This window comes from Variovorax sp. WDL1 (assembly GCF_001541225.1).
Lineage (GTDB): Bacteria > Pseudomonadota > Gammaproteobacteria > Burkholderiales > Burkholderiaceae_C > Variovorax.
In genome coordinates this window covers 203,086-245,068 of record NZ_LMTS01000025.1, presented here as the reverse complement: position 1 = coordinate 245,068, position 41,983 = coordinate 203,086, and the positions used below count along the sequence as shown (strand labels likewise).

The window sequence follows — 41,983 nt, the reverse complement described above, 5'->3', positions numbered from 1 at the left end:
GCGTACCGTCACTTATTGCACTGAAAACGAGGAGACCCCAGTTCGGACTGCGGCCGTGACGACGGTGCCCGTCGCCTCGACCAGGTAAACGTTCAGCAGGCTTCCGAGACGGTCAACGACCTGCGGACCGACTGCTGCAGCCAAACGCCTCTTGGCCTCTCGGTCGAAGAACCGCTTTGTGGCGCCATGGGTCTGAACTTCGCTGCCGAAGTCCTGCAGCCATTGACGAATGAGCGGCGGGATGCCGCGCTGTTGGCAACGAATCTGGGCGTGACGTGACAGTTCCATGGTCGACTCCTGCTCATGCGTTGGTAATGTGGGTCAGCGTGTAGACGCGCTCGGCCGTCTTCTCAAGCTTGATGCGGTCGCCCGGCTTGGCACCAAGCTCGGTGTTGAACCAGCCGACGAAGCGCCGGCGGGGAGAAATCGTCTTGGCACTCTTCACGCGGATGTCCGTCTTTTCGCGGTGCGCGCCGTAGACAAGCTCCACCAGGTTGGACTGCTCAGGCGTCGATTCCGCCGCGCGGTCGCTGAAGCAATCGGCGGGAAACAGGTCCTTGGTCGACGAAGGGAGGTCCAGGTAGCCGTGCTGGAGCATTGGTCCAGTCAGAGTGACTGTCACCGAGTTGGCTTGAGGCTCGCCTGCCCCGACCGACGGGGCACCGCTCCATGCTCCGGGATTGAGCAGCATGTCGACTTGCTGCGGGAAGAGGGCCGTCATGACCTGATAGGTGAACCAGACTGCGTCCACCTTCAGCGCCTTGGCCAAGCCTGCGCACTCGTTCGGTCGAATGCTCATGGGTAGCTGCGCCACGGCCTTCACACGCTCCGCCGACAGCCCGGACACCTGACTTGCTCGCACCAGCCAGTCGTCATCACCGTACCTTCGATGCTTTGCTGCGTTGGCCAGCGTTGGTCGACTGGCGAGGGCACGGAGCCGACGGAAAACGAAGACAGGAATCTCGACGTCGTCGAGCGAGTCCGGCACAGCCTCCAGCGCGCCAGGTAGTTCTCGGAATTGGGTCGGCACGAAGCCGCGGCGTCCCTTGAGCCAGCGACGCGCCTCCTCGACGGCGACCAAGCCATCGTCGAGTAGCGCCAGGCGGCTCTCGCCCTCTGCGCTCGTCGCGTTTCGGACGCTGCGTTCGTTCATGTTCGCGAGCAATGCGACCTCGTCCAGGCCCAGCTTCGTGCCAGAGTCCAGGCCATTGCGCGCTTCGACGTGCTTGAGCATGTCCGCCAGGTGACTCTTCGCAAACATGTTGCGATGGACTCCCGCTCCCGCGAGGCACCAGTCGAAGTGGGGGTTGTCCACGCGCAGGATGTTGAGCATGTTTCTCAATTGCTCGAACGGCCCCTCGTCGTCTTCGATGCTCGCCACGTCGTAGCCCGCGCTCACGATGCCCTCGTAGCCATACCGGAACCAGAGCGGCAGCATCCGGCCGATGCTGGTGGCATCCACATCCACCGCATCGACGAGGACGCCGGGGTGCGACTCGGCTGCACCTCCCAGCATCCGATTTCCTGCGCCTTGCAGGTAGCACTCGTTCACGAACACTGCGAGGCCGGCATACATGCCCGCGAGCTCATGCTTGAGCGAGTCGAGCGTGACGGGGTCCGAGGATTCGGTCATGGAATTGTCTGTGCGAATATGTTGCATGACCCGAACTGTAACCGGAAATCCTGAAACGTCAATGCGTTCGTGCGGACTATTTGCATAATGAAAACCCTGACGCGGTCCCCGGCGGCCTTTGCTGTCGTGTCGACGACAATCCAGCCGGGAAACTTCAAAAATGAGGACATATGGCTGACTTCTTGGTTCCGGGCTTGGTCTTGTTGGGCGTAGTCATTGGTGCGCTGCTGGCTACATTCCTGGGACGCGGTCGCAGCGAAGCCCAAATGGCAGCAGCTGTCAGCAAGGCGGAAGCCGCCGCCCAAGGCGACCTTGCGCAACTGCGCGAGCGCGTGCGCACGGGTGAAGAGGCCCACGCGCAGGCGCAATCGGCGTTCGAGGCCCTCAAGCGTGACGCAGGGGCACTTCAGGACGAGGTCGAGAACGCCAACCAGGAAGCCGCCACCTTCCGAGAGCGCGCATCCCAGATTCCGAGGCTTACGGGCGAGCGCGACGACCTGGCCGCGCAGCTTCGAACGAGCGAGGAGGAAGCCCGTAGGCTGTCCAACGAAGTGTCGGAACAGGGCGCGTCGCTGAAGCTCCTCAAGGAACGCGTGCCCGAACTAGTTGAGCGCAGCACAGACCTGGAGCGCCGCCTCAACACGGAGACCGAAGCTGTCAGCGTCGGCAACCAACGCATTGCCACCCTCGAGGAGCAGGCGAGTCGTTTGCCAGGACTCCAGCGGCAGCTCGACGACGCTTTGCAGCACCAAGAGACCACGAACGCCCAGCTGACCGAGCTGAAGGAATCCAGTGGCCGGGACATCTCCCGGCTGAGCGCGGAGGTCAAGGGCGAGCGGGAGGCCCACGGCTTGGTGCGGGACCAGCTGAGCCTGGAAAGGACGGCCCGTGGGGCTGCCGACGCGGAAGTTGCCCGGCTCGCCGGCGAACTCACCGATTTGAAGGCCCGTGCCGAGGGCGAGCGCGAAGCCGCGGCCGAGAAGCTGCAGATGCTCGTGGAAGCTCGCCAGTCCCTGAGCGACCAGTTCAAGGCCTTGGCCAACGACATCCTGGAAGAAAAATCGAAGCGCTTCTCCGAGCAGAACCAGGAATCGCTTGGCCAACTGCTAGCGCCCCTGAAGAACCAGCTCACCGAGTTCAAGGGCAAGGTCGAGGAGGTCTACGTCCAAGAGGGTAAGGACCGCTCCGCGCTCCAAGAGCAGGTGAAGCTGCTGATGGGGCTGAACCAGGTCCTCAGCGATGACGCCAAGAACCTGACCCAGGCACTGAAGGGCTCCGCGAAGACCCAGGGGAACTGGGGCGAGCTCGTGCTCGAGCGCGTGCTCGAGGCCTCCGGCCTACGCAAGGGGCATGAGTACATCGTGCAGGACAGCCAGCAACGAGAGGACGGCTCACGCGCGCAGCCCGACGTCGTGATTCACCTGCCCGAAGAGCGCCGGCTGGTCGTTGACGCCAAGGTCTCGCTCCTGGCCTACGAGCAGCACATCAGCGCGGACACCGACGAAGACCGGGCCCTGTCGGTGAAGCGGCACCTCGATTCGGTGCGCACGCACATCAAGGGGCTCTCGGACAAGAAGTACCAGGCCCTCTACGGCCTGCAGTCGCTCGATTTCGTGCTCATGTTCGTGCCCGTCGAGCCGGCGTTCATGATGGCCGTGACGCACGACAGCAACCTCTTCATGGAGGCCTGGGACCGCAACGTGCTTCTGGTCAGCCCGTCGACGCTCCTCTTCGTGGTCCGCACGGTTGCGCACCTCTGGCGCCAGGAAGCTCAGAGCAAGAACGCGCAGGACATTGCGAAACGCGGTGCGGAGCTGTATGAGCGCCTGCACGACTTTGTCAAGGACCTGGATACTGTTGGCAACCGGCTGAACCAGGCTCGCGAGGCCTACGACTCGGCTCACAAACGGCTGACCACAGGGCGGGGGAACGTCATCCGCCAGGCTGAAATGCTGCGAGACCTCGGGGTGAAGCCGACCAAAGCGTTGGCGCCGGCGCTCGTGGAGGCGGCGTTGGCCGACGAGATTCCGTCTGGCGAAGCGCTTGTGCTCGAGTTGGGGGCCGGAAGCTCCGGCGCTGCCGCCGGGCAGTCCCTCGGCGGTACCGCCTAGCGCGGGTCCAAGCCCCTCAGCGCTTCAGCAGCAGGTACTGAACTCATTGCTTGCCTGGAGCGCTTCCCGGAGTTCCATGACAACGTCCAGGCCATCGAGGATGACGGCGTCCAAAGTCCAGTTCTTCACCCGAGGCACGCCCGGCCCCGGCTCCATGCGCCTGGAATCGGTTTGGCGCAACAGTTCCCGCAGCGACTCGGGCGTGTCCTCCGGGAGGTCGGCCAAGAAATCTCGAGCATCGAAGGCGTGCCCGTAGTCCCAGCCCCACCAAAACCACCCCTCAGGCCAAGAGGTCCCAGGCTTGCCCCACGTGGTGAAGTTGACGCCCCAGTGGCAGGGGAAGGAAAAATCGTCCAGCCCGGCAAGCGTGTGGTCCGCCTCGACTCCGACGTAGGCACAGAAACAAAAGCCTCCCCTGGTGACAAGGAGGCGGAGCCCCGACTCAGGGTCCGTGTGGTCATAGAGCAGCTCGCCTTCCCTGAAATCGGAAACGAACTTGCGGGGGCTGCTTTGCTCGGGCATTTCCCATTTTCCCTCACATTTTGAGGCGGCTCCTCTGGCGGTCGTTGCTGCGTGGCCCAAGAAAAGGCCCCGCGCGACGTAGTCGGCGGGGCTTGATGAATCAGCGGCTAGGCCGCGAGTGCACGACCTTCTCGTGCCGTCTCCTCGAAGGACCGAGCCACTTCGGCCCAGTTCACGCGGTACTGATACTCCGACCGGTTCGGAAATCCGTCGGGCGAGCGTGCCCAGTCGTCGATGACCAGCCCGGACTTGCGCCAGAAGTAGTTTTCCAGTCGCGTCGGGTTGATGGAGCCATTGGCCCGGACCATCGCGAGCACCGCAGAATGGTGCTTGCTGTCGCCGGTCAGGTAGAGCTGCGCTAGGAAGGTAGCCGGGTTGCTCCAGCTTTGATAGGTGTGGTCAGTGGTGCGCCATTTCTCGTCGAACCTCTGCTTTGCCGTCAATGGGTAGTCGACACCGGCCTCCGGTACCTTGCCGGTCCCGACCTTGTCGACAAAGACGTGGCTCGGGCTCCATAGCACCAGATTGTCTTGCGGCTCCCAGTCACTGCGGCCTTCGAGCAGTTGCCCGTGCAAAAGCGGCCTGGCCCAGGAGCCTCGATGCCCGGCAAGCTTGCCATGCGCAGTGACGATGACCTTGGCGCCCTCAAGCCATGTAGCCCGGCCGTAAGGGTAGCCGCCTGGAAGCAGCGTGACGTGCGAGCCAAGGGGAACAGTGATGGCGTCGCCGTAGCCGACGATGCTGCTGTACTCTCGACCCAAGTCGTCGACCGAGCGGTTTGCTGGCAGAAGCGGTTTTTCTCTCATATGGGTTCCTTGTTGTCCTTCCGCGTGTAGCCACCGTCGGCGCCGGCAGCCGCGAAGCGTCCAAGAAAACAGCCCGCGGAAGCGGGCTGTAAATGAGGGCGCAACAGGGAACCTCAGTAGAGCCTGAATTCGACTCGACGACTCATGATGCTGAGCCGACTGGCCCAGACCACTCGTCCGAAGCGCAAGCGGGCGTAGTCGCGTCGATAAGGCGCGAAGAGACCGGTCACCGCAGCCGACCGCGCACGGGGCGTTTCAAGTCTGAAAGCAAGCTCGAGGCCCGCGTCAGCGCAAAGCTCCCTGAGGCGATTCTCAACAAACGCGTACGCGCTTGTGTCGACCAACAGCGGCGAGTCCATCGTGAGCGACTCGGCGCCGCACCGTTTTGCAAGGGCGACGACGTCCTCCAGCTGGGCCAACTGCGCGCGCAGCGGACCGTCTGACGGTCGAGCTGCGCGCATGTGCACCTCGAGCTTCCTTCGACCAACGATGTGGACGTGAAACATCCCGCTGGGGCGGCTCAGCGCGTGGAGCAGCGCCATGTAGACGATAGACAGCAGCCCAAAGTTCACAAACCAGACTGGCATACGGGGCCACACACTGCCAAGGAGGATGGGCGCGCCGAGCGCGAGCAGCGCCATCGACTTCGGCCCAAGTCGCGACTTCGCCAGGACCGCGAAGATTCGATATTGAACCTCCGAACGATAGAAGCGACCGAGCACAGGGCTCAGCAAGGTCCACACGAACGTGAGGAGATACGAATAGGCGCCGGCGAGGGCGTACAGGGGAAAAAGAATGATGTCCTTCATGTTTGTCCGAAAAGTTTACCTGCCAGGTATAGGCGGTGCCCCTAGACATGGCCGCGCCACGCTGCTTTTTCCCAACAACTCCGCCTCGGACCGTCTCGACACCGGGGTAGGGGGGGCGGATACGCCTCACGCGTAAAAAAGCCTCCATCGCGTGAACGATGGAGGCAAGGCAATCAGGCAATGGCTGCAACTTCGGTCCAGGGCCATTTGACAGGCCGGCCCCCCAGAGCAGCAGGCGTCAGTAATTCCGCGGCGTCGACGGAGTGCGGGTCTGTTCCTGCCGGCAAGCTCACCCAGGCGCCGCAAACCGGCTCGTCAGGCAACAGCCGTGCGGCGTCTTCCGCCTTCGCGCATGTGTCGCGGGCCGCGTCTAGGTGCTTGCTTTGGAACCTGTATTGGCACGGCTCCAACGCCGGGAAGGGATGCTCCCAGATGCCATAGCGCCAGCCCAAGAAGAAATCGTCGGCGTGGGTCGCGGAGTAGTGCGGGTTGATGGGATGGATGTAGAACTTCATGCGGGGCGCGTCCTTTGGAGATGTCCAACCGGGTATAGGGACGCGCCGGTGCCTATACGAAGCAGGACCACTTCGTAATAGGAAACCATGGAACTCATCGGAACAATCAAGGCCTACGGTCAAGACCTCGAGGTCAGGGAGACACGCTATCGAGACGGAGCGCTCGCGTTCATCGTGCAATCCCGGCAAGGCGAGGCGTACGGGACTCTGAGCGTCAACGTGCCCGGCCTCGAGCTGGCCGAAGGCGAATTTCTCGCCAAGACCTGGTCGGAAAACGAACCGCTTCGCGCGCCAGCGCTGGCCTTGACGGCATTCACCGACACCGGCAAGCGCGTGCCAGTCGGGTTCTGCGACGCCGAGGTGTGGGTGCGGCAGAGGGCCCATTGATGGCAGCCTTCGACCCTGACATCCAAGCCATGCTCGACGAGCGGGCACGCACGATGGCAGCTTTCACGGCGGACCATCGGCCACTGGCGCTCTACGCGCTTTATCGTGCGGACCTCCAGATGCCGACCGGCAAGCTGGCTGCACAGTGCGGTCACGCGTTCGACCTGGCCCATGACCGCGCCAAGCTCGAGCGACCGGAAATCACCGCTCAGTACCGAGGCAGCGGCAACGGAACCAAGCTCGTGATGTACGGCAAAAACGTCGGCCAGCTGATACGCGCATACCGGGAAGCGAAAGCCGCGGGCCTGCCCTGCGAGCTCATCATCGACCGGGGCCATATTCTCCTGCCGCACTTCACCGGCAAGCCCATCATCACTGCCGTTGGTATCGGCCCAGCCTACAAGGACGAGGTCGCCAACATCACCAAGCGATTCACGCTGGCGCGCTAGCCCCGTGCGTGTCATTCCAACGCCCCCACGTCATCGACGCTGGGGGCGCTTTTCCTGGTCAGGCGCTCAACGCTCGCGCGGCGAACTCCAGTTCAGCTTTTGCTGAAGCGTCTTGAACAGGTTGTAGTCCTTCAGGTGCAGCATCTTCACGGTGGTCGCACCCTGCGAGACGTGGACCCGCGTTCCGTCCGTGAGCGGCCCGCCGTATGGCTGCCCGTCGCAGACCACCCTCGACTCCACCGTCCCTCGCACAACGACTTCGACCTTCACCGAGCTCGGAAGCGAGATGGGCCTTGCGGTCAACGAATGTGGGTTCAGCGGCACCAGGGCGATGGCTGCCAAGGAGGGGTGCAGGATGGGCCCGTTGGCCGACAGGGCGTAGGCGGTCGAGCCGGTGGGCGTCGTGATGATGAGCCCGTCCGCACGCAGGGAGAAGACGGGCTGCTCGTCCACGAAGACGTCGAACTGAGCGAGCCGGCCGAAGCCGCCGTTTGTGAACACGACGTCGTTGAAGGCAAGCCCCCTCGACTCTTCGCCGTCCAGCCCTGCCTCCAGAAGAATGCGGTCCTCGACCGTGTACTCGCCGGCCTGGATAGCATCCAGCATCCGTTCAATGTCTTTGGCAGCAACGTCGGTGAGGAAGCCGAGGGTTCCAAGGTTGACGCCAAGAATGGGTTTGCCCCAGCCGAAGAGGTTGCGAGCCACCCCGAGCAGGGTGCCGTCCCCGCCGATGGCAATGGCAATGTCCGCCTCCTGCCTGGCCGACTCGATGAGCTCAGAACTCCAGTTCTTGCCGTCCCATCCGCCCTTGTCGGGCCCCACCAGAACCCGTAGGCCCTTGAGCTGCGCCCAGGAGACGATTTCGTTGAGAACACCCCATGCGTGGGGGTTGTTGGGCTTGCTGAAGAGGGCCAGGGTCGTCATTGTTGTTTTTGCGGTGCAGGAATCGGAAAACTTGTTCTTTGGGGAAACCTAGAAGGCCAGCTCTGCGCCGGCCCCGTTGAAGGGGTAAGGGTTCTTCGTCTTCTCGACCGCCGCCTCCAGCAGCTCGGCCAGGTCGGCGTGTACGGGGATGTGGTAGCGCTGTGCCAGGCGGTCAAGGTAGCGCATCTTCTGCGCGTCTCCAGGAAAGCCCAGCAGCAACTTTGACGACGCCGCCAGCAAGCCGAATTCGGTGTTAGTCGTGAAGCCAGGCAGGGTTGCGACGTCACGGGGCACCCAGAACACGACCACTGTGGCCTGATTTAGGGCCTGCCATTCCCACTGCACCTGCGGGTCATACGTGTTGGGAGGAAGCCCGCCTCCAACCGTCTCGGGGACGAAGACCTTCCCGTCGAAGTCCAGACCCCGAAGAATCTCCAGCGCTTGCGGGCGCCAGGACTTCGTGGCGGCATCGCGCGGCGTGGGGCCCGCGAGGAAGATGGATTTTTCGAGGGGCTGCTGTGCAAAGATGATGTGCATTTGGAGAAAGAAGTAGGATTTCGAGGGCTTTAGCCCGTGAAGCGGACGGGGTGCTGCTCACCCCGGGAACTGACGAAAGCGGCCCGCGCCATGCCACTCATCGCCATCCACCGGATAGGCATGACCAATACGCGCAGACCAGACATCCACCATGTGGCAGAACGCCGCGAGCTCGTTCATCACACGACCGTTGCTCGAGTAGTCCTGCATTTCGCCTTCCACGTACGTCAGCGCATTGAGCTGCGCAGGTGTCAGTACCAACGCATACTCCTGCAGCTTGGCCGCGCGAAAAGCCTTGAACGCGGCTTTGGTATCCAGGCCCTGGCGGTTTACAACCTGGCCGTCGGAGTGCACCAATATGCGCCAAGGCTTCTCGAGGTCGTGCAGGTACAGGATGAGCAATGCGTCTGAAATCGAGAACGGCAGCGGGCGACCCAACGCTTTGGTCAGCGCATACAGGTGGCGACCGTAGTTCATCGAATCGACCACATGGTCCAGGTAGCCCCCATCCCAGGCCTGATGGTTGTGCGTCGACCCGCGCGTGGTCTCGAACAGCTTGCGGTTGTCCGCGAGGATGTGCTTGCAGGCTGTGTGGGCAGGTTCGTCGATAAGGTCCAGCAGGTCCTGGATTTGCAGGTAGTCCAGGATTTGACTAAGGCAGCGAACGTTGGTGGTAGGCATGAAGCAAAGGCTAGATTGAGCGAAGCCTGGCCGGGCGTTCTCAGAAGACGAGAGCTTGGCTGGGACCGCCAGTGCCAAGGGATTGGGACTGCGCGGAGATGGAGCGGCTGACAAAGTCCGCGAGCTTGGCCAGGCGTTGTGGCGTTGCATCCGCCAAGTCGACGTACTGGTCGATGCCCGCTTCGACCTGGAAGGCCTGGAGCTCGCGGGCGTATTGGGCGGCGTTGATGCCAATCAGGACGGTGCGCAGCGATTCGATGTGCTCGCCCTTCAACGCACCCACAATCTCCTTCTGGATGTCCGCTGGCCGCATGCGACTATCGTTGTCGACGCCGTCGGTGCCGATGAAGACGATGCCGTTGACCAGGTAGTCCTGCTGGGCCAGCGTCTTGGCGTAGGCGTTGGTTGCACTTACCGCGGCAAAGGTGGCGTCGGCCAAGGCGGTCAGCCCCTCGCAGGTTGGGGCCACGTACGAGGCCACATCCACCTGATTCAGAGGCAGGAACCCGTGCACCTCGTCGACGCTGCGATTGAATTCGACGACGCGCAGCAGGAGGAACTCGGCGCGAGGGCTCTTTCTGCAAGCACCGACAACCGTGCCTTTGAGCTTGTTCAACTCGCCCGCGAACGAGGAAACCGAGCCGGTCTTGTCCATCACAACGGTCACCAGGGTGTACTCCGTCGAGCCGAGCGTCTCTGGACGGACCGCGGAGAACGCAAAGCCGGAGACGCTGCCGAGCGTCATGGTGTCATCAACGAGTTTCATGGGAATCCTTTCTGGTCTAGGGATGGGTTGTTTCAAACCGCCCGTCCAAGCGGTTTAGGAGTTACTTGCGCCCGTTGGCCACGAGTTCGCCCAGCACGTCGGTCGACGTCGCCGTACGCAGGCCGCGAGCGGCCATGTCCGCCAGGAATGACTGGTACTGGGCTTCGAACCCACCTACCGGCGAGATGCAATCAGTCAGGAGAACCAGCTTGCTGAGACTGTCGGCGCCGAAGTTGTCGGCAATGTGCTCGGTCGTGGCCTTGACGCAGTGGCTGCCCGCCTCGCCGGCAATGAGCACCATGTCGGCCTGGGCCAGGATGTCGATGAGGCCGCGATTGAGCTGCGTGGTGGGGTCGTCGGCCGCCGGAACCTCGGCCATGACCGCGCTGTAGTGCTCGGTCCAGGGGTTCGAGCCCTTGGTCACCTTGTTTACGATGCCGAGGAACGCCTCCTCCCATGTGACGTAGGCGGCGCGCACATCGGCGTGCACGTTGTGCCCCCAGGTTCCGATTTCGCAGTGTGGCGTCCAAACCATGTGGACGTAGCGGCCACCCGCCTCGAGCGCGTCCAGGTAGGCCAGCACGCGGTCCGTGGCCTTCGGGTGGCGCGGCAGATAGACGCCAGCTCGCACCTGGGCGGCGGTGATTTGGGTGAACGGGTCAACGGGCGAACCGTCACCCTTCATCCACATGGCCGGGCGCTCGATGCCCACACGGTGATGGGAGTCCAGCGTGACGGAGATATCCGAGAGGCCGCGCAGACCGCGATTCAGGAGCTCGGTCAGTCTCAGCATGTCAGCGTGCGCGCCGGGGACGGCGAGTTGGGGCCGGAGGACCTCGCCAGGCTTCAGTGGGTCCGCGGGCAGGTAGGCGGCCGGCAGGTCGCAGAAGTCGTTTTGCGGGTCGATGACGAGAAGGTGGATGTTGTGCTTCATGCGGAGCTCCTTTGCCGTTGTGTTGTGCTCAGTATAGCATCGTTAGTTTCTCCGTGCAACTAACAGCGGAATCGAGGGCGCCCAGCGCAAAAAAGATGAGTGCGGAACAGGCAAGGGGAGGGGCCTTGTCGTGGCCTTGCCCAAAAGTGTCGTTAGTTCTATAATGATACTAACGGCCTTCCCGCAGGCTTATCCCACAATGCTCCCTCTAAAGAGGAATCCCATGTTTCAAACTGTCATCTGCACGGTCGACGTCGTGCTACTGACCCTGAAGGAGCACAAGCTCCACGTCGCGCTCTTCAAGCGGGACAAAGAGCCCTTCGCCGGCAGCTACGCCCTGCCCGGGGGCTATATCCATGCCGACGAAGACAACACAGCGTTTGATGCGGCGCTGCGCGTTCTCAAGGCCAAGACCGGGGTCACGAGCCCCTACCTCGAGCAGTTGGCGACATTCTCGGGCGCGGAGCGCGACCCTCGCGGATGGTCCGTCTCCATCGTCTACTACGCGCTGATGCCGCTGGAGGTTTTGGAAGCCGCCGACCAGGCGGGAATGCAGGTGTTGCCCGTCAGCGCCGTCAAAGACCTGCCCTTTGACCACAATGACATTGTTGCGACGGCCGTCAAGCGCGTGCGCAGCAAGAGCATCTACTCATCGCTGCCGGCACATCTGTGCGGCCCGCAGTTCACGCTGCCTGAGTTGCAGTCGGTTTACGAAGCGGTGCTGGGCAAGACACTGAACAAGGTGAGCTTTCGCCGAAAGGTGGACGAGCTCGACCTGGTGGAAGAGATTCCTGGCGCCAAGACCGAGGTCATCTCGCAGCGGCCCGCGCAAATCTACCGCCTGAAGCGCAAGTTCCGCCACAAGCTTTCGACCGTCGAGCGGGCACTGCTGTCCTGAGGCGGCAACGCGATGAAGACCACATCGTGCGGCGTGCTCATCCGGAACGCGGCCGGCCAACTCCTGGTGGCCCATGCCACGGGCCAGCGCCACTGGGACATCCCCAAGGGCGGTGCCGAACCCGGGGAATCGCCCAGGGAGGCAGCGGTCCGGGAGGTCCTGGAGGAAACAGGGCTGGTGCTGGCGGCCGAAGCGCTTCGGGAAGTGGGCCTTTTCGCCTACAGGTCCGGCAAGGACCTTCATTTGTTCACAACGACGCTGGCGGAGGCCGATTGCGACCTGGGCCGGTGCCAGTGCACAAGCCATTTCCCTCACTTCCGGACCGGCGTCTTGACGCCTGAGGTCGACGAGTACAGGTGGGTGGACCTGCCGGAAGTACCGAAGTACTGCGCGCTTTCGATGACGGCGCTTCTCCGAACGTTGCCGGGCCTCGAGGCAATCGCCGGACCAAAACGCTGAAACCCGGCCGCTACACAGGCTCATGCCCAAGCACACTCGCGAACCACCGAAGCGCTCTGCAAAGTCCTACGCCGTCTGGCTCCTGAGCCGCCGGGAATACTCGGCCAGGGAGCTTCAGGACAAGCTCACGAACCGCGGGTACCCGGCCGAGGAGGCGACCTCTGCGGTGGGTGAAATGCAGCGTCACGGCTTCCAGGATGACGGGCGGTTTGCCGCGGGTGCCGCGCGCACCTCCGCCCTCCGACTGGGCAACCGCAGCGTGACCGCGAAGCTTGCGGCCAAAGGCATCTCCAAAGAGCTCGCGGCTGAGCAGCTCGAGCAGCTCGAGCCCGAGGAGACACGCGCCCTACGCGTTGCGGAGCGTTTCGAGGGAAAGCCCCTCGACGAGGCCCTCAAGGCCAAGGCCTACCGGTACCTGGCATCGCGGGGATTTTCTGGTGGGGCGGTCAAGGCCGCCATGCGTCACCTCCACGCAGAGGCCCAGCGGCGCGCCGAAGAGGAGGATGGACGGCCTGTCTAAAGGGGTGAGGGGTCGAGTTGCCTATACGGCTGCAGGACAACACACAAAGGAACCCCTCATGACCATCCGCTTCAACACCGGTGACCTCCTGGCCCAGCAAGGAATCATCGTCCACGGCTGCAACTGCTTCGGCAAGATGGGCTCCGGCATGGCCAAGGCCATTCGAAACCGCTACCCGTTCGCCTACCGCGCCTACATGAACCGCTTCGAGGTGTTCGGCCTGCAGCTCGGCGACATCGTCGCGGTGGCCAATCCAAAGCTGCGCATGCAGCAGCCCGAGCTCATGAGGCACATCAGCCAGTTCGACGAGAGCATCCCCGAGGGAGTCATCGTCGTCAACGCCATGACGCAATACGACTACGCCACGAGCGACGACACCAGCACCCGCGTCTTCGCCGACTATCCGGCCATCGAAGCTGCGTTTGCCCGCATCTACATGATTGCCGCGGCAACCAAGATGCCGGTGAACTACCCCCTCATTGGCTGCGGCCTTGCCCGAGGCAAGTGGCCCGAGGTCCGCGAGCGTATCGAACGCTCGATGAAGAACATCGACAGCGACCTGTGGCTCCTCCCCGGCGCAACCGTCGAGTAAGAAATCCGTTCTCTACTTCAACCACCGCTCCTTTTCCAAAGGGCGGTGGTTTTCTTATGGGGTTGGGCGTGATGTTCGTCGCGCATTGACGATTTGGGACGCACCGAGGCGCGTTTCGGACACGAGGCGACAGCTATCATTGGCGCCAAACAGGCAAGAAGCAGATGATGAGATTCGACTTTCGCAGGGAGGGGCTTTTAGCCTGCTTCCCATGACCGCGCGCAGCACGCAGGCGCTTCGCGCCCGAACCGCTCAAATCCTCAAATTCCTGGACTCCCCCGTCTACGGGGTGACGCGGACATCCAGCCTCCCGCTCACCGGCGCGGCATTCTTCTACGCGACAGGCGCTGCAAGTTGGCTGTTCAGCCCCGCCCTGGCTGGCGCCCTGGCAGCCACGTTGACGCTGCGAGCGGCGCTCAAAGGCCTTCGCATTCGCCTCGACGCTGCTGGGTTCGCGGCACAGAGCCATCCGAGCATGTCTGCCGCCGAGCGAGCCGCGATGCAAGAGATTTGGGGCCGCTGGTCGATACATGCCGGCAAGAGTGCGCTCCAGGCGCTTGCGTTCTGCGCAGGCGCCGGCCTGACTCCCGCGATTGCCTACGGACTTGGAACGGTCCTGGCCGACCCTCTCGAAATCTTGATGCAAGCGTTGGGCACAACAGGAATTGCACTGGCCTGGAGCCTCGTTTTCATGTCCAGGCGAGGGTACTGGGTGCGGCCGCTGCGAAGGGTCTTCGGCAGTTCAGGCTCGGTCCAGAACACTGACATTTAGTTTAGGTCGAGGGCTTCCTAAAACGTATCGGTCGTGCTAAAATGCTTCTCCTACGCTAAAGAGAAGAGCCATGAACGCGCCAATCACGTACATCCCCGGATTTCTGAAAGACCCCGACGCCGTCTTGAACGCGCTTTGGAACGAGCTCGCCTGGGAACGCCGCGGCACGACGCCGCGTCGTGAGTACTACTCCAACGAGCATCCGGTGCCCTACGCCTACGGGGTGGAGGAGTTCAAGCGCGAATACCAGCCACAGCCTTGGCATCCGGTCGTCCTTGACATCAAGGCGGCTCTCGAGGAGCGCACGAACACCAAGTTCGAGGTCTGCTTCTTGAACGGATACGAAGACCAGCGTGACCACCTTGGGTGGCATGGCGACAATTCCAGCGAAATGGACGACGCTCGCCCTATTGGCATCGTCACAGTCGGCGCGGAGCGCGACATCATGTTTCGACGCAGAGGCGACAAGGAAAGCATCGAGCGGCTCAAGCTCCAGCATGGAAGCCTGTGTCTCATGGCCCCAGGTATGCAAGACCTGTGGGACCACAAAATCCCAAAGGCCGGCTTCTCCTGCGGCACGCGCATCAGCTTGACGTTCCGCGGCTACGTCGCCTGACAACAACTGACCCTACGAGCCCCGAAGCCGCAGCTGGCCTCGGGGCTTTTTCTTTGCCGCCGTGCGTGCATCCAACGAAGGAGGCAAAGGCGCGGCCGGCGGGGGACTGAGGCCGGCACGACTCCGTGCGAAACACAGCAAAAGGCTAAGGGCGCTATCCCTAAGGGCGGGGAGTGAATCGCGGTGGTGGGCCCGCTGCGCTCCCGGGTCAGCGCAAGCTGTTAGCAGCCGCTTGATTCCCGCCGGACCCCGCCACCTCGACGGGGTTTTCCTTGGTCGGGCGCGATGGCTTTCCTATCGACGCGCGGCCGCCCGGACCGGAGCAAACGATTGCCGGTGCTCGGGGCAGGGACCGCGCGTGCGTAGTGCTTCCATATGGGCGGCAACGCCGTACCCGGAGTGCTTGGAGAAGCCATAGCCGGGGTAACGCGCGTCCAGCTCGACCATATGCCGGTCTCTGCGCACCTTGGCAACGATGGACGCGGCGGAAATTTGCGGGCATAGGGCATCACCGCCGACCAGGCTCTCCAGCTGGTTGGCTGCAAAGTTCTCGAAGCGTGGCAGCCGGTTTCCGTCAACGCGAATCAGGTCCGGACGGACGGGCAAGGCGGCAACGGCGCGCTCCATGGCCAGGAAGGTCGCCTGCAGGATGTTGATTTTGTCGATTTCCTCGGCGGTGGCCACCCCGACGCCTACCCAGCAATGCTCCTCGATGAGCGGCAGAAGAGCCTCGCGTCGGCGTGCACTCAGTTTCTTTGAATCGTCGAGGCCTGGAACCAAGACGTCGCGGAAGATGACCGCAGCCGCATAGACAGGCCCCGCGAGCGGGCCGCGGCCTGCTTCGTCAACACCGCAAACCAGCTTGAAGGGGGAATTGCTCATGTGGCGCCATTTCGAGACCTGTGAGCTTTTCGAGGGATTCGCCAAGTCTCTGGTCCGTCCCCCTATAGGCGCCGTCGTTTAGCCGCTGGCCCGGGCGGCTTCGCTACACCGGGGCAGGACCAACAGAAAGGAATGACATGACAATCTCTCTTGCGCCCACCGATGCAAATGCGACCGACCCTCTAAGCTCAGTCGCGCTCAACCAAGCGCTGGCGGAAAATGAGGCTGAACTTGCCGCCGTACAGGCGGAGATGGACCGCCTGCGAAAAATCCGAAGCGGGCTGCTGCGACAAACGCCCGTCGCTTGCGAGCGCAACAACTTCGGCCAAGGCTGCGGTGCGGTCACCTCCATCGGCGAACTGACCTACATCCAGACGCACTGGTATGAGGGCCCGCATGGCTGCAGCGGCGGCGACACCTGGCATCGAGGTGAAGGTCAATTCGTCTGCCCAAGCTGTGGGCACCGCAACCGGCTTTACAACCGAAAGGACGTCGAAAAGCTGGCTGGGCTCTTCAGGGTCATCCAAGCCGTGTACGACCGCTGAACTGATTGAACGAACGCCTTGGTCCTTCCGGGGCGTTTTCTTCTGCCTGCCAGGCTAACGAAGAACGCAGAGCCAGCACCAAAGAGTACTTCCGGCTAAACGAATGCTCTAGATGTGCAAACGACTCTACGCAGCACACCCAATGGAATTCCCGGCCCTCACGGAACGAACCTACAACGACAGCCGCCGCAAGCTCTCCGTGCTGGCACAAGCCATGGCACTGGACGTCATCCACCGCGCCCAATCGCAGGCCGTCACTCTCATCCTTCAGGCCGGCCTGCCGGACGATGCTGCACGGCTCCTCAAGAGCGATATTGCCGAGTCGCTGCTGGCAAAGGACGTTGCCCGCGTTGTGGAATGCGAGGGCTACCTGCAAGTTCCAACTGCAGCCCGGAGGGAGGAAATCCTCGAGCAGGCGCTGGTGGGTACCTTGCTCGGCTGGGTTTCGCAGAAGGTGGAGCAGGAGGACGCCCATCGGCTGCTTCAGGCGGTGCTTTCGCTATACGAGCCGTCCAACCCTGACGGAAGACCCTGACCACCCCGAGCGGGTCGCCCCCAGGCAGTGCCACCCCAAGCGAGACCCGCGATGACAACTGAATACACTCCTGACCGCAAAGAGACGCTCGAGCGTCGCATGTTCGACGACCTCCTCGCGGACCGACGGCTCTCCCGCCGATTGACCTACGCGAAGTACGCGGTCATCGCGACCCTCGGCCTGAGCTATCTGGGCGTGCTCGGTTTCGGCTTCTTCAAGTCCGCGGCCCAGCCCATCGTTCCCGGTGGATACGCTGCCATGATTCGCATCGAAGGCGAAATCGGACCAGGCAAGGCGGCCAGCGCCGAGCGGCTGAATCCCCTCCTGGAGAAGGCCTTCGCTGACGTGAACGCCAAGGGCGTCATCCTGCGCATCAACAGCCCGGGAGGCACGCCGGTCCAGTCGGCGCTCATCAACGACCGCATCCTGCAGCTCAAGAAGCAATACCCGGAGAAGAAAGTGGTGGCGGTCGCCGAGGACATGATGACCTCGGGCGCGTACTTCATCTCCGTCGCAGCGGACAAGATTGTGGTCAACCGCTCCACCATCGCTGGCTCCATCGGCGTCATTACCAAGGGCTTCGGTTTCCAGGGTCTGATGGACAAGCTGGGCGTGGAACGCCGGGTCGTGACCGCAGGTGAGTCAAAAAACATGATGGACCCGTTCGGGCCCCAGACGGACGACGAGAGGACGAAGCAGTCGGAGCTCCTGTCGGCCATCCACAAGCACTTCATCGATGCGGTCAAGGCCGGCCGGGGTGCCCGACTTCACATGGAGACACCGAATTTGTTCTCGGGAACCGTTTGGACGGGCGAAGAGGCCGTTCAACTCGGCCTTGCTGACACCCTCGGAGATATCGAATCTGCGGCCCAGGCAAGCTTCGGCACCAAGAACATCCATGAGTACGCGCCGGCGCGTGGTCTGCTGGAGTCCCTCATCTCGGGCGTCAGCGTGCAAGCTGCGGCGCTCCTCAAGCCAGAGGTCGAAGGCCCGCAACTCCTTCCCCGATAGGGTCATTGCTGAGTCCAAAGGAGGGCGCCATTGGCGCCTTTCCTCATGGCCCAACCCGGTCTACGACTGGCAAGAAAAAAGCGCCTCCTGGGGAGGCGCAGAAGAAGAGACTTAGTGAACCGTCGAGAATTCTGCCTTGAAGCGGTCGATTTCCTTGAGAATCCCTGCGTCGCGGCAGCACAAGTTGTCGATGAGGCAGACGCGGTGGCTGCCGTTGACCACAAGCTGGGCTCGGAGGAACCAACCTCGAAACCAGTCCTTCCGGACATTCTCCACGACGTACTTGCGGCCGGTCGTCTTGTCGATGACCTGCTTGCCGACCAGGGGATGGCCGGGCACGTAGTGGTGCGACGGGTAGAAAGCATTGCGTTGAGCGCGCGCAGCCTTCACCTTGAGCCAATGAACCAGGTCGAAATGCGAGTACTCGACAGCGGGAACCGAAGAGTGCGGGAGAGCGATGGCGTTCATGAAGCGTCCTTACTGAGTTAACCTGCCTCGTCTAGATACGAGCTCGAGTGGCCGGCGGCGAGGTCTAACCCTTAGGCACCGCCGCTGCCAACACGGCAAAACGCCCTCGGGGGAGGGCATTTCACGGAGGAATCGGAGAGCTGCTAGTCCGAGCGAAGGCAGAACTGCTCGAAGGCTGCCTGAAGAAAGCCGACCGGTCCGTACTCGCGGTTGACCGCCTCTGCGCCTTCGTGGCCACCGGATTGCCGATACGCAAGCGTTTCTCCTTCGCGCACGTACCAAAGCTGCTCTCCCGCTGGTCCACGGTCCAGGCTGACGAACAGCGAAAGAGCCGGGCGCAGAAGAGAGAGGCCATGACAGACGTCCGACAAGATGCTCTCAGAGGGCTTGGTCTCGTGCAGCCACATGGCGGTCGGTTCCTCGCGCCGAACCTCGACCCCTCTCGCCTTTAGAAGAGGCAGGACTTCGGCTTTGAACGCGTTGATTGCGGTCGCGCTGGCGTGAACAACGAGGGTGGTCTCGTACTTGGACAAAGGTAGCGCTCCTGTTGGGTTAGATGCTCGGTGTAGCCATATGAGTTTGGCGAGCACATCGCGAACCGCAGGCTCGCGCCCGCAAGGTTGGGGCGGCGAGATGAAGCTGGCCGGCAACACTTCCCCCTCCGTTAGTGCGCCCAATCTGGCGCAAAGGCACTGGAAAGGCTATTCTCCGAACGTCGCGATAGCCCGCGTAATTGGATTCAAACTGAGCCAACGCGAAGGTGCACTTATGGACATTCCCAAACTCCCCGCCTTCGTTGGCCCTGATTCACCCACCGCGGACCGCATGCATTGGGTCCGTGTCCCTTTCGATGTTGTGCTCGGGATGTACAAGGAGTCCGTGCTTCGCGTACAGCGCCATCACTTGCGCCGCGCTAAGGAAGCTCGACACATCACAGGTTCCGACAACCCCCTGCACGTCAACTTTCTTGCAGCACGGACTGCTGACGGAAAGACTCGACTGATTGACGGGTACACCCGCATCACCGCCATCCTGCACGAGGGGAAGGTTGCTCCTGCCCAGGTGTGGCTGGGGGTTGCCGATTGCGAGAGCATCACGGATGCAGAGAAGCTCTATGACGCCGTCGATAGCCGCGCGGCCGTCAAGCGGGGCCGGGATGCATTTGAGGAAGGGTTACGTCGCTCAGGCCTTCTGGGCAAGCTCACCAGCCCGGCCTTCGTGCGAGGCCAAGCCGTGTCAGCTGTCGCTGCGGCTGCCGGCGACCGCGACATCCGTAAGGCCGTCTACGAGCTGCGCAAGGGTATTCAGGTGCTCGACCCCATTTCAATTCGAGCGGGCCGCAGCGGGCTTCCTGCTGGCGCCCTGGCAGCACTGCTGGTCGTCGCATCGAAGGAGGAAAGCCGGGCGCCGGAGGTACAGGCCTTTGCAGCTGCGATTCAGCATCCAAAGGAGGTGCCGCTCGAACGACGCAAGGAGCTCGAAGCAGCCTTCAAGTGTGCCGAAGCCTTGAAGCATCGACGAGAGGCAAACGCGCTTTCCGGCAAGAACGTGGAACCCATCATGGAGTTGGTCCTCGGGTACTGGGAGCAGCATTCGGGCAGGGGTGGTCCTCGAGCAACTCCTGTCAAACGCGACGAGTACCTGGCGACCGCCGCCTGAAGAACGAAAAAGCTCCCCTCAAAGCACTTGCTTCAAGGGGAGTGTTCGGAATGATGGCTAGGCCAGTTCGGTTTCGAGCGATTCGATGGCGGTTACTTCCCATCCTCGCTCCAGGCTGAGGGAGGCTTCGTTGCCTTGGTTCTCGCCCAGCACATCGAAGAGGGGCTTCAGGAAAGCACTTGGAGGATAGAAATTCTCCGCGGCCTCCTCATTTGGGGCCTCGACTGCCAACACGATGGTGACAAAGCAGCGGGTTCCAGCTCGGTTGCCAGAGCGCTCCGGGCAAACCTGGCCGCGCACCAGGGTCGCCACGCCTTTCGGGAAGGTCCGAGCCTTCGCGTGACGGGCATTGAACGCCTGGATGAACGCGTCACTCAACTGGCCTGCGGAGACCGTAGCGTTGCGGGTAAAGCCGGTAGCGTCGAATTCGACGTTAAATTGCGCCATTTATGTTGCCTTTTTGATTACAGGAGGGGCACAACGTGCCGATGTACTACTTCCTGTAGAGACGCCGGCAAGGCGGCCCTATACCGAGCAGGTCAACTCAGCGAGCATCTCCATGCCCAACAAAATCGTGTTCATCGGCAACTGGCGCTTCTTCGAAGGCCGCAAGTACTGGCACACGGACATCGACCTTGTTGCCGATATGCGGCGCAAAGGCGTGCGTGACGGCAAACTCCACGGGGTTGCCCTGGAAGCGTTCGTCGTCGCCTGTCTGCGGACGCCGGACTATCAGGTACTCGGCGTCCCAATGGACGCTCAGGACTATGCCGCGGTCAGCGCTGCTGCTCTCGAGGCGGCGTAAAGGCGCCTCGTTCTTCAATCCCCTGTCGACTCCTTGTCTACAGGGGATTTTTTCAGCCAAAAAGGAAATCCCCCGGCAGCTCAAGCTGCGGGGGGATGAATCATCCCGCGGGGCCCATCACGGAACCCAAGAGAGCGCGGCATCGAAGTCGCTTGCGGCCATGGGGACGCCGACCTTGCAGATATGCAAAAACGCGTCCTTTGCTTCCTGCGCAGTGGCGTACTCCATCTCGGTGACCACCACGCGCGCTCCTGAGAATGCCCCAGAAGCTTCGTCGAACCACTTCAGGCCATCGTTGAGAACGGTTTCCCCGAAACCAGCCCACTCGTTGGTCCAGCGGCGGCGCATCAGCGGGCTTGCGACCAGACTGCTGAGCAGGGCTCGCGCCGGCAGCCGGAATCCCGAGTCAGCCTCTGCCTGGTCGACGAACTCCAACTTCTTCTCCCGGAGGTTGGCAACCAGCGCCTTGCCGTCGGCCCACACTGCTCGTTCGGCAGTCGTCAGGTCGTCAGGAAGGGGGCTCGCCTCGTCACGGGCCACCCAAGCGAGGGTCGCAAGCCGGTTCTGGCCGTCCAGTAGCAGCGAACTCGTGGAGTCCCCGCGCAGCATGTGCACGGGGCCCAGCCTTGTACGGCCGGCTTGACTGATGTCGGCCCGGCCATAGGGGGACCAGAGCAGGAAGGCGCCGATAGGGTAGCCGCGCAGGATGGATTCCAAAAGCGCCATTACATCGGCCCTTGTCCAAACGTAGGGGCGTTGGAAGCCGGCGGGCAAGAGCCGCGCGTTGGTTAGGTCCTTCAGCAGGTTGCTGAGGAACACCGAATTTTGCTGAATGTTCATTCGTTCTAGTCCTGTGATGTTGTCCTGCGCCGTATAGCTGACGGTCGCGGGAGGCCAAAAAAAACCTCGCGTTAAGCGAGGTTTGGAATCAGGAGTGCAAGCGGGAAGCTTGCGAATGATGAATCAGGGGTTCAGAAAAAAGCAGCGGTTTGCTGCGCAACTTCAATCGAAGCACGAAACTGAGAGCAGAAGCCCTCAAAACGCGCATCGCAGAAGGCGTTGCGAGCACAGCGATTGCAAAAGCAATCGTTGAATAGCCCAACGAAGCAGTGAAATTCGCATCCATCACAATGGACGCAAATAACATGGCTACGGAACATCCCGTAGCCAGCATGTGAGACATGAAGAAGCGTGACAGCTTCAACATAGCCTTCAACATGGCTAGGAATGCTTCGGCGCCACTGATTTGCTTGCCAAGGAGACCTTGCTCCCAGACAGACACAATCAGTACCTTTGTCATACCGCCGACGGCAGCAACGACGAGGGCTAGTGTTACCAGCGACCCAATAAAGTTTGCGATTTCCATATGTGTGCCTCGATGGACGACGCGCAGCGCTCGATGACGAACTCTGGCGAACAACCAAAAAATGTTTCCTATGCACCATATAGGCACCCGAAAAAAACAGCCTCAGGCGGCCGCAGGCGCCAGGTCGAAGATGGCGAAGTGCACGTTCCCGCGCCCTCGCGGCGCACTGCGCTGCACGACCCAAGGCGGGTAGGGCATATGCTTGGGGCTGTCGTCGGTCACCAGCCCCAGGCCACTCGGATTCTTGGAAGATTTGACAACCAGGCAATCGAGAATGGGCTTGAGCCCGCCATAGGCGTTGTCCCAATCGAGCTCGCCGGCTGACCTACGGACCACGACCAAGGCAGCCTGCGCGAGCGGCGCGGCAGGCCTCCGGTCGGCAAGGCCCCGGCTGAAGACCTTCACCGTCCACAACCGGCGAAGTGCCATGTAGGCCTTGGGCGCCATCCCCCGAATTATGTTGTTCGATGACGTCTCCTGGCCAATTTCAAAGCTGTAGGCCAGTCGCGCGCCCTCGCACCACCGCGGCAGCTCGAGGTCGCCTGGAAGCTCAAGGGGGAGGGTGGTCAGAACGGTCTACACAGGTGCAAAGCAAAGTCCCGGCATATCCCGTCGGGCCGTCGGCGGCTGATGGGCAAGCTCAGCCCATCTGGACGGCAGCACGCTGGCCAGGATTCGGGTCTTCTGGCAAGCCAGCCTGGTCAATGTCCAGAGAATGCCGGTGCGCGGACTCCGGATACTTGGCAAGGCCCACGGCGTACGCATTCTTTCCCAGCTCGATGGAGAACGCCGGTCCGCTGATATTGAGCGCCGGATTCGCACGCAGTTGCGCACCGGTGGCCGCCCGCAGGTGCCAGTTGGAGAACTCCGGGTCGGTGGGCTCCGACTGCGGCTCGTAAAGCAGCACCGGACCATGGCGGCCCTTGAAAGCCGGACGCAACGCGCCCCACTGCTTCACGCGAGCGCTATGGATGAACAAGGTCCAGACATCGTGCTGTGCCTCTCGGGGGAGCACCACGCGATGGAAGCACTCTGGCCCGATGTAGTTGAGAAAGCGCTTTACGACACGGCCCGACCACCGGTCCTCGTAGTACCAGCCAGCCAGAATGAGCGACAGGCTGCGCAGGAACGGGTGGTCGTGAAGGCCGTCAGCGTCGCAAGCAACGAATCGGTGCAGGTAGAAGCGCAGCCCCATCGCCGTTCCGATGTACGACCTCTCCATGTAGGGTTGGCCGAGATGGGAAATGTGACGGGTGGGAAGACGGCCTTGCAGCCAAAAGAGACCTCGACGAATCATTCCTATGCACTTTCTCGTGGGTGAGGCGACATCCAATATAGATGCAAGCCTGTTACATTTTAGCACGGCTAATCTAAAACGCAATATCTCTTCGGTTCGGGGCCACTCGGGCCCGCCAATCACCGCGGGCTATACGCGGAAGGACAACTTCACAGGAGAATGGATGAGTTACTCATCAAAGGTGCTGAAGCTCTACTTCAGCAAGGGAACCTCCGACAAGGAGTACCACATCGTCATCGAGGCAATGGCGGGCGGCTACCGCGTTTACGGTCTCAACGGACGCCGCGGCAATGCCACGACGCTTCAGACCAAGGCTTCCGGCCCCGTGTCGCTGCGCGCCGCTGAAGCCGCGTTCCACGCGGTCGTCGAGGAGAAGCGAAAGAAGCAGTACACCACCGACTGGTCGGGTCGACCAGGCGCCGGCATCGACTTCAGCGCCGCAATCATTTCCGGCACGGCGCCCGCATCAGTGGTCAGCCCCGTCATGACCGCAATGGAAGCCGAGCACCTGGTACCGGCTCCTTGGCTGGGCAGCGGTCCGGACATCGACGAGGCCCTCCTGAGCGGTGAATCGGGGACAAGCGCCCAGCTATTGCCAGCAGGGGAGCGGCTCATGGCCCTCGCCACGGTCGGGAACCCTCTCGTGGTGAGCGCCGACGACGGCAAGCCCGGCTTCCTTCCGAAGGACGTGTTGGATGAGCTGGAGGCAGCGCTGCCCCAGTATGTCCTGGACGGCTGCTACGCAGCGGGCACGTTCGTCATTTGTGACGGCTACAGCCTGAAGGACACAGCGGCAGGGCAGGGGGCGCCCTTCGCAGACCGCATCCGGTCCATCGAGGCAGGCCTGCGCCGGCGCAAGCTGGCACCAAGCCATGTGATGCTCCAGCAAGTCTTCTTCGACAGCGACATCCCCCAAGGGGTATACATGCTGGCCAAGCCAGGCTCGGACGTCTTGGTTCGAAGGAACCACCTTCCGTACCAGCGCGCGGCCGCTACGAATGCCGCAGAAGCCTACGTTTGCCGCTTGACGGTCGATTGATTTTTCCTGGTCCGCCTCCGTGGCGGACCTTTTTTGACCCGCGGGCCAGGCAGCGGGGATGTCAGACCGGCGGAAAGGCAACGAACGTTTCCGGCGCTTCTTGCCAACCCTTGCCGGGCACCAGGAATCTGAAAGTGCCGCCCTTGTCGACCTCTCCGCAGCCGAAGGCAGAGTCGGAGACCGACAGGGCCCCAAACCGCAGATTTCCCATCATCCGGCGCACCGCGGCCGCGTACTGGTCAGGCTCCGCCAGGTCGTGTTCGATGACGCCCGTCAGGAGACCTTTTTCTGGATGGATGACGGCTGCCCGTGCAGTCATGCTCTCCCCGTCCGGGTGGTCAACGAAGGCCAGGCTGACCTGCAGCTGCGCAGGGTCACAGCGGTGGTCGACCGCTGCCTGAGCCATGAGTCGACATAGCCCGAATGCCTGTGCAGTGTGCAGTGAGGCTCGGAAGACCTCCCAGGGGGTGCCAAAGCCAAGCACGGTGTGGTGAATCTCGAGCGGCTCGGCGATACCGCCGTCCATCTCGTAGCGTGCGCTGAACGTCAGGGCCGGGCGGCCGGCATCGGAGTCATTTTCTCCGGGCGTGATATCGCCCCGAATGAGAACCATGAAGAGCGCTTCGTCGTTCACAGGGTGCGCCTCCGGCGCACGCCATCCATTGACAGCATCCAGGGCCAGAACCGGCGCCAGGCGGTTGGCTAGCCGCTGCCGGCGCGCAAGGGCGCCTACGAGATTGGACTCCACCTCCATCGCCGTCTTCAGCTCGCGGCAGAAGCGAAAGACATCGGCAGGCGGCATCAGGTACGCGTCCTGGGTCGCCACCTGGCCCGCGACGACCCGGATGTCCTCGACGGGGATTCCGGTCGAAGCGGCGATAGACCTGGCGATGACGCGCGGGTTGGCGGCAAGCGAGAGCACGGCTCCCGCGGGGCGCTCGAAAATCGTCGAAAGGGCGTACGCGCGCCAACCACTCGTCGGAAAGCCGCGCAGCGGGACCGGCTCGCAGGTCAGCATGCCCATGAGAGCGTCGAAGGCGCTCAGCGCACCATCGTCATTGAGTCGGGTGAGCTCTACGGACAGCCGCATCAGCTTCAGGCTGTTCCGCGCGTCCAGCATCTCGAACATGTCTTCGATGAGTGCTCGCCGATGCGCTTCATCTCCCCGTGCGAATGCGTAGAAGCTCTGGGCCAGGTCTTGCGGGGTCATGGGGCGGGTACGTTGTAGTAGTAAGGTGCTGGTAGTATTGTAACCAGTTCTGTTACTGTCAGTCAAATCGGGGCTGCCTATACGGTTGCCCAACTAGTTTTTAGGACTTACACAATGGTTGCTTCCATCACTGACTCCACCTTCGAGCAAGACGTCGTCAAGTCCGATGTGCCCGTGCTCGTCGACTTCTGGGCGCCCTGGTGCGGCCCCTGCAAGCTGCTTGCGCCTGTCCTGGACCAACTCGCGGCCAACCACGAGGGCAAGCTGAAGGTTGTCAAGGTCAACATCGACGAGGACCGGGAACACGCCAAGAAGCTGGCCATTCGCGGGGTGCCCACGCTCGTGCTTTACCGGGACGGGGAGGTCGTTGCCCGAGCAAGCGGCGCCCAGTCGCTAGGAAAGCTTGAAGCGATGGTCGCCGCCTAAGCCGTCAGCCTCTTTTTTTTTCACAGCCCGCTTCGTGCGGGCCTTTTGTTGCCCACCAACCCCCGCGATTCCTGGCCGGCCGGGGCCACGGCCAATTTTTCCGACGTCCCTACACGTGGCTTCCTCAACAGACGCCCGAGCAGGGCAGGAGACACACAACATGGCAATCAAGCTCGCCGTCGGCGACGTCGTAGAACTCAAGTCGGGCGGCCCGCTGCTGACCGTGGTCAAGGACCGCGTCGAGCAGGGCAGCAAGTTCGTCCAGGTCGCATGGTTCGACGGTGCGGCGGTTCTGAAGCAGGAAGTGCTGCCGAAGGATTCCCTTCAGGTAAAGGGAGTCAAACCGTCACCCGAAGGTGCTGCGGTGCCCACCGCTGAGTAACGGACACACCCAAGACTGAAGCCGCCCACGAGGCGGCTTCTACACGCGCGCCCGGCCCGGCGCGCGAGGCCCGATTACAGGCAGGTGTCGTGGGCCACCAGGTTCGGCGAGTCGAACCGGGCACCTGTGGGAGAGATGTAGCCCCCTTTGACGTCAAACGCGATGAGCGGGTAGCCCCCGTCATCGTCCACCACCGCCTCCGACACGGTGGCCACGAGCCATGCGCGCTCCTTACCCGGCGCCCGAAACTTCAGGTTAAGCGTGTCGCCTCGGCCCAATACGTCCTTCACCCGTAGTTTTTGGTCCAGGCTGGCAAGCTCGAGTGTGCGAACGCCGTCCGCGGTGCGCAGGAAGAGCACTCGGTCGGTCGACATGAACATCACACTGGCTGCGCCGGGCAGCGTCCCCCTGCTGTGCACGTAGGTCCCGCACCCGCCCTGCGGCGCATCGCCGACTTGCAGAAGCTGGAAGGCGCCATCGGCGGGGGCGGCGGGAGGAGGTGCGGACGCGGCTCCGCTTCCCAGGTACAGGGCAGCAGTGAGCGCGATTAGGGGCTTGAGCATGGTGCAAAGGAAATGAACACCGCGTCTAGCTTCCCGCCTTTAGCCGCTAGACCGGCGGCCCGCCTGAGCATCTCAGGGACCCCGCCGGCCACCTACCCCTTCGACGGCTGCCGTAGTCGGGTCACCACCTGCTCATACACCCAGCTGCTGCGATTCACCTCCGCCGGAGCCGCCGGGCCGACCGCCCTCACAAGTTTCGTAACCGTCCCGGCGTCGGGCTGCAACTCCAGGAGGGCGGCCCACTTGTCGGCTGCCAGGCTTACTGACGTTCGGTGGCCGTTGGCTTCCTTGAAAACAACGATGACGGGCTTGCGTTTCGGCTGCGCCCCTGTGGACAGATTGGGGGATACCTGGCCACCCGGCCGTTCCGTGGTGCTACGGGGGAGGCAGGATGGCGACGTTATGTCGCGCGGGCTCGCTGGCGTGGGTACCGTTTGTGCACGGTCGCTCGTTGGCAGAACTGCCGAGAAGCCCGTGCGCTCCCCCGCTGCAAGCAACTCGCGTACGGCTTGGCTGAGCAATTGGTCCGACGCACCGGCGGCCGCTAAGGCTCGAAGGGCTTCAAGGTAAACGGGGTCTTCAGCCGACATAACTTCGAATTATGCCTGTCCGGCCGGCATAACATAAACATAACGCGCATAAGTTATGCCGTATTATGTCGTTTATGCGATGTGAGGCAATGCAGCAGCGTTGCTTTTCGTGACCGATGCGTTTGATTTCTTTAATTCAATGTTTACTTGCTTTACGCCATCTAAGCTGTTGATATGGAAGGAATTTCCGTTGGACATGTGAGTCTTTTGAGGGGCAAATGTGAGCGAATTGAGGGACACCCGGAGCTTTTGGAGGGACCGTTGTGAGCATAAGGAGGGCGCATAAAGCCCCACATGTGAGCGTTTTGAGGGACTGGGCTGTGGATAACCGGCCAGCTTCGCAAAGGACGACATGTGAGCTTTTTGAGGGATACCCGAACCGCCGACATGTGAGCTTTTTTGAGGGAGAGTCATGTGCACGTGTCGGCCAGGCCCGGGCAGTTGTGAGCTTTTTGAGGGACCTTCCCTGGACAGGCCGACCTGTGAGTGTTTCGAGGGACTGAGAATCCGTGCGCGACCTGTGAGCTTTTTGAGGGACCTACTCGACGGCGTGGCAACTCGCCGATAAATGAGGGGATGTCTGTTTGCAAGGAGACAACCTCGTCCGAGGACCCCGATGCCCATCGAAAGAACAGCGGCCTCATTACCTCGTTGCTCGCCGTTGACCTGTGAGGAGGTGACTGTTAGCCTTCTCACATCAAACGACCTACGCGAAAATCCCATTGGCCAAAGTCATAGGGGTCACCGGCGAGATACTGACCGATGACAGCCGCCAGCTATCCTTGCTCGCCGACAGCAATCTGCCGGAGCGACTTCGCAAGGCCGTTGAGGTCGTTCACATGTACCCGGTGTCCGGCCAATACAGCCATTTTTGCCGCCGGGTGTTCAACGCTTTGTTGTTGGTGACGACCAAGGGCTGGCAATCTATCCCTTCCGAGCTGCAGGCCAAGGTTCTAGACGAGCGACGAGTCCTCAGGTTCGCCGCCACCGTGGGGGAGCTGGGTAAGGTGTTGCGGGCCACGACCAGAGCAACTGAGAGAATTTACGACGCCGTGGAGAACCTGTACGGCCAGGAATTCCGCTTCGACGCGATGGGCGAGCGGGGCGACATGTACAAGGTGGCCAGCCGCCTGATATCCCAGTATTCGAGGAGTTCGGACGGCTCGGGAGAGGTGCAATGGGAGTTTCCGCCGGATGTTTTCGAGATGCTCATGAGCCCAGGGCGCTGGGCGGCCATCGATATCCACCTAGCAAACCGGTTCAATTCGGGCCATTCGCTCGCGCTCTATGAAAACACGCACCGGTACATCCGCGTTCAACTGACGGCGCGGATGCCGGTTGTCGATTGGGTCAAGCTGCTCGTGAGCCCTGATGCGGCCGAGACCTTTCTCCAGCAAGGGAACTATCGCTACTTCAAGCGCGACATTCTCTTACCGGCAATGCGAGAGCTGGAGAGCACCGAGGCCTGTCCGTTTAGCGTCGAGCTGCTGGAGACCACAGGTTCGCGTAATAAGGTGACCCACCTTCAATTCCGGCTGCACCTGAAGGTCCAGGCCGCATTAGATATGGACACCAGCCAGACCGGGGACCCTCGCCTCGAGGCCAAGCTGCGTGAATACGGAATCACGGAACGGGGCATCGACCAACTGCTGACGAAATACGACGAGCCCGTTCTCAGGCTCCACATAGCCGCGTTCGACAAGCGCCTGGCGGAAGGGGGTATCCGGGACAAGGCTGCAGCCTTCGTCCATCAGGTCAAGAATGATTACTACGGTCGCAGTCCCCAGCAGGAAGGTCAGGCCGACGCCCCTGCTCTCCCGGCTCCCGCGGTGGACACGCGGAAGCAGGATGAGGCCGATTTCGCCAAGCATATTGCGCAGCGAGTTCGAAAGTACTACTTGGGCCAGCCGCGATTTGTCCAGGACCAGCTGCTCCAGGCCTTCCTCAACAGCCCGGACACTCCGAACCTGGTGCGAGAACAGTTCGCGAAAAAGGGGTTCAAGACACCCGCCGTGTCCGGGACGTTCTACGCGTGGATGGCGAAGCAAGAAGGAGTTCTTTCCCTTCCGGAAGACGCATCACTAGATGCGTACCTCGACTGGCGCAACGAACCCAAAAGCAGCAAGGGCCCGAGAGTTTTGTCGACCAAACTTTCTGTAGGGGGGCCAACCTCTTCCGGCAGGCGAAAGAAGGCGGCATCGCCTCGGGAGGTTCCGGCCGACTAGCCCGTTATTGCCGCCACGGCAGCGCCTGGCGGGCGCTCCTTGTCGAGCAAGGTGCCAAGCAGGCTGTAAGCGAACGCTTCGTCGACGACCCCAGCCTTGGCCAAGTCTAGATACTTAGCCAGCACCGTTTGGTGAATTGGCGCCACTGCCGTCGGCAGCGGCCAGTCGCCCAGCCCGGCAGCGCCCCCCACCGAAGGCCCACGTGCGGCAATGGCTCGTGTACGAGGGGCAGAGCTCAACTGCCGGGCTCGCATCCCTAAAGCCGGGGGTACCGGCTCGTCCCGGTCCAACCAGCCGTCCGGCAGGCCAAGAGCGTCCTCCATCGCTCGCGCCCGTCGCGGTCCGAAGGCGCGCCGCTGGCTAGCAGCCCGCGTCTCCGAGTTCATCAGGTCAGAGAGCATCGACGGTGCCGTGTTCAGCAACGTCGCCAAATGGGTCGTATGCGTGCAGGCGTCCGCCAGTCGCCTAAGGTTGCCGCGCCGCAAACGCTGGAGTTCCACGCTGCTGGCTTTCGCCCTGGAGTTGCGCTGAAGCGCTCGAATCATGTCCGGATGCCAAGGCTCGCCCGAACCCAGCCACGTCGCCGGTACCTCGGCGCACTCCGCGATTTGTGCCCATTGCAAGGGGGACAGCAACCCGTAGTCGTCCATGGCTCGCTGAAGCAGTGGCACTGAGCATTCAGCAGCTTTTGCCACGGCACCTGCCAAGTCGGGCGATTGCTCAAGGAGCTGGGCGACATGTGCGGCGGGGTTCATGGTCACTCCTTGCTGACAGCCTCGGGTCAGGCTGTACTGCGACTTTAAGGCGTTGAAGTATAACTTTACCCAGGCTACACCTTGAGGTCAAGGAGAACGGCGCGGCTGCGTGGAATTAGGCAGGCCGGCCGCGCGAGCCCAGAAAAAAAGAGAGCCTGGGGCTCTCCTGGGGGAATGTGCCGTGGGGACCGGGCGTGCCCGCTGGACGGCCCATGGCAAGACGCCCCGCGCTGGGCGGGGCGTTCGCTGACAAAGCTAGCAAGCCCTATCGGCCGGCGTAGAGCGAGGCGGAGGCCATAACCCCGGCAGAGCGCATCGCCATGTAGCGTGTACTGGCCCCTGCCATCTCCGTGAATGCGGAGGTCACCGATTCGGTTTTGGTCGCATCGTAGGCCTTGATGTTGCCCGCCTGGAGGTTCAGGGCAGCGGCAAACTCGTCCACCTGGCCGGTGGGGCCCACCAGGGTGAACGTCCAGCGGCCTGTGGCCTCGAGCTTGGCGACGAGTTCGCGCAGCAGCTGCGGAGGGTAGCGGTACGACGAGGTGTCCTCGCCATCGGTGAACGGTGCCACGAGGAACGCAGTCGACGGCGAATCAGCGTCCGGGCGGGCCAGGAGCGAGGCGATGGTGTCCCCGATGGCGTCGTAGAGGGCGGTGCCGCCGGTGGGCGTGTACTCTTCCTCGGGCAGGGGACTCAGTTGCTCCGTCGGCGCCGCGCTCAGGACTTCCCGCGGGGTGCTGCTGAACACGTTCAGCGTGACCAGTGTCTTTCCGGCCTCCTTGGCGCCCTCCTTGATGACGCCGACCTGGTGGTTGTAGCCAGCCAAGGCAGCTGCGCGGTGGCGGTTCATCGACCAGGACTCGTCGAGGAGCAGCGCCGCATGTGTGGTTTGTTCGCCAACGGCGGGCCGGGAACGCTCGGCGCGACAGTCTTCAACCGAACGCGCGAGCAGGCGCTGGATGGCGGCAGGCAACTCGAAGGCCGGGAGGGTGGGCCGGACATGGGGCTGGACGGTGAGGCCAAGGTAGGGCAGTACCAGGGGGCCGAGGCGGGGGTTATTGAGCACGGTGAGTCTCCTTGCGCGATTTGAAGAATTGAGCGATGGGGTTGGTGGGGGTGTGCACGAGCTCAGGAGAGGCCGCGCTGGGGGTGGTCGGGAAGTTGGCCTGGGCCGAATTGGCGCATGCGCCCTGCACACCGCCAGATGCGGTGAGCCAGTCGGAAGAAGTTGCCTGAAGGCTCGTGACATGTCCCTGGCGCATTGCGCTTTCGTAGGCGCTCAGGCCCAGCCGAACAAGGCCTGCGACCGCAACGTCGGAGGTCACCTGCAGCTCTTGGCGGACGCGGTCCACGCGCTCCTTTTCGTTGCTGGCGATATAGCCCTCGACTCGGCGGAAGCTGCTCTCCGCCAAGCGGCTTCGAAAGGCCTTCGTTCGTTCCGCGGGCTCGAGTGGCTCGGGGGGTGGTGATTGCTTGTACGTCATCGGTTTTCTGTCGTTACCGGTAACGTTTAGCGTGATGTTTTATACGCGCCGTTTTCGTCAGTTCGCTGGTTAAAGGCCCGCCCGCCCCACAGTGCCGAGCGAGAACCAGCGCCTTGCGAAGGGGCGGGCGGGCCCCTCGGATGTCCCGCCGAGAGCCGGAGGTCCAACCGGTCCGTACCCGTGTCACGCCCATGGCACAAGAGCTTGATTGCTATCCGAGGGATGCCTGTCCTCGTTCCCGCCGCCTATTGCCTGGTCGTCATGCTGCTCGCAGCGTGGTTCGCCATGGACGCGCTCACGCTTCCCATTGGGCGTGGGCTGAAGCGCTATGCGATTGTCGTTTGCGCCTTGTCTGCGGCCCCCTTGCTGCACTTGCTCGAATCGCGAGCGCAGGCACCAGGCTGGACGACCGCCATATTTCTCGGCTGGGCGCTCGCCTTGGCGTCCGTAGCGGTCCTGCGCGACCGCCGGCTCGCACAAACTCGCGCGGCAAAACCGGCGTAGTGAGCCCGCCTCGGGCGGCGCGGAGGCCCCTTGGCCGCGGTGACTATAGGGGGAAGGTCACATCTTCTCTTTAAAGGCAAATCATGCAAACCGTTTTCGCTATCGCCATCCTCGCTGTTGTCATCGCCTCGACTTCTGTCCTGGTAACGATGCTCATCGAGCAGGTCAAGGCTGAACGTCGCGTGGCTGCCGAAAAGGCCGCCAAGCATCAACGTCTCCGCACGCTGGAAATGAACCTCCGGCACCTGGAAGCAGACTCGAAGTCCCGTAAGCTTTCCCAAGCTGAAATGGACGACTACGCTGCTTTCATCGCTGAGCGCAATGACTTGTCGGCCGCGTTGTTCCCGCAACGCAATCCGTCCCTGGCATTCGCTTAAATTGATTCCGCGCCCCTAACCCGGGCGCGTTTCTTTTTGGGCCTCGGCCTTGCCGACTAGCTACACGAGGCAGGAAATTTGCCAGGAACACACCATGAACCAAGATTCGAACACCGGCCTTTCGGTGCGCTACCTGCTGACAGTGCAGGGGCAGCCAGAGGAACTCGAGGTCTTCGTGACCAGCGTGCGGCATCCGACGGACGGCGACAAGCTGTTCCAGCCGAGTAGGGCGGTACCGGTGCCTGCTGGCCTGGAGGCCGTCGACCCCTTCGCTATCCCGTACTATCACTTCATCCAGAACCAATACCGCATGGCGGCTGAGGCGCTGGAGGCGCTCAACGAAGAGCCCAACCTGGTGGCGTTGCTGAAGGACCCCGCCAAGCACCAGGAAGCACGCGTGCTCCTGAACCGCACACTGGACACCGAGGCGCTAGCCGGCGTTGCCCTTGTTCGCAAGAACGTGCGTCAGTACAACGCCCTCACACGTGCCCAGTGGGCGCAGAAGAACTGGGGGCAGTTTGACGACCGGCTGACATGCGCGCAGTTCGAGCGTGTCACGAACCGCCGAGGGCAGTACCACTTCACGTGGCACACCCTGGACGTTCGGATTCTCGACCAGCTCGGCGCGCTCCATCCGACCCTGGCCTTTGGCCTCGTCGGGGTGGACGAGCTCAACCTCAAGCAGGCCTACGGTTGGCACTGCGAAGGCTCAAGCACGTTCCACCACGGGGCCGGCGCAGTCGACCCGGGCAGGCCTACCTGGCTTGACCATCTCCCCGCGGCGTTTTCCGTCGCGTGATTCTCTCCAAGGGGCCGCATCTGCGGTCCCTTCCTTTTTTTTGGACGCGCGCTCATCGCGTCCTTCGCTACCTCCACAAAAACTCCTTTTCTTCCGCCTCAGCGCACAAGGGCAGCCTCCTTAGCTGGTCACTTGGCGGCCAAGGCGACGACAGGGGAGCCAGGGCGGCCTGGGTCGAAGGTTCGAAGGGGTCGGCGGGTGGCAGAGGTCGCGAGAGACCGTTTACAGAAAAATAAACGTCATCCGCTAAAAGACTCTTTCTCTCGCCTGAGACTTCATCAATAACTCTTAAACAAGAGCAAGAGTCCTTCGTGCGAGCGCGAGCGCGCGACCGCTCAAGCCCGGTCTAAAAACTCGCCCCTATACCTTGCATGTTCAACGAACCCGCCCCGCCGTGACACACCGGTGCCATGCGCAGGCCTGCCTGACCGCTGTGCGCCCCGAGCTGCTGATGTGCGCGAAGCACTGGCGAATGGTTCCTCGAGCACTGCAGCGCGACGTGTGGCGGGAATACCGCCCGGGTCAATGCGATGACAAAAAGCCTTCGAGTGCCTGGAGGGGTGCCGCCTGTGCGGCTATCAACTTCGTGGCCGAAATCGAGGGTCAACCCAAACTTCCGCCGCTGGCGGTCTGAAAAATCATGTCTCTCGACCTTATCCCCAACGAAGTCGCCCGGTACGGACTCAGAGCCGACTGGCACTCCATGAACGTCGTCGTGGTCAAGCGCCGCGGGGCGTCATCGAAGAACGCCGGCCAGGAGTACGAGGAAACGCTGGCGTACTGCCGCGACGTCCGAAACGCTTCGCTCTGGCTGTTCAACCACATCATCCGTGCGAACGGGGCTGACGCCCAGGCGGCCGCGGAGGTGACCACCAGGTCGCTCGCCGACGTCGAGGCCTTGATGGCTGTCGTCGACGAGGCCCAGCGGCACGTGCTGGCTGCGGTCGAATCGCTGGAGACCAACCTTGCAGCGCTGGGGCTCAGCCAAAAGGAGCTCGTGAAGGCTTTGGCGGCCGCGGATACGCCTGCAAAGGCCGACGGCGAATCTTCGGGCCAGTGAGCCTTCGGCGGCGATGAGCGGCGAGTTCTCCTATCGGCTTCGGAACGACCTGTACGAGTTGTACCAGGGGGAGAAGTTGCTTGGCCAGCCCATGCTGGCCGTCTCATTGGCTCTCGATGAGGTAAGCGGTGCGGTGCTTCAGCACGGCAGCCCGGAGCTCGTGGAGCCGTGGGGCATGGACCGCCGCGCCAAGCTTCGAGCCGACAAGAATTCCGCGGAGGCCGAGCGCCTGGTGGTGCTCACCGGCCGAATTCCGGTGGTCGAGCTGAACCGCTGCTTCACCCAGCCTGGGCATGCAGCCGAAGTCCTGGCGCGCGCCAGGGCGGGCACCCTTGAGCCGGAGCCGACAAACAGCTAAGCGGCGTTCAGCAGATAAGTCGCGGCGCTACACGCCGGACCTATGCCCAACTCCATTGAGCCCCGCCCCGACCACCACGGTGGTGAGCATGACGCGCCAGAGCTCCTGCGAGACCGACTTGCAGCTGCTTACGACGACGAGATGCTGTTCCTGGACCCTCCAAGTCTCGACAAGGCAATCGTTGGTGTCGCCGAGCGCATCAACCTCGGGCCGGTCGTCGTATACGACCGGAACAAGCTGGTTCAGGCCTTTGCTGAGGAGGGCATGACCGAGGAAGAGGCGGACGAGTGGGTCTCGTTCAACGTCGAAGGCGCCTTCGTCGGCGAGCGAACGCCGCTTATCCTTTGCTCGGTCGACCCCCTGGCGCCATAAGCTCGGTCATCGGCTTACACCAGAGACGTCGCGCCCCCGAAAAAAGCGCCTCGAAGGTTCGGCATTGAATTTCGAGGTGGCGGTGCAGTTGGCGGGCCAGTACTGGAAGTTGCCTTGGCCGGCCTGGTTCCAAGCACCCAGGAGCGCCGGTAGGCTGGAGCATTCCGACGTGGCGTCGAGGGTTGCCATGTCGAAAACCACCGATGCGGGACCGAATAGCCTCAGGGCGGAGCGCCTCGGCCTCAATGCACCCGTTGGCATGTGTCGGCGGAAATGCCGCGTGTCCGGAAGAATGCGGAGCTTGCGAGCAAGGCAGCTTTCGTCATGCGGAAAGGTCTTTCGTCGAGAATGTACGACTTGGCATGTTGGTTGTCCTTGGTTGCCGAACGTCCTATAGCCGGCCAAGCCGACGCTCGCTAAACCGAGAAGACCATTTCTAGGAACACCATGGCAGTGAATCTTCCAGTTAGGAAGCTGGCGAAGCTTTGCAACCCCTTCTCGAACCCCTGGACGACCGGCCGCTTCTCGGCACCAGACGTGCGCCGGGCATTGGCAGAGGGTCGCCTACGCTCCGAGGCCTTCGGGATGGCCACTGTCGAGTGGACCTTGACGGAGCACATCGAGCGCATCGCCTTTCTGGTCCACTACGGCTGGTCAGAGGCGGTAGCGGTCGATGTCGGCGTCCCCAGCCTAGGCTGCGTCGTCAATTGGCCCCTGACCGACGGCAACCATCGCCTCGGTGCAGCCCTCGTTCGCGGTGATGACGTCATCGCAGCTTCGGTCGCCGGGGACATCGACTATGCCTTCAGGCTCTTCGGGGTGGACGTGCGAGAGTCGGATTTCGAGACCGTGCCGGCGTAGCGCACCCTTCGACGGACACATTTTCTTCTTTTCGATTCCTAGAGGTCCTCGCTCTTGCGGGGACCTCTTCCTTTTGCCGTCCGCGCGCATGGCTACACCATTGGCAAAACAACTTTTCCAAAGGATTTCCATGCGCCTTCATCGCTCCCTCATTTCAATCCTCGCCGCCACCGTTTTGGTCGCCGGCGCACACGCTGCTCAGGAAGGGCTGGAGTCCCAACCTCCGACGCTGCGCCTCGATGCAGCGGCGAATCTGGAGGTCGTGGAAGACACTGCATGGGCCAGCCTGACCGTCGAGCGTGAGGCGCGCGAGGCCAAGGACGCCCAGCGCCAGGCTGCAGCAGCGTTCGCGAAGGTCGTGGCACAAGCCAAGGAGACGTCCGGTCTCGATGTGCGCACGGAGAGCTTCTACACCGGCCCGGTCTACGGGCGCGACGGAAAAATCGCCAGTTGGCGCTCGCGCGGCGAGATTCGCATCGAATCCAAGAACACCAGTGCCGTTGCCCAAGCGGCCGCGGAACTGGGCACTCAAGCGCGTCTGACCGGCTCCGGCTTCTATCTCTCGACCACGGCGCGTACCCAGGCCGAGAAGGGACTCATCAGGACGGCTGTCGAAGAATTCCAGGGTAAGGCCAAGGTGACTGCCCTCGCCCTGGGGTTCCCTCAGACCGAAATCAAGGAAATTTCCATCGGCCAGAGCGGCTACAACACCCGCCCGCCGGGGCCGATGATGAAATCGATGGCAATGTCGGCCGAAATGGCATCGCGAGCGACTGAGCCGCTGCCCATGGAGCCTGGCAAGGCGACGGTGTCCGTCACGGTGTCCGGCGCGGTCACCCTAAAGCGTTGAGCCATTGTGAACTCCTGAAGCCCCGCTAGCGGGGCTTTTTCAATTCTGGCCCTTCCCTATACGTGCCAGGCGCGCGCTGTCGCCCTCCGCCTGCCCCCTCACGGGGACGGTGAATTGAGCAGCGCATTCAAGGAAAACACACCCTGAGTGCCTTCGTGCATGTCACGCGAGGCGCCTATCGGTAATGCAGGCAATCGACACGAAATGAACGTGATGGCGCTTCGCGCTCATCCACAAAGGAAAACTCATGCTTCACATCTACAACGCACAGTCCGCCAAGAAGGCGGCTCGCTCCCTCGAGAAGTTCGCTACGAGCCTGGGCTTCGAGCTCAAGCATGGCCAGGCGCTCGACGCCCTTGCCACCATGACCGGCTTCCAGAATTGGGCCGCTTTGAACGACAGCGTCTCCCAGGAGGCGATTGACGCCAAGCTGATGCCAGTCGAGCTCGACCACATCGAGGACAACCAGGACGTCACCTATGGACCGGAGTATGCGGTCATGGCCCACAACGGCTTTGAGCTGCGCTACGCCCAAGGGGACGAACCGTTGGACTACGTGCGCATCTGCGACCCACTGGGCCGCGAGATTGCCTACTGGGTCAGCGATGAGTGGCAGCAGGACCCGCAGGTGGTGATGGGCGCCATTCTTGGAGCCCTGGTTCAGGGCGGACCTCTCGAGGTCGGCGCGGCCAAGAAGCCTGCGAAGGCGTCCGGGCCGGCGCGCGAGGCGACTCGCCCGCCCACCATCATGGACCTTTACCCCTTCGACGCGGTCGCGCACGTTGTCGTTGACGGTCGTTCGTTCCCAGTGCGTTACCTCGACGGCGATGTCGCGCAGCTGCTGGAGGAACCGGCCGCCGACTTCGACGAGGAGGACGACGCAAGCCATGTCGTTCTCGACTTGCACTTCGAAGAGGACGGGCGCGACGTGGACCACCCGCTGACCGTCGCCGAGCTCCGCGAACTCCGCTGGAGCGCGAAGGAGGGCGGGTTTGTGAACAAGAAAGGGACCCTCTACGAGTTCTACATCGAGCAGAAGTTTGGAGCTTCCGCTTCCGTTGCCCCCAAGGCGGCGGAGGTGGCCAGGTCCGAGGATGGTCCGATTGAGCTTTTTGAGGTTTTCTGCCGCGCGCCTGACGGGGTTCAAGCCACATCGGGTGTTGCCCGCGTGGCGGCCAAGAGCGCACAGGGGGCCATAGCCGCCTGCCGCGCTGCTCAGCAGCGGTTCTGGAACGGACCGCAGCGGCCGCCCGTTGGCGAGTTCTCGTTCGATACGAGGAAACTGTCCAAGGACGCGTTTGGGCCCTACAACGTTTATGTTGACGGTGGCTATTACGACACGGTCGAAACCCTGACACACGCCATGGATTTGGTGGAACTCTTGCAGGGGGCAGCGACCAGCGATGTCGAGGTTCGGGATAGAGAAGCATGGACAGTTGGATTCGCAGCCGCGGACAACCAGGCGTAGTTGTCTAAACGAGCACTGACGCTCAATTTCATAGCCGCACCAGTTTCCTGGTGCGGCTTTCCTTTGCGGACGCGCCGGCGCCAGTTTTAGCGGAGGGCCGAAGGCTAGCTAGACCTTGTACAGCGGATGCTGTTTTCAACACAAGGACATCGATGCAAGCAGAAAAAATCTCGCTCTTTTACAAGGACGCCAAGTCCAACAAGGAATACCACGCCCAGTTGGAGCAGAAGGAGCCAGGGTGGGTGGTTCTGTTTCAATACGGGCCGCGTGGCGGTACGCTGACCTCGGGCGCGAAAACGAAGGCTCCGGTCGCCTACGAGGCGGCGAAGAAGACCTACGACAAGCTCGTCAGCGAGAAGGTGGGCAAGGGTTACTCGCCGGGTGAAGCCGGCAGCGCCTTTGTCAACACGTCGATGGAGGAGCGCTTCACCGGCGTCGTGCCGCAGCTGCTCAACGTCATTGATGAAGAGCAGGCTCAGCGCTTGCTGGACGACCCCGACTGGCTGATGCAGCCGAAATACGACGGACACCGTCGTCTCACTCAGCACACCGGCACCGAACTGCTGGGCATCAACCGAAAGGGCCTGGCAACGGGCCTCCCAGAGTGTGTGGCCAAGGCGCTTGCTGCGCTCGAAGGGCATGCACCCTACGTCCTGGATGGCGAGCTCATCGGTGAGACGTACTTCGTGTTCGACATCCTCGAGTGGGAAGGCATGGACATGAAGGTGCAGGAGTGCGGGTACCGGGTGAGTATGCTGCAGGCTGTGCAGGACCTCCTGAAGGCCGCCGGCGCCAAGCAAGTGGCCATCACCGGCACGGCCTACACCAGCGAAGCCAAGAGAGCGCTCTATGCGGCTGTGAAGTCCGCGTCTGGCGAAGGCCTTGTCTTCAAGCATCGAGACGCCCAGTATGTGCCTGGTCGCCCCAACTCCGGCGGCAACCAGCTCAAGCGAGTGTTCACCCATCGAGCCACCGTGATTGTCGGAGCGCAAAGCACGACCAAGCGCAGCGTGAGCATGGTGCTGCTGGACGAAGCCGGGGCCGAAGTCGATGTGGGCAACGTGACGATTCCGCCCAACCACCTCATCCCGGCCGTGCGCGCGCTGGCTGAGGTCGAGTATCTGTATGCGTTCAAGGGCGGTAGCCTGTTCCAGCCGCGGTACCAAGGCGCTCGTGACGACGTCGGCACCGACGCCTGCTCGTTGAAGCAGCTCGTGTTCAAGCCTGAAGGCGTGAGCAGCGACGAGGCTGACGAAGCCTGATTCTGAAAAGGCCGCCGAGTTACCTCGGCGGCCCTTCTTTTTGTCGAGGCACTAGTTCTGCGCAGGTGCCGCTGTTGGCGCAGGCTTGTCAGAAGTCGCCTCAAGGACCAACTCGCCGAGCGAGGTGAGCCTATTTGAGACGTGCTGGACGCCGGCTTGCGCCGCCTCACCGACCTTGGTCAGCGTGGACGCTGCAGTGTCGCTCGCTGAAGTGACGTTCTCACCGAACGAGGTGAGGGACTCCTTGACGCCATCCGCGGTACTCGTCGCAGTGACCGCCGCGCCCTCTGCGCTGGACTTTGCGGTCTCGGCAGACTGCTTCGCAGAGTGCATCGTTGTCTCGGTGGACTGTCCGAGCCGGATGAGCTGCTCCTTCAGCTGGTGAGGGCTCGAGGGCACGTTGCCATTGCAGCCAGCAAGTAGCGCAAAGGCGGCCACGAAGGGAAAAAGATTTAGATTCACGAAGGGGCTCCAAGGGTTGATACCGGGTGTAGCGGAGTGCCCTGGAGAGGCCAAGAAAAAGAGCCCTCGGAGAGGGCTCTTAAATTGCTCCCGGATAGGCCTAGCTGGCGGATGCCAGAGCCTCCTTGGCGATGGCGCTCGCGGCACTGCCGTCGTAGTTGGTGCCATGCTGTTCCTTCAGGGCCTTCATCACAGCGCCCATCTGTTTGGGTGAGCGCTCGGCCAGGCCCTGGACAATGCCAAGGATGGCCGAGGTGAGCCGCCCGTGGTCGAGCTGCTGCGGAAGGTAGGCGTTGTAGACGCTGACTTCCTGGCGCAACGCGTCGCGCGCGGCAATACGTGCGTCATCGGTTGCATTCTCAAGTACCACGATGGCTTCCTTCGCGTTCTTGATGAACTTCTTGACGGTCGCTGCGACCTCCTCGTCGGTCGTCTCGCGATTGCCGGCATTCTTGCCAATCATGGCTGCCTCGGAGTAGAGGGTGGTCAGTGTTGCCGCCTTTGCCGCCTCCTTGGCCTTGCGGGCTTGGAGAGAGTCGTCTTTGATGCGTTGAAGCAAACTCATGGGGGTCCTTTGTTGTTTAGAGGTCTACTTCCGTATAGGCGACGCCGAAGCCCGTCGTACACGTCTAGCCTTCCAAGCCTTACCGATTAGAAGGTGGACAGCCTCGATGGCCCGATTAGAACCTGGAGGGTTGGCGGGAAAGCCGCACAGTGCGGGTACCCGCCCAAAAAGCGAAACGGCCCGGTTAGGACCGGGCCGCCTGACGGTCGGAGGGGGGCTAGCGCCTACAGTGCGGCAGCCTGCGTCAGCATTTTGAGAGCGGTAGCCTCATCCAAGCGACCCTCGCGCGCCTTCAGCGCCAGCGTTTGGACCAGCGCGGTCGCGATGGGCCCGATGGTTCCCACGTCTTCCGGAATCGCAGAAGCAGCCGGCGCTGCAGCGAAACGCCGCTGCTCTGCCGAAGCCGGTGCGCGGACCGTGGCGGGAGCGGGCGCAAAATCGGCCGCCGACGGTGTGGACACGGGCGCCGATGCACCCACGGAGGCCAGCGCAGGGACTGACACGGGAGCGGGCGCGCGCGTCGGAGCGACAACACCCGTCGAGAGCCGAGGCATCTTGACATCAGCCGGCGCCAGGACACGGGTGGTGGGGCCCTTGCGAGCAGCAGGCTTGCCAGGAATGAGGCCCTGGGCAGCCTCGCGAAGGGCCTTCTTGGTACCACGAGGCTGCTTCGGGCCCGGGTCCAGCATTTTTACGACTGCAGGAGGAATGTCCTTCGCCGTCCGCGGACCATCGAACCAGTCCTTGGGAAGGTGGAGAGCAGTCGTAAACCGCTTGACCTCCGCATCGTCGAGCTTCTTGTTCCTGTGAATCCGATGGGAGATGTTGGCCGGGCTCATGCCCATGATTTCACAGAGCTTGCTCTTGGCACC

At 62.4% G+C, this 41,983-nt stretch carries 55 protein-coding genes (1 of these 55 cut by a window edge); 28 read left to right on the top strand and 27 right to left on the bottom strand.

The genetic code is table 11. From position 1 onward, the window contains the following. Window positions 1-12: 12 nt before the first annotated feature. Together APY03_RS03565 and APY03_RS03560 are read right to left on the bottom strand one after the other, a co-directional pair. A complete protein-coding gene (locus APY03_RS03565) occupies window positions 13-288 on the bottom strand; it encodes a hypothetical protein (RefSeq protein ID WP_068673956.1) in 276 nt (91 codons plus the stop codon). 13 nt (window positions 289-301) lie between these two features. Further along, window positions 302-1,633, bottom strand: a complete 1,332-nt coding sequence (locus tag APY03_RS03560; RefSeq protein WP_068673953.1) for a hypothetical protein — start codon at window positions 1,631-1,633, stop codon at window positions 302-304. A 266-nt stretch (window positions 1,634-1,899) separates the two neighbouring features. Here APY03_RS03560 and rmuC point away from each other — a divergent pair, with 266 nt between their 5' ends. Then, window positions 1,900-3,744, top strand: coding sequence for a DNA recombination protein RmuC (rmuC, locus tag APY03_RS03555; RefSeq protein WP_083944138.1), 1,845 nt, complete (start codon window positions 1,900-1,902; stop codon window positions 3,742-3,744). Window positions 3,745-3,768: 24 nt separating this feature from the next. Here rmuC and APY03_RS03550 read toward each other — a convergent pair whose 3' ends face one another. The 4 genes from APY03_RS03550 to APY03_RS03535 form a co-directional block, all read right to left on the bottom strand. Further along, the gene (locus APY03_RS03550; protein WP_068673949.1) at window positions 3,769-4,266 is read right to left on the bottom strand and encodes a hypothetical protein; all 498 of its coding nucleotides are present in this window, start codon (window positions 4,264-4,266) and stop codon (window positions 3,769-3,771) included. A gap of 107 nt (window positions 4,267-4,373) precedes the next feature. Then, a complete protein-coding gene (locus tag APY03_RS03545; RefSeq protein ID WP_068673947.1) occupies window positions 4,374-5,072 on the bottom strand; it encodes a hypothetical protein in 699 nt (232 codons plus the stop codon). Between the two features lie 113 nt (window positions 5,073-5,185). After that, entirely contained in the window at window positions 5,186-5,881 is a 696-nt protein-coding gene (locus APY03_RS03540; protein WP_068673945.1) for a hypothetical protein, read from the bottom strand. 173 nt (window positions 5,882-6,054) lie between these two features. Next, a complete protein-coding gene (locus tag APY03_RS03535; RefSeq protein WP_068673943.1) occupies window positions 6,055-6,396 on the bottom strand; it encodes a hypothetical protein in 342 nt (113 codons plus the stop codon). A gap of 87 nt (window positions 6,397-6,483) precedes the next feature. On the opposite strand from APY03_RS03535, the gene APY03_RS03530 reads away from it, so the two are divergent. Then, a complete protein-coding gene (locus tag APY03_RS03530) occupies window positions 6,484-6,783 on the top strand; it encodes a hypothetical protein (protein ID WP_068673940.1) in 300 nt (99 codons plus the stop codon). Then, window positions 6,783-7,232 (top strand): peptidyl-tRNA hydrolase, encoded by a 450-nt coding sequence (locus APY03_RS03525; protein ID WP_068673938.1) that lies wholly within the window; start codon window positions 6,783-6,785, stop codon window positions 7,230-7,232. The genes APY03_RS03530 and APY03_RS03525 overlap by 1 nt, the downstream gene beginning before the upstream one ends. Window positions 7,233-7,298: 66 nt before the next feature. Here APY03_RS03525 and APY03_RS03520 read toward each other — a convergent pair whose 3' ends face one another. From APY03_RS03520 to APY03_RS03500, 5 genes are all read right to left on the bottom strand, one after another. Further along, window positions 7,299-8,156, bottom strand: a complete 858-nt coding sequence (locus tag APY03_RS03520; protein WP_068673936.1) for an NAD(+)/NADH kinase — start codon at window positions 8,154-8,156, stop codon at window positions 7,299-7,301. Between the two features lie 48 nt (window positions 8,157-8,204). After that, window positions 8,205-8,693, bottom strand: coding sequence for a nucleoside 2-deoxyribosyltransferase domain-containing protein (locus APY03_RS03515; RefSeq protein ID WP_068673935.1), 489 nt, complete (start codon window positions 8,691-8,693; stop codon window positions 8,205-8,207). A gap of 57 nt (window positions 8,694-8,750) precedes the next feature. Further along, entirely contained in the window at window positions 8,751-9,374 is a 624-nt protein-coding gene (locus tag APY03_RS03510; RefSeq protein ID WP_068673933.1) for a hypothetical protein, read from the bottom strand. Between the two features lie 40 nt (window positions 9,375-9,414). Next, a complete protein-coding gene (locus APY03_RS03505; protein WP_146039454.1) occupies window positions 9,415-10,119 on the bottom strand; it encodes a hypothetical protein in 705 nt (234 codons plus the stop codon). An 82-nt stretch (window positions 10,120-10,201) separates the two neighbouring features. After that, window positions 10,202-11,074 carry a cysteine hydrolase gene (locus APY03_RS03500; protein ID WP_068673929.1) on the bottom strand — a complete coding sequence of 291 codons (873 nt, stop codon included), beginning with the start codon at window positions 11,072-11,074 and terminating at the stop codon, window positions 10,202-10,204. Between the two features lie 223 nt (window positions 11,075-11,297). Between APY03_RS03500 and APY03_RS03495 the strand changes: the two genes are divergently transcribed. The 6 genes from APY03_RS03495 (at window position 11,298) to APY03_RS03470 (ending at window position 14,931) form a co-directional block, all read left to right on the top strand. Beyond that, window positions 11,298-11,972, top strand: coding sequence for an NUDIX hydrolase (locus APY03_RS03495; RefSeq protein WP_068673927.1), 675 nt, complete (start codon window positions 11,298-11,300; stop codon window positions 11,970-11,972). Between the two features lie 12 nt (window positions 11,973-11,984). Beyond that, complete coding sequence (locus APY03_RS03490; RefSeq protein WP_068673924.1) at window positions 11,985-12,431, top strand: NUDIX domain-containing protein; 447 nt, start codon at window positions 11,985-11,987, stop codon at window positions 12,429-12,431. 22 nt (window positions 12,432-12,453) lie between these two features. Further along, a complete protein-coding gene (locus APY03_RS03485; protein ID WP_068673922.1) occupies window positions 12,454-12,951 on the top strand; it encodes a regulatory protein RecX in 498 nt (165 codons plus the stop codon). Window positions 12,952-13,009: 58 nt separating this feature from the next. Further along, window positions 13,010-13,543, top strand: coding sequence for a macro domain-containing protein (locus APY03_RS03480; RefSeq protein WP_068673919.1), 534 nt, complete (start codon window positions 13,010-13,012; stop codon window positions 13,541-13,543). 211 nt (window positions 13,544-13,754) lie between these two features. Further along, window positions 13,755-14,315 (top strand): hypothetical protein, encoded by a 561-nt coding sequence (locus APY03_RS03475; protein ID WP_068673917.1) that lies wholly within the window; start codon window positions 13,755-13,757, stop codon window positions 14,313-14,315. A gap of 70 nt (window positions 14,316-14,385) precedes the next feature. Next, window positions 14,386-14,931, top strand: coding sequence for an alpha-ketoglutarate-dependent dioxygenase AlkB (locus APY03_RS03470; protein ID WP_068673915.1), 546 nt, complete (start codon window positions 14,386-14,388; stop codon window positions 14,929-14,931). A 294-nt stretch (window positions 14,932-15,225) separates the two neighbouring features. On the opposite strand, the gene APY03_RS03465 is transcribed toward APY03_RS03470, so the two are convergent. Then, on the bottom strand, window positions 15,226-15,813 hold the full coding sequence (locus APY03_RS03465; RefSeq protein WP_068673913.1) for a ribonuclease HII: 588 nt from the start codon (window positions 15,811-15,813) through the stop codon (window positions 15,226-15,228). Between the two features lie 137 nt (window positions 15,814-15,950). Here APY03_RS03465 and APY03_RS03460 point away from each other — a divergent pair, with 137 nt between their 5' ends. From APY03_RS03460 to APY03_RS03450, 3 genes are all read left to right on the top strand, one after another. Next, window positions 15,951-16,358, top strand: coding sequence for a hypothetical protein (locus tag APY03_RS03460; RefSeq protein WP_068673911.1), 408 nt, complete (start codon window positions 15,951-15,953; stop codon window positions 16,356-16,358). Window positions 16,359-16,500: 142 nt separating this feature from the next. Further along, window positions 16,501-16,893: a hypothetical protein gene (locus APY03_RS03455; protein WP_068673909.1), complete on the top strand. Its 393-nt coding sequence runs from the start codon at window positions 16,501-16,503 to the stop codon at window positions 16,891-16,893. Between the two features lie 51 nt (window positions 16,894-16,944). Further along, the gene (locus APY03_RS03450) at window positions 16,945-17,904 is read left to right on the top strand and encodes a S49 family peptidase (protein ID WP_068673907.1); all 960 of its coding nucleotides are present in this window, start codon (window positions 16,945-16,947) and stop codon (window positions 17,902-17,904) included. Window positions 17,905-18,015: 111 nt separating this feature from the next. Here the strand turns inward: APY03_RS03450 and APY03_RS03445 are convergent, their stop codons facing one another. After that, the gene (locus APY03_RS03445; RefSeq protein WP_068673905.1) at window positions 18,016-18,372 is read right to left on the bottom strand and encodes a hypothetical protein; all 357 of its coding nucleotides are present in this window, start codon (window positions 18,370-18,372) and stop codon (window positions 18,016-18,018) included. Window positions 18,373-18,515: 143 nt separating this feature from the next. Further along, entirely contained in the window at window positions 18,516-18,905 is a 390-nt protein-coding gene (locus APY03_RS03440; protein ID WP_068673903.1) for a hypothetical protein, read from the bottom strand. Between the two features lie 235 nt (window positions 18,906-19,140). Between APY03_RS03440 and APY03_RS03435 the strand changes: the two genes are divergently transcribed. Continuing rightward, complete coding sequence (locus APY03_RS03435) at window positions 19,141-20,031, top strand: hypothetical protein (protein WP_068673901.1); 891 nt, start codon at window positions 19,141-19,143, stop codon at window positions 20,029-20,031. 57 nt (window positions 20,032-20,088) lie between these two features. Here the strand turns inward: APY03_RS03435 and APY03_RS03430 are convergent, their stop codons facing one another. Continuing rightward, window positions 20,089-20,478, bottom strand: coding sequence for a hypothetical protein (locus tag APY03_RS03430; protein ID WP_068673899.1), 390 nt, complete (start codon window positions 20,476-20,478; stop codon window positions 20,089-20,091). 112 nt (window positions 20,479-20,590) lie between these two features. Here APY03_RS03430 and APY03_RS03425 point away from each other — a divergent pair, with 112 nt between their 5' ends. Further along, window positions 20,591-20,836, top strand: coding sequence for a hypothetical protein (locus APY03_RS03425; RefSeq protein ID WP_068673897.1), 246 nt, complete (start codon window positions 20,591-20,593; stop codon window positions 20,834-20,836). Between the two features lie 117 nt (window positions 20,837-20,953). Here the strand turns inward: APY03_RS03425 and APY03_RS03420 are convergent, their stop codons facing one another. The 4 genes from APY03_RS03420 to APY03_RS03405 all read right to left on the bottom strand — a co-directional run bounded on the left by APY03_RS03420 (window position 20,954) and on the right by APY03_RS03405 (window position 23,397). Further along, the gene (locus tag APY03_RS03420; protein ID WP_068673895.1) at window positions 20,954-21,676 is read right to left on the bottom strand and encodes a DUF262 domain-containing protein; all 723 of its coding nucleotides are present in this window, start codon (window positions 21,674-21,676) and stop codon (window positions 20,954-20,956) included. 88 nt (window positions 21,677-21,764) lie between these two features. Beyond that, window positions 21,765-22,202, bottom strand: a complete 438-nt coding sequence (locus APY03_RS03415) for a hypothetical protein (protein WP_068673893.1) — start codon at window positions 22,200-22,202, stop codon at window positions 21,765-21,767. A gap of 102 nt (window positions 22,203-22,304) precedes the next feature. Beyond that, window positions 22,305-22,649: a hypothetical protein gene (locus APY03_RS03410; protein ID WP_068673891.1), complete on the bottom strand. Its 345-nt coding sequence runs from the start codon at window positions 22,647-22,649 to the stop codon at window positions 22,305-22,307. Between the two features lie 193 nt (window positions 22,650-22,842). Continuing rightward, complete coding sequence (locus APY03_RS03405; RefSeq protein ID WP_068673889.1) at window positions 22,843-23,397, bottom strand: hypothetical protein; 555 nt, start codon at window positions 23,395-23,397, stop codon at window positions 22,843-22,845. Window positions 23,398-23,503: 106 nt separating this feature from the next. Between APY03_RS03405 and APY03_RS03400 the strand changes: the two genes are divergently transcribed. Beyond that, complete coding sequence (locus tag APY03_RS03400) at window positions 23,504-24,538, top strand: hypothetical protein (protein ID WP_232324141.1); 1,035 nt, start codon at window positions 23,504-23,506, stop codon at window positions 24,536-24,538. Window positions 24,539-24,599: 61 nt separating this feature from the next. Here APY03_RS03400 and APY03_RS03395 read toward each other — a convergent pair whose 3' ends face one another. Beyond that, the gene (locus APY03_RS03395) at window positions 24,600-25,748 is read right to left on the bottom strand and encodes a hypothetical protein (RefSeq protein ID WP_068673886.1); all 1,149 of its coding nucleotides are present in this window, start codon (window positions 25,746-25,748) and stop codon (window positions 24,600-24,602) included. Window positions 25,749-25,862: 114 nt separating this feature from the next. Here APY03_RS03395 and trxA point away from each other — a divergent pair, with 114 nt between their 5' ends. Both trxA and APY03_RS03385 read left to right on the top strand, forming a co-directional pair. After that, window positions 25,863-26,174, top strand: a complete 312-nt coding sequence (gene trxA, locus APY03_RS03390; RefSeq protein WP_068673884.1) for a thioredoxin — start codon at window positions 25,863-25,865, stop codon at window positions 26,172-26,174. Window positions 26,175-26,334: 160 nt separating this feature from the next. Next, window positions 26,335-26,556, top strand: a complete 222-nt coding sequence (locus APY03_RS03385) for a DUF2158 domain-containing protein (RefSeq protein WP_068673882.1) — start codon at window positions 26,335-26,337, stop codon at window positions 26,554-26,556. Between the two features lie 74 nt (window positions 26,557-26,630). Here the strand turns inward: APY03_RS03385 and APY03_RS03380 are convergent, their stop codons facing one another. Next, window positions 26,631-27,119, bottom strand: a complete 489-nt coding sequence (locus APY03_RS03380) for a hypothetical protein (protein WP_068673880.1) — start codon at window positions 27,117-27,119, stop codon at window positions 26,631-26,633. 1,312 nt (window positions 27,120-28,431) lie between these two features. On the opposite strand from APY03_RS03380, the gene APY03_RS03370 reads away from it, so the two are divergent. After that, window positions 28,432-29,934 (top strand): replication initiation protein, encoded by a 1,503-nt coding sequence (locus APY03_RS03370; protein ID WP_068673875.1) that lies wholly within the window; start codon window positions 28,432-28,434, stop codon window positions 29,932-29,934. Here APY03_RS03370 and APY03_RS03365 read toward each other — a convergent pair. The 3 genes from APY03_RS03365 to APY03_RS03355 all read right to left on the bottom strand — a co-directional run bounded on the left by APY03_RS03365 (window position 29,931) and on the right by APY03_RS03355 (window position 32,101). Then, a complete protein-coding gene (locus APY03_RS03365) occupies window positions 29,931-30,689 on the bottom strand; it encodes a hypothetical protein (protein WP_068673873.1) in 759 nt (252 codons plus the stop codon). The genes APY03_RS03370 and APY03_RS03365 overlap by 4 nt on opposite strands. 265 nt (window positions 30,690-30,954) lie before the next feature. Beyond that, window positions 30,955-31,755: a vWA domain-containing protein gene (locus APY03_RS03360; protein WP_068673872.1), complete on the bottom strand. Its 801-nt coding sequence runs from the start codon at window positions 31,753-31,755 to the stop codon at window positions 30,955-30,957. Further along, entirely contained in the window at window positions 31,745-32,101 is a 357-nt protein-coding gene (locus APY03_RS03355; protein WP_068673870.1) for a hypothetical protein, read from the bottom strand. The genes APY03_RS03360 and APY03_RS03355 overlap by 11 nt, the downstream gene beginning before the upstream one ends. A gap of 294 nt (window positions 32,102-32,395) precedes the next feature. Between APY03_RS03355 and APY03_RS03350 the strand changes: the two genes are divergently transcribed. The 10 genes from APY03_RS03350 (at window position 32,396) to APY03_RS03305 (ending at window position 40,084) form a co-directional block, all read left to right on the top strand. Further along, the gene (locus APY03_RS03350; protein WP_068673868.1) at window positions 32,396-32,677 is read left to right on the top strand and encodes a hypothetical protein; all 282 of its coding nucleotides are present in this window, start codon (window positions 32,396-32,398) and stop codon (window positions 32,675-32,677) included. A gap of 83 nt (window positions 32,678-32,760) precedes the next feature. Beyond that, window positions 32,761-33,054: a hypothetical protein gene (locus APY03_RS03345; RefSeq protein WP_068673866.1), complete on the top strand. Its 294-nt coding sequence runs from the start codon at window positions 32,761-32,763 to the stop codon at window positions 33,052-33,054. Window positions 33,055-33,148: 94 nt separating this feature from the next. After that, window positions 33,149-33,853: a hypothetical protein gene (locus tag APY03_RS03340; protein ID WP_068673864.1), complete on the top strand. Its 705-nt coding sequence runs from the start codon at window positions 33,149-33,151 to the stop codon at window positions 33,851-33,853. A gap of 640 nt (window positions 33,854-34,493) precedes the next feature. After that, window positions 34,494-34,913 (top strand): hypothetical protein, encoded by a 420-nt coding sequence (locus tag APY03_RS03335; RefSeq protein WP_146039457.1) that lies wholly within the window; start codon window positions 34,494-34,496, stop codon window positions 34,911-34,913. A 13-nt stretch (window positions 34,914-34,926) separates the two neighbouring features. Then, the gene (locus tag APY03_RS03330) at window positions 34,927-35,271 is read left to right on the top strand and encodes a hypothetical protein (RefSeq protein ID WP_068673860.1); all 345 of its coding nucleotides are present in this window, start codon (window positions 34,927-34,929) and stop codon (window positions 35,269-35,271) included. A gap of 42 nt (window positions 35,272-35,313) precedes the next feature. Beyond that, entirely contained in the window at window positions 35,314-35,643 is a 330-nt protein-coding gene (locus tag APY03_RS03325) for a hypothetical protein (protein ID WP_068673858.1), read from the top strand. A gap of 447 nt (window positions 35,644-36,090) precedes the next feature. Beyond that, window positions 36,091-36,504, top strand: coding sequence for a hypothetical protein (locus APY03_RS42320; protein ID WP_174258345.1), 414 nt, complete (start codon window positions 36,091-36,093; stop codon window positions 36,502-36,504). A 130-nt stretch (window positions 36,505-36,634) separates the two neighbouring features. Then, window positions 36,635-37,354 (top strand): SIMPL domain-containing protein, encoded by a 720-nt coding sequence (locus APY03_RS03315; protein WP_068673856.1) that lies wholly within the window; start codon window positions 36,635-36,637, stop codon window positions 37,352-37,354. Between the two features lie 247 nt (window positions 37,355-37,601). Beyond that, on the top strand, window positions 37,602-38,822 hold the full coding sequence (locus tag APY03_RS03310) for a hypothetical protein (RefSeq protein WP_068673854.1): 1,221 nt from the start codon (window positions 37,602-37,604) through the stop codon (window positions 38,820-38,822). Between the two features lie 152 nt (window positions 38,823-38,974). Continuing rightward, a complete protein-coding gene (locus tag APY03_RS03305) occupies window positions 38,975-40,084 on the top strand; it encodes a WGR domain-containing protein (protein ID WP_068673852.1) in 1,110 nt (369 codons plus the stop codon). A 51-nt stretch (window positions 40,085-40,135) separates the two neighbouring features. Here the strand turns inward: APY03_RS03305 and APY03_RS03300 are convergent, their stop codons facing one another. From APY03_RS03300 to APY03_RS03290, 3 genes are all read right to left on the bottom strand, one after another. Next, window positions 40,136-40,546: a hypothetical protein gene (locus tag APY03_RS03300; RefSeq protein WP_102905881.1), complete on the bottom strand. Its 411-nt coding sequence runs from the start codon at window positions 40,544-40,546 to the stop codon at window positions 40,136-40,138. A 100-nt stretch (window positions 40,547-40,646) separates the two neighbouring features. Further along, on the bottom strand, window positions 40,647-41,111 hold the full coding sequence (locus APY03_RS03295) for a GatB/YqeY domain-containing protein (protein ID WP_068673848.1): 465 nt from the start codon (window positions 41,109-41,111) through the stop codon (window positions 40,647-40,649). A gap of 224 nt (window positions 41,112-41,335) precedes the next feature. Next, on the bottom strand, window positions 41,336-41,983 hold the 3' portion of the coding sequence (locus tag APY03_RS03290; RefSeq protein ID WP_146039459.1) for a hypothetical protein. 696 nt of this gene lie beyond the right edge of the window; the window shows 648 of its 1,344 coding nt (coding positions 697-1,344); the start codon falls outside the window, past its right edge; the stop codon is at window positions 41,336-41,338.

Coding starts and splice junctions, on each gene's coding strand:
- APY03_RS03565 (WP_068673956.1), bottom strand. CDS start 288: ATGGAACTGTCACGTCACGCCCAGATTCGTTGCCAACAGCGCGGCATC.
- APY03_RS03560 (WP_068673953.1), bottom strand. CDS start 1,633: ATGACCGAATCCTCGGACCCCGTCACGCTCGACTCGCTCAAGCATGAG.
- rmuC (WP_083944138.1), top strand. CDS start 1,900: ATGGCAGCAGCTGTCAGCAAGGCGGAAGCCGCCGCCCAAGGCGACCTT.
- APY03_RS03550 (WP_068673949.1), bottom strand. CDS start 4,266: ATGCCCGAGCAAAGCAGCCCCCGCAAGTTCGTTTCCGATTTCAGGGAA.
- APY03_RS03545 (WP_068673947.1), bottom strand. CDS start 5,072: ATGAGAGAAAAACCGCTTCTGCCAGCAAACCGCTCGGTCGACGACTTG.
- APY03_RS03540 (WP_068673945.1), bottom strand. CDS start 5,881: ATGAAGGACATCATTCTTTTTCCCCTGTACGCCCTCGCCGGCGCCTAT.
- APY03_RS03535 (WP_068673943.1), bottom strand. CDS start 6,396: ATGAAGTTCTACATCCATCCCATCAACCCGCACTACTCCGCGACCCAC.
- APY03_RS03530 (WP_068673940.1), top strand. CDS start 6,484: ATGGAACTCATCGGAACAATCAAGGCCTACGGTCAAGACCTCGAGGTC.
- APY03_RS03525 (WP_068673938.1), top strand. CDS start 6,783: ATGGCAGCCTTCGACCCTGACATCCAAGCCATGCTCGACGAGCGGGCA.
- APY03_RS03520 (WP_068673936.1), bottom strand. CDS start 8,156: ATGACGACCCTGGCCCTCTTCAGCAAGCCCAACAACCCCCACGCATGG.
- APY03_RS03515 (WP_068673935.1), bottom strand. CDS start 8,693: ATGCACATCATCTTTGCACAGCAGCCCCTCGAAAAATCCATCTTCCTC.
- APY03_RS03510 (WP_068673933.1), bottom strand. CDS start 9,374: ATGCCTACCACCAACGTTCGCTGCCTTAGTCAAATCCTGGACTACCTG.
- APY03_RS03505 (WP_146039454.1), bottom strand. CDS start 10,119: ATGACGCTCGGCAGCGTCTCCGGCTTTGCGTTCTCCGCGGTCCGTCCA.
- APY03_RS03500 (WP_068673929.1), bottom strand. CDS start 11,074: ATGAAGCACAACATCCACCTTCTCGTCATCGACCCGCAAAACGACTTC.
- APY03_RS03495 (WP_068673927.1), top strand. CDS start 11,298: ATGTTTCAAACTGTCATCTGCACGGTCGACGTCGTGCTACTGACCCTG.
- APY03_RS03490 (WP_068673924.1), top strand. CDS start 11,985: ATGAAGACCACATCGTGCGGCGTGCTCATCCGGAACGCGGCCGGCCAA.
- APY03_RS03485 (WP_068673922.1), top strand. CDS start 12,454: ATGCCCAAGCACACTCGCGAACCACCGAAGCGCTCTGCAAAGTCCTAC.
- APY03_RS03480 (WP_068673919.1), top strand. CDS start 13,010: ATGACCATCCGCTTCAACACCGGTGACCTCCTGGCCCAGCAAGGAATC.
- APY03_RS03475 (WP_068673917.1), top strand. CDS start 13,755: ATGACCGCGCGCAGCACGCAGGCGCTTCGCGCCCGAACCGCTCAAATC.
- APY03_RS03470 (WP_068673915.1), top strand. CDS start 14,386: ATGAACGCGCCAATCACGTACATCCCCGGATTTCTGAAAGACCCCGAC.
- APY03_RS03465 (WP_068673913.1), bottom strand. CDS start 15,813: ATGAGCAATTCCCCCTTCAAGCTGGTTTGCGGTGTTGACGAAGCAGGC.
- APY03_RS03460 (WP_068673911.1), top strand. CDS start 15,951: ATGACAATCTCTCTTGCGCCCACCGATGCAAATGCGACCGACCCTCTA.
- APY03_RS03455 (WP_068673909.1), top strand. CDS start 16,501: ATGGAATTCCCGGCCCTCACGGAACGAACCTACAACGACAGCCGCCGC.
- APY03_RS03450 (WP_068673907.1), top strand. CDS start 16,945: ATGACAACTGAATACACTCCTGACCGCAAAGAGACGCTCGAGCGTCGC.
- APY03_RS03445 (WP_068673905.1), bottom strand. CDS start 18,372: ATGAACGCCATCGCTCTCCCGCACTCTTCGGTTCCCGCTGTCGAGTAC.
- APY03_RS03435 (WP_068673901.1), top strand. CDS start 19,141: ATGGACATTCCCAAACTCCCCGCCTTCGTTGGCCCTGATTCACCCACC.
- APY03_RS03430 (WP_068673899.1), bottom strand. CDS start 20,478: ATGGCGCAATTTAACGTCGAATTCGACGCTACCGGCTTTACCCGCAAC.
- APY03_RS03425 (WP_068673897.1), top strand. CDS start 20,591: ATGCCCAACAAAATCGTGTTCATCGGCAACTGGCGCTTCTTCGAAGGC.
- APY03_RS03420 (WP_068673895.1), bottom strand. CDS start 21,676: ATGAACATTCAGCAAAATTCGGTGTTCCTCAGCAACCTGCTGAAGGAC.
- APY03_RS03415 (WP_068673893.1), bottom strand. CDS start 22,202: ATGGAAATCGCAAACTTTATTGGGTCGCTGGTAACACTAGCCCTCGTC.
- APY03_RS03410 (WP_068673891.1), bottom strand. CDS start 22,649: ATGGCGCCCAAGGCCTACATGGCACTTCGCCGGTTGTGGACGGTGAAG.
- APY03_RS03405 (WP_068673889.1), bottom strand. CDS start 23,397: ATGGGGCTGCGCTTCTACCTGCACCGATTCGTTGCTTGCGACGCTGAC.
- APY03_RS03400 (WP_232324141.1), top strand. CDS start 23,504: ATGCACTTTCTCGTGGGTGAGGCGACATCCAATATAGATGCAAGCCTG.
- APY03_RS03395 (WP_068673886.1), bottom strand. CDS start 25,748: ATGACCCCGCAAGACCTGGCCCAGAGCTTCTACGCATTCGCACGGGGA.
- trxA (WP_068673884.1), top strand. CDS start 25,863: ATGGTTGCTTCCATCACTGACTCCACCTTCGAGCAAGACGTCGTCAAG.
- APY03_RS03385 (WP_068673882.1), top strand. CDS start 26,335: ATGGCAATCAAGCTCGCCGTCGGCGACGTCGTAGAACTCAAGTCGGGC.
- APY03_RS03380 (WP_068673880.1), bottom strand. CDS start 27,119: ATGCTCAAGCCCCTAATCGCGCTCACTGCTGCCCTGTACCTGGGAAGC.
- APY03_RS03365 (WP_068673873.1), bottom strand. CDS start 30,689: ATGAACCCCGCCGCACATGTCGCCCAGCTCCTTGAGCAATCGCCCGAC.
- APY03_RS03350 (WP_068673868.1), top strand. CDS start 32,396: ATGCCTGTCCTCGTTCCCGCCGCCTATTGCCTGGTCGTCATGCTGCTC.
- APY03_RS03345 (WP_068673866.1), top strand. CDS start 32,761: ATGCAAACCGTTTTCGCTATCGCCATCCTCGCTGTTGTCATCGCCTCG.
- APY03_RS03340 (WP_068673864.1), top strand. CDS start 33,149: ATGAACCAAGATTCGAACACCGGCCTTTCGGTGCGCTACCTGCTGACA.
- APY03_RS03335 (WP_146039457.1), top strand. CDS start 34,494: ATGTCTCTCGACCTTATCCCCAACGAAGTCGCCCGGTACGGACTCAGA.
- APY03_RS03330 (WP_068673860.1), top strand. CDS start 34,927: ATGAGCGGCGAGTTCTCCTATCGGCTTCGGAACGACCTGTACGAGTTG.
- APY03_RS03325 (WP_068673858.1), top strand. CDS start 35,314: ATGCCCAACTCCATTGAGCCCCGCCCCGACCACCACGGTGGTGAGCAT.
- APY03_RS42320 (WP_174258345.1), top strand. CDS start 36,091: ATGGCAGTGAATCTTCCAGTTAGGAAGCTGGCGAAGCTTTGCAACCCC.
- APY03_RS03315 (WP_068673856.1), top strand. CDS start 36,635: ATGCGCCTTCATCGCTCCCTCATTTCAATCCTCGCCGCCACCGTTTTG.
- APY03_RS03310 (WP_068673854.1), top strand. CDS start 37,602: ATGCTTCACATCTACAACGCACAGTCCGCCAAGAAGGCGGCTCGCTCC.
- APY03_RS03305 (WP_068673852.1), top strand. CDS start 38,975: ATGCAAGCAGAAAAAATCTCGCTCTTTTACAAGGACGCCAAGTCCAAC.
- APY03_RS03295 (WP_068673848.1), bottom strand. CDS start 41,111: ATGAGTTTGCTTCAACGCATCAAAGACGACTCTCTCCAAGCCCGCAAG.